The 57671-nt window shown below is 58.9% G+C and carries 50 protein-coding genes and 2 pseudogenes (1 of these 52 only partly in view); 25 read left to right on the top strand and 27 right to left on the bottom strand.

The genetic code is table 11. The features are described 5' to 3' along the window. Positions 1–31 precede the first annotated feature (31 nt). The 5 genes from ARC85_RS01005 to ARC85_RS00985 all read left to right on the top strand — a co-directional run bounded on the left by ARC85_RS01005 (position 32) and on the right by ARC85_RS00985 (position 7076). A complete protein-coding gene (locus ARC85_RS01005) occupies positions 32–847 on the top strand; it encodes an SDR family NAD(P)-dependent oxidoreductase (protein ID WP_272998959.1) in 816 nt (271 codons plus the stop codon). A gap of 91 nt (positions 848–938) precedes the next feature. Then, entirely contained in the window at positions 939–2045 is a 1107-nt protein-coding gene (locus ARC85_RS01000; RefSeq protein ID WP_278351358.1) for a GGDEF domain-containing protein, read from the top strand. 319 nt (positions 2046–2364) lie between these two features. Next, positions 2365–3141 (top strand): class II glutamine amidotransferase, encoded by a 777-nt coding sequence (locus ARC85_RS00995; RefSeq protein WP_286714167.1) that lies wholly within the window; start codon positions 2365–2367, stop codon positions 3139–3141. A 120-nt stretch (positions 3142–3261) separates the two neighbouring features. Continuing rightward, positions 3262–4332 carry a DUF2156 domain-containing protein gene (locus ARC85_RS00990; protein WP_011783741.1) on the top strand — a complete coding sequence of 357 codons (1071 nt, stop codon included), beginning with the start codon at positions 3262–3264 and terminating at the stop codon, positions 4330–4332. Next, a complete protein-coding gene (locus ARC85_RS00985; protein ID WP_114434372.1) occupies positions 4329–7076 on the top strand; it encodes a LuxR C-terminal-related transcriptional regulator in 2748 nt (915 codons plus the stop codon). The genes ARC85_RS00990 and ARC85_RS00985 overlap by 4 nt, the downstream gene beginning before the upstream one ends. Before the next feature lie 13 nt (positions 7077–7089). On the opposite strand, the gene ARC85_RS00980 is transcribed toward ARC85_RS00985, so the two are convergent. Then, entirely contained in the window at positions 7090–7983 is an 894-nt protein-coding gene (locus ARC85_RS00980) for a metal-dependent hydrolase (protein ID WP_286714166.1), read from the bottom strand. A 219-nt stretch (positions 7984–8202) separates the two neighbouring features. Between ARC85_RS00980 and ARC85_RS00975 the strand changes: the two genes are divergently transcribed. Then, the gene (locus ARC85_RS00975) at positions 8203–9309 is read left to right on the top strand and encodes a helix-turn-helix transcriptional regulator (RefSeq protein ID WP_011783745.1); all 1107 of its coding nucleotides are present in this window, start codon (positions 8203–8205) and stop codon (positions 9307–9309) included. Between the two features lie 107 nt (positions 9310–9416). Then, positions 9417–9824, top strand: coding sequence for an NINE protein (locus tag ARC85_RS00970; protein WP_022993443.1), 408 nt, complete (start codon positions 9417–9419; stop codon positions 9822–9824). On the opposite strand, the gene ARC85_RS00965 is transcribed toward ARC85_RS00970, so the two are convergent. Together ARC85_RS00965 and ARC85_RS00960 are read right to left on the bottom strand one after the other, a co-directional pair. Next, complete coding sequence (locus ARC85_RS00965) at positions 9825–11192, bottom strand: WS/DGAT/MGAT family O-acyltransferase (protein WP_153739756.1); 1368 nt, start codon at positions 11190–11192, stop codon at positions 9825–9827. Positions 11193–11293: 101 nt separating this feature from the next. Next, a complete protein-coding gene (locus ARC85_RS00960) occupies positions 11294–13171 on the bottom strand; it encodes an MFS transporter (protein ID WP_286714165.1) in 1878 nt (625 codons plus the stop codon). A gap of 136 nt (positions 13172–13307) precedes the next feature. Here ARC85_RS00960 and ARC85_RS00955 point away from each other — a divergent pair, with 136 nt between their 5' ends. Continuing rightward, complete coding sequence (locus tag ARC85_RS00955; protein ID WP_023007831.1) at positions 13308–13973, top strand: nitroreductase; 666 nt, start codon at positions 13308–13310, stop codon at positions 13971–13973. Positions 13974–13985: 12 nt separating this feature from the next. On the opposite strand, the gene nirD is transcribed toward ARC85_RS00955, so the two are convergent. The 3 genes from nirD to ARC85_RS00940 form a co-directional block, all read right to left on the bottom strand. Beyond that, complete coding sequence (gene nirD, locus ARC85_RS00950) at positions 13986–14354, bottom strand: nitrite reductase small subunit NirD (RefSeq protein WP_199452022.1); 369 nt, start codon at positions 14352–14354, stop codon at positions 13986–13988. 169 nt (positions 14355–14523) lie between these two features. Then, positions 14524–17037, bottom strand: a complete 2514-nt coding sequence (gene nirB / locus ARC85_RS00945; RefSeq protein ID WP_286714164.1) for a nitrite reductase large subunit NirB — start codon at positions 17035–17037, stop codon at positions 14524–14526. A 27-nt stretch (positions 17038–17064) separates the two neighbouring features. Next, positions 17065–18408 carry an NAD(P)/FAD-dependent oxidoreductase gene (locus tag ARC85_RS00940; protein ID WP_286714163.1) on the bottom strand — a complete coding sequence of 448 codons (1344 nt, stop codon included), beginning with the start codon at positions 18406–18408 and terminating at the stop codon, positions 17065–17067. 232 nt (positions 18409–18640) lie between these two features. Between ARC85_RS00940 and ARC85_RS00935 the strand changes: the two genes are divergently transcribed. Beyond that, the gene (locus ARC85_RS00935; protein WP_199452021.1) at positions 18641–19939 is read left to right on the top strand and encodes a nitrate regulatory protein; all 1299 of its coding nucleotides are present in this window, start codon (positions 18641–18643) and stop codon (positions 19937–19939) included. 44 nt (positions 19940–19983) lie between these two features. Here the strand turns inward: ARC85_RS00935 and ARC85_RS00930 are convergent, their stop codons facing one another. The 3 genes from ARC85_RS00930 to ARC85_RS00920 form a co-directional block, all read right to left on the bottom strand. Next, on the bottom strand, positions 19984–20844 hold the full coding sequence (locus ARC85_RS00930) for an ABC transporter ATP-binding protein (protein WP_199452020.1): 861 nt from the start codon (positions 20842–20844) through the stop codon (positions 19984–19986). A gap of 233 nt (positions 20845–21077) precedes the next feature. After that, the gene (locus tag ARC85_RS00925) at positions 21078–22070 is read right to left on the bottom strand and encodes an ABC transporter permease (RefSeq protein ID WP_036149976.1); all 993 of its coding nucleotides are present in this window, start codon (positions 22068–22070) and stop codon (positions 21078–21080) included. A gap of 13 nt (positions 22071–22083) precedes the next feature. Beyond that, positions 22084–23448, bottom strand: a complete 1365-nt coding sequence (locus tag ARC85_RS00920) for a CmpA/NrtA family ABC transporter substrate-binding protein (RefSeq protein WP_286714162.1) — start codon at positions 23446–23448, stop codon at positions 22084–22086. Between the two features lie 476 nt (positions 23449–23924). Between ARC85_RS00920 and ARC85_RS00915 the strand changes: the two genes are divergently transcribed. Beyond that, positions 23925–26600 carry a nitrate reductase gene (locus tag ARC85_RS00915; RefSeq protein WP_286714161.1) on the top strand — a complete coding sequence of 892 codons (2676 nt, stop codon included), beginning with the start codon at positions 23925–23927 and terminating at the stop codon, positions 26598–26600. Position 26601: 1 nt separating this feature from the next. Here the strand turns inward: ARC85_RS00915 and ARC85_RS00910 are convergent, their stop codons facing one another. Continuing rightward, positions 26602–27264, bottom strand: coding sequence for a hypothetical protein (locus ARC85_RS00910; RefSeq protein WP_011783758.1), 663 nt, complete (start codon positions 27262–27264; stop codon positions 26602–26604). Positions 27265–27618: 354 nt separating this feature from the next. On the opposite strand from ARC85_RS00910, the gene ARC85_RS00905 reads away from it, so the two are divergent. Both ARC85_RS00905 and ARC85_RS00900 read left to right on the top strand, forming a co-directional pair. Further along, positions 27619–28239 carry a type IV toxin-antitoxin system AbiEi family antitoxin domain-containing protein gene (locus tag ARC85_RS00905; protein ID WP_170155437.1) on the top strand — a complete coding sequence of 207 codons (621 nt, stop codon included), beginning with the start codon at positions 27619–27621 and terminating at the stop codon, positions 28237–28239. A gap of 47 nt (positions 28240–28286) precedes the next feature. Then, a complete protein-coding gene (locus ARC85_RS00900; RefSeq protein ID WP_121208111.1) occupies positions 28287–29192 on the top strand; it encodes a nucleotidyl transferase AbiEii/AbiGii toxin family protein in 906 nt (301 codons plus the stop codon). Between the two features lie 416 nt (positions 29193–29608). On the opposite strand, the gene ARC85_RS00895 is transcribed toward ARC85_RS00900, so the two are convergent. From ARC85_RS00895 to ARC85_RS00855, 9 genes are all read right to left on the bottom strand, one after another. After that, entirely contained in the window at positions 29609–30067 is a 459-nt protein-coding gene (locus ARC85_RS00895; protein ID WP_226610161.1) for a hypothetical protein, read from the bottom strand. Positions 30068–30082: 15 nt separating this feature from the next. Further along, the gene (locus tag ARC85_RS00890; protein WP_153739765.1) at positions 30083–30430 is read right to left on the bottom strand and encodes a hypothetical protein; all 348 of its coding nucleotides are present in this window, start codon (positions 30428–30430) and stop codon (positions 30083–30085) included. A gap of 84 nt (positions 30431–30514) precedes the next feature. Further along, complete coding sequence (locus ARC85_RS00885) at positions 30515–31033, bottom strand: Hcp family type VI secretion system effector (protein ID WP_121208113.1); 519 nt, start codon at positions 31031–31033, stop codon at positions 30515–30517. 207 nt (positions 31034–31240) lie between these two features. After that, positions 31241–32980, bottom strand: a complete 1740-nt coding sequence (locus tag ARC85_RS00880; protein WP_141066760.1) for a bifunctional protein-serine/threonine kinase/phosphatase — start codon at positions 32978–32980, stop codon at positions 31241–31243. A 58-nt stretch (positions 32981–33038) separates the two neighbouring features. Next, a complete protein-coding gene (locus ARC85_RS00875) occupies positions 33039–33887 on the bottom strand; it encodes a formate/nitrite transporter family protein (RefSeq protein ID WP_113879592.1) in 849 nt (282 codons plus the stop codon). A 315-nt stretch (positions 33888–34202) separates the two neighbouring features. Continuing rightward, on the bottom strand, positions 34203–34970 hold the full coding sequence (locus ARC85_RS00870) for a TonB family protein (protein WP_286714160.1): 768 nt from the start codon (positions 34968–34970) through the stop codon (positions 34203–34205). Beyond that, positions 34967–35377 carry an ExbD/TolR family protein gene (locus tag ARC85_RS00865; RefSeq protein WP_113879590.1) on the bottom strand — a complete coding sequence of 137 codons (411 nt, stop codon included), beginning with the start codon at positions 35375–35377 and terminating at the stop codon, positions 34967–34969. Before ARC85_RS00865 ends, ARC85_RS00870 begins: the two co-directional genes overlap by 4 nt. Next, positions 35374–35769 carry an ExbD/TolR family protein gene (locus ARC85_RS00860; RefSeq protein ID WP_014420161.1) on the bottom strand — a complete coding sequence of 132 codons (396 nt, stop codon included), beginning with the start codon at positions 35767–35769 and terminating at the stop codon, positions 35374–35376. The genes ARC85_RS00865 and ARC85_RS00860 overlap by 4 nt, the downstream gene beginning before the upstream one ends. Then, on the bottom strand, positions 35756–36553 hold the full coding sequence (locus ARC85_RS00855; protein ID WP_286714159.1) for a MotA/TolQ/ExbB proton channel family protein: 798 nt from the start codon (positions 36551–36553) through the stop codon (positions 35756–35758). The genes ARC85_RS00860 and ARC85_RS00855 overlap by 14 nt, the downstream gene beginning before the upstream one ends. A gap of 303 nt (positions 36554–36856) precedes the next feature. Between ARC85_RS00855 and ARC85_RS00850 the strand changes: the two are divergent. Then, positions 36857–39084 (top strand): annotated as a pseudogene (locus ARC85_RS00850) (sensor domain-containing diguanylate cyclase). Here the strand turns inward: ARC85_RS00850 and ARC85_RS00845 are convergent. Continuing rightward, positions 39081–39848 (bottom strand): sulfite exporter TauE/SafE family protein, encoded by a 768-nt coding sequence (locus ARC85_RS00845; protein ID WP_278349786.1) that lies wholly within the window; start codon positions 39846–39848, stop codon positions 39081–39083. The pseudogene ARC85_RS00850 and the gene ARC85_RS00845 overlap by 4 nt on opposite strands. Positions 39849–39945: 97 nt before the next feature. Here ARC85_RS00845 and ARC85_RS00840 point away from each other — a divergent pair, with 97 nt between their 5' ends. Together ARC85_RS00840 and ARC85_RS00835 are read left to right on the top strand one after the other, a co-directional pair. Continuing rightward, a complete protein-coding gene (locus ARC85_RS00840; RefSeq protein WP_278349787.1) occupies positions 39946–41433 on the top strand; it encodes an amidase in 1488 nt (495 codons plus the stop codon). Between the two features lie 142 nt (positions 41434–41575). Beyond that, positions 41576–42187, top strand: a complete 612-nt coding sequence (locus ARC85_RS00835; protein WP_011783800.1) for a hypothetical protein — start codon at positions 41576–41578, stop codon at positions 42185–42187. 25 nt (positions 42188–42212) lie between these two features. On the opposite strand, the gene ARC85_RS00830 is transcribed toward ARC85_RS00835, so the two are convergent. Beyond that, entirely contained in the window at positions 42213–42794 is a 582-nt protein-coding gene (locus ARC85_RS00830) for a GAF domain-containing protein (RefSeq protein WP_273030788.1), read from the bottom strand. 12 nt (positions 42795–42806) lie between these two features. After that, positions 42807–43037, bottom strand: coding sequence for a hypothetical protein (locus ARC85_RS00825; RefSeq protein ID WP_286714158.1), 231 nt, complete (start codon positions 43035–43037; stop codon positions 42807–42809). On the opposite strand from ARC85_RS00825, the gene ARC85_RS00820 reads away from it, so the two are divergent. The 5 genes from ARC85_RS00820 to ARC85_RS00800 all read left to right on the top strand — a co-directional run bounded on the left by ARC85_RS00820 (position 43027) and on the right by ARC85_RS00800 (position 47110). Next, positions 43027–43173 carry a hypothetical protein gene (locus ARC85_RS00820; RefSeq protein ID WP_286714157.1) on the top strand — a complete coding sequence of 49 codons (147 nt, stop codon included), beginning with the start codon at positions 43027–43029 and terminating at the stop codon, positions 43171–43173. The two genes, ARC85_RS00825 and ARC85_RS00820, sit on opposite strands and share 11 nt — an antisense overlap. 44 nt (positions 43174–43217) lie before the next feature. Beyond that, positions 43218–44225 carry a methionine ABC transporter ATP-binding protein gene (locus ARC85_RS00815; RefSeq protein ID WP_014420170.1) on the top strand — a complete coding sequence of 336 codons (1008 nt, stop codon included), beginning with the start codon at positions 43218–43220 and terminating at the stop codon, positions 44223–44225. Continuing rightward, positions 44225–44902: a methionine ABC transporter permease gene (locus tag ARC85_RS00810; protein ID WP_014420171.1), complete on the top strand. Its 678-nt coding sequence runs from the start codon at positions 44225–44227 to the stop codon at positions 44900–44902. Before ARC85_RS00815 ends, ARC85_RS00810 begins: the two co-directional genes overlap by 1 nt. Positions 44903–44921: 19 nt before the next feature. Further along, positions 44922–45704, top strand: a complete 783-nt coding sequence (locus tag ARC85_RS00805) for a MetQ/NlpA family ABC transporter substrate-binding protein (protein WP_011783807.1) — start codon at positions 44922–44924, stop codon at positions 45702–45704. A gap of 179 nt (positions 45705–45883) precedes the next feature. Then, a complete protein-coding gene (locus ARC85_RS00800; protein WP_206854073.1) occupies positions 45884–47110 on the top strand; it encodes a YncE family protein in 1227 nt (408 codons plus the stop codon). Between the two features lie 61 nt (positions 47111–47171). Here ARC85_RS00800 and ARC85_RS00795 read toward each other — a convergent pair whose 3' ends face one another. Together ARC85_RS00795 and ARC85_RS00790 are read right to left on the bottom strand one after the other, a co-directional pair. Then, a complete protein-coding gene (locus tag ARC85_RS00795) occupies positions 47172–47825 on the bottom strand; it encodes a peroxiredoxin (RefSeq protein WP_022993419.1) in 654 nt (217 codons plus the stop codon). 184 nt (positions 47826–48009) lie between these two features. Continuing rightward, entirely contained in the window at positions 48010–49371 is a 1362-nt protein-coding gene (locus ARC85_RS00790; protein ID WP_022993418.1) for an alanine/glycine:cation symporter family protein, read from the bottom strand. Between the two features lie 198 nt (positions 49372–49569). Here ARC85_RS00790 and ARC85_RS00785 point away from each other — a divergent pair, with 198 nt between their 5' ends. Both ARC85_RS00785 and fghA read left to right on the top strand, forming a co-directional pair. After that, complete coding sequence (locus ARC85_RS00785) at positions 49570–50001, top strand: CBS domain-containing protein (RefSeq protein WP_153739772.1); 432 nt, start codon at positions 49570–49572, stop codon at positions 49999–50001. Between the two features lie 33 nt (positions 50002–50034). Then, complete coding sequence (fghA, locus tag ARC85_RS00780) at positions 50035–50880, top strand: S-formylglutathione hydrolase (RefSeq protein ID WP_153739773.1); 846 nt, start codon at positions 50035–50037, stop codon at positions 50878–50880. Position 50881: 1 nt separating this feature from the next. Here the strand turns inward: fghA and ARC85_RS00775 are convergent, their stop codons facing one another. Beyond that, the gene (locus ARC85_RS00775) at positions 50882–52009 is read right to left on the bottom strand and encodes an HD-GYP domain-containing protein (RefSeq protein ID WP_153739774.1); all 1128 of its coding nucleotides are present in this window, start codon (positions 52007–52009) and stop codon (positions 50882–50884) included. A gap of 249 nt (positions 52010–52258) precedes the next feature. Here ARC85_RS00775 and ARC85_RS19625 point away from each other — a divergent pair. After that, positions 52259–53023, top strand: a pseudogene (locus tag ARC85_RS19625) (GGDEF domain-containing protein); the annotation flags it as partial. A 145-nt stretch (positions 53024–53168) separates the two neighbouring features. On the opposite strand, the gene ARC85_RS00765 reads toward ARC85_RS19625, so the two are convergent. Continuing rightward, positions 53169–54608, bottom strand: a complete 1440-nt coding sequence (locus tag ARC85_RS00765) for an MATE family efflux transporter (protein ID WP_153739775.1) — start codon at positions 54606–54608, stop codon at positions 53169–53171. A gap of 168 nt (positions 54609–54776) precedes the next feature. On the opposite strand from ARC85_RS00765, the gene ARC85_RS00760 reads away from it, so the two are divergent. Then, positions 54777–55649, top strand: a complete 873-nt coding sequence (locus tag ARC85_RS00760) for a carboxylate/amino acid/amine transporter (RefSeq protein ID WP_041654451.1) — start codon at positions 54777–54779, stop codon at positions 55647–55649. Between the two features lie 412 nt (positions 55650–56061). After that, on the top strand, positions 56062–57456 hold the full coding sequence (locus ARC85_RS00755) for a sodium-dependent transporter (protein WP_011783817.1): 1395 nt from the start codon (positions 56062–56064) through the stop codon (positions 57454–57456). Positions 57457–57531: 75 nt separating this feature from the next. Here ARC85_RS00755 and ARC85_RS00750 read toward each other — a convergent pair whose 3' ends face one another. Continuing rightward, positions 57532–57671 carry the 3' end of a hypothetical protein gene (locus ARC85_RS00750; RefSeq protein ID WP_286714156.1) on the bottom strand. The gene runs 484 nt beyond the window's last position, so only the last 140 of its 624 coding nucleotides appear in the window; its start codon lies off the right edge, out of view — the gene reads right to left on this strand; it ends in the stop codon at positions 57532–57534.

Raw genomic sequence — 57671 nt, 5'->3', positions numbered from 1 at the left:
TACTGAAAGACCACAACAAGAGGTTCCCGCCATGAAAGATCTGAACAACAAGGTGGCTGTCGTCACCGGTGCTGGCTCCGGTATCGGCCGATCCCTGGCCAAATCCCTCGCGGCCCGGGGCTGTCGGCTGGCTCTCTCCGATGTCAACGAGGCGGGGCTGGCGGAAACCGCTGCCGGCCTGGACGGTGCCGAGGTGAAAACCTACCGCCTGGATGTCTCCGACCGGGACGCCATCTACGCCCACGCCGCGCAGGTCCGCAAGGATTTTGGCCAGGTTAACCTGATTATCAACAACGCCGGTGTTGCCCTCTCTGCCACTGTGCGGGAAATGACCGACGACGACTTCAAATGGGTGATGGACATTGATTTCTGGGGTGTTGCCCACGGTACCCGGGCGTTTCTGCCGTACCTGATCGAATCCGGCGATGGCCACGTGGTGAACATTTCCAGCGTGTTTGGTCTGATCGGTGTGCCCAAGCAAAGCGCCTACAATGCTGCCAAGTTTGCGGTGCGCGGGTTTACCGAGTCCCTGCGCCAGGAAATGAAACTGGAGAATCAGCCGGTTCAGGTTAGCTGTGTGCATCCCGGTGGTATTCGCACCAACATTGCCAATGCCGCGCGCATGGGCAAATCTGAAAACGCCGAAGCCCAGCGCAAGGGCTTCGACAAGCTGGCCATGACCACTCCGGACAAGGCGGCTGAAATTATTGTCAAAGGCATCCTCAAAAACGAATCCCGTATTCTGGTGGGGCCGGATGCCTGGGGCATTGACGCCATCAATCGGTTGCTGGGCTCGGCCTATCAACCGTTGGTGGAGCGGTTCTCCCGCAAGAACCTGTATATCTGAGGGCTCGCGGTAACCTGATCTCCGTTGGCTGGTTGTTTTACAGCCAGCGGAGACCGACTATACTCTCTGGTTGATCCAGGGAAGAGTCAGCATGAATACGTCAAAGCATCCGGATCTGGGGACGGCATTGGAACAAAGCCGCTCAGGACTCCGGGATAACCACCGTCGCTCGCTTACCAGGCTGTTGTTTCTGGCGACTGGCTCTGCGCTGGTGGTTTTTGCCTGTCTGCAATTTTTCAACGGTTATCCATGGGTGGCGCTGGTCGAGCTGTTGGCCAGTGGGCTGCTGTTCTACGGCGTTTTTTGTCTGAAAACCACGGCTCACCTGCAACAGTGGATCTACGCCTATCTGGTGTCGCTGTTTTCATTTTTCATCGTCATCATGCTGTTGCCGGAGGCCTCTATTGCGGCCTTTGTCTGGGTGCTGATGATGCCGGTTCTGGCGTACCTGTTGCTCGGCAAGCACGAGGGCATGATCCTGAGTGTGCCGTTCATGTTGGTGGGTGGGGTGGTTTACTACTTCTTCCTCGGCGATGTGGGTTCTGCGCACCGGATGATCGATCTGCTCAACATGGTTCTGTGCGGTGCCCTGATGCAGGTATTCATGCACATGTACGAGGTGCGCCGGGAGGAGGCCGAGCAACGGCTGGTCGATATGGCCCAGACCGATGCTCTGACCGGGTTGGCCAATCGCTCCAACTTTCAGTCAACACTGGCCCGCACCATTGCCGAGTGTGAGCGCAGTGGAACCGGTTTTGCCCTGGTGATTATGGACATCGACCATTTCAAGCTGGTGAACGATACCCTTGGCCACGATGCCGGTGATTACGTGTTGAGGAACATCGGCCAGTGCCTGACCGAGCGCCTGCGCACGACGGATTTTGTCGGCCGGCTGGGCGGCGAGGAATTTGGCCTGATTCTGCGGGATGCCAAGCCCGGGGATGCCTTTGAACTGATGGACGAGTTGCGGGAGCGCATTGCCCGGCGTGAGCTGAAGTACGGCGAGGCGGGTATCCGCGTGACCGCCTCGTTTGGCATTGCCCAGTGGCCGGAGCACGGCAGGGAAGCGGAAACCCTGTTCTGTGTGGCAGACCGTTGTCTCTACAGCGGCAAGCGGGCAGGCCGGAACCGTGTGGCGCCCGCCGGTGCCGGACAGCCTCCGAAAACCGCCGGTTCCATGGCTGGAGGTCTCGGTTGATTCGGGTATCCTAGTGTCCCGTCTGGTTAATTCGTTGACCTACTGAGCACCTGAAAGCCTTGAGAGCAAGGCGCGGTGGCGAAGGTTTGGTGGTTCCAAATCGAGTCGCCGCAACACGGCTCTCAAGGCTTTCAGGCGCTCCCGCAGGGCGAGACGCTGGCGGCTCTGGACCTGTGTTGCCAGCCCTTGATGTGGAACCACCACACCTGCGGACTGGCGCCTTGGCCAGCGCCGCCAGCGTCTCGCAGTAGGTCAACGAATTAACCAGACGGGACACTAGCGAATAAACCCGGAAGCAAGGCCGAGGATACCGCCAACCATGTGTGAACTGCTGGCCATGAGCGCCAACACCCCGACCGATCTCTGCTTCAGCTTTACCGGCCTGACCCGCCGTGGCGGTGACACCGGCCCACACAAGGATGGCTGGGGCGTCGCTTTCTACGAAGGTAAAGGGGTGCGCTGTTTTCACGATGCCGATGCCAGTGCCTCCTCGCGCATTGCCGAAGTGGTGCAGACCCATCCCATCAAGAGTGAAGTGGCCATATGCCACATACGCCAGGCCAATGTGGGTGAGATCTGCCTGGCCAACACCCACCCGTTCATTCGCGAGCTCTGGGGCCGATACTGGGTCTTCGCCCATAATGGTCAGCTTTCCGAGTTTTCCGCGGCGCCCGGCTTCTACGAGGCCGTTGGCAGCACCGACAGCGAAGCCCTGTTCTGCGACATCCTGAACCATCTGCGCAGTCATTGCGATCGAGACACTGCCACCGAGCAGGTGGTGGAACGGCTGGTGCAGCTGTCCCGGAACTACGCCCGTCAGGGGGTATTCAACCTGCTTCTAAGCAACGGCGACTGGCTGTTTACCTTTTGCACCACCAAGATGGCCAGTATTACCCGGCGGGCGCCGTTTGGCCCCGCCCGCCTGAAAGATGCCGACGTTACTGTGGATTTTGAATCGGAAACCACACCCAACGACATTGTCAGCGTCATCGTGACCGAACCCCTCACCAGCGACGAAACCTGGGATATTTACAAACCGGGTGAATGGCGTTTGTGGCGACGGGGCGTTGTGGTGATGCAGGGCTCGGAATTGTGACCCAGTTCCGGTGGGGCGCCAGGCACTCAACCCTTTGACCGATGGCCGGCCGAGGCACGGCCTTTAGCATTTTGTTCTGAACACAGGAAAGCGGTATCAGAACAACAAAGGGAATGACCCATGCCTGCCTCTCATCTGTCTGCGGCGGTAGCCCCGGCTGCCGATGACCGGAATATCAACTCGAGTGTGCCGGACTCCGGGCGTTGCCATGAGCGCACCGCCGAGCACCTGATCCGTCTGCACGGGAGCCAGTCCAGCAGCTATTTTGCCTTGCAGCCGGATTGCCGGCACTTTCTCAGCCCCGGTCTCGGGTTGGTACCGTATGTTCCGGTAAAGGTGTTGGGGCAGCGGGTAAACGTGGTGCCCACAAGGCCCCTGGCGGGTGCACAGAGTATGGGCCGGCTGCTGCAGGCGTTCGAGCAGAGTGTGCCCGGCCCCTCACTGTATGTGGGCGTCGATCAGTCGCTGCTGGGGCCGTTGGGCGAGCTTGGTTACGATGCCACGGTGATGGGTACGGAGTTCTCGGTTGATCTGACCAGGTTCTCGCTTCGTGGCAAGGCGATGAAGCAGCTGCGCCATGCCCGCAATCTGGACAGGCGGTGCCGAATCGAGGTGCGGGAGCAATGTGGAGATGAGGTGAACTGGCACAAGGTGGCGGGTATCTCGGAGCGTTGGCGCCTGGGCAAGGCGGTCAAGGAACGGGAATTGGGTTTGCTCACGCGGCCACCGGTGTTTGCAGATGAATGGGGAGTGCGCAAGTTCTACGCCTATGTGGAGGGCGAGCTGGCCGGATACGTATTCTTTGATCCTTGGTACCGTCACCATGAACTGGCGGGCTATTGCGCCAATATTCTGCGGGCGTCGCCGGAAATGAACCGGCTCGGCGTTCTCGACCACATTATTCTGCAGGCGGCCAGTCAGTTTCGTGAGGAAGGCGTGCCTGAGCTGTCGCTGGGCATTGCGCCCCTGCACGGCGTCCGCCACTGCCCGGGTGACCGGCCTGGCCTGCGCCGCCTTCAGAATATCCTGTACCGCTATGGGAATCGCCTTTACGCCTTCCAACCTCTGGCGTACCACAAATCACGCTACCGTGGCCGGGAAACTCCCTGGTTTGTCTGTGCCCGGGAACTGGGCAGTACCCGACTGGTTGCCACGCTGATGAAGGGCACGGGTCTGCTCGCACTGCCATGACCCGGATTTCTGAACAGGCCTCCCAGTTTGGAGTGCCAGGGCTGGTTGATGACACCGGCACTGACTATGCTGAAGCTCATTTGCCAACGGTAGTGAGCTCCATGGTTGCCGAAACCAAATTAACCCGCCCCGGGCTGCCTTCAGGCTTGTTGCTTGAGCCCTCACGGTTGCAGGCGCTTGATTGTATTGAACAGGTGCCGTTTGTGCTGGTGTCGGCACCGGCCGGTTTTGGTAAAACCACATTGGTCAGTCAGTGGCTGGAACAGGAAAAACCGGTGCATGCCTGGTTGACGCTGGACCAAAGGGACAACGCGCCGGCCCTGTTCTGGAATGCCGTGGCCAGCGCACTGGCGCGGGTGAACCCACGCTTTGCCATTCGCGAGAGTACCTTGTTGGCCGCGCTGGAACCGGGTGCCGCTGTTGACCCGGTGACCATGCTGATCAACCGCCTGGCGGATTATTCCCGAACCTGGCAGGCACCCAGCCGCCTGGTTCTGGTGCTGGATGATTTTCACCTGCTTGACCAGCAAGTACTACTGGAGCAGATCCGGCGCTTTATCGACTTTGCTCCGGGGTTTTTGCGCATTGTCTGTATCTCGAGGCTCGACCCACCCATTCGCACCGCGCAGTTGCTGGCCCGGCAACAGATGGTCCGGCTGGGGCCGGAGGTGCTCCGTTTTGATCTGGCGTTGACTCGAAAATTCGTCCAGGCCCGCCGGACTGATCTCTCCGAAGAACAGATGTTGCAGTTGCATCAGCGCACCGGCGGCTGGCCAGCGGCGTTGCAGCTCTCGGCGTTGTCGGAAAACCCGTTAAGCCATGTACCCGGGCCTGGTCAGAGAGCCCTGAGTGACTATCTGCTGGAGGAAGTGTTCGCTGGTCTTGAGCCCGGGCTACAGCAATTTCTCCAGGATATGAGCCTGCTCCCTCTTTTCTCACATGAGGTTGCTGATGAAGCCCGGAATGGTAGCGATGCAGCGGACTGGATCGCAGTCATGCGCGAACGCAATCTGCTGTTCCAGAGTTACGGAGAGGGTCACTACTGGTATCGCCTGCATGATCTGCTGATCGACTGGCTTCAGGCGCAGGATCGGGAGCCTGAAGGGGAAAGCTCCATACGAATCAGGGCGGCCGAGGCATTCCGCCAGCGGGGCCTGATTGTGGAGGCCCTTGAGCTTTTTCTGGCCGAGGGCTGCTATGACCAGGCGGAAGCCCTGGTACCGTTGCTGTTGCAGGCGGAGGACCTGAGCGGCTACCGGTCACTGCCTTCGCGCTTCCCGGACAGTGTTCGGATGTGTTCTCCCGCGCTGCTTCTGCTGCAGGCGCTGTTTGCCTTCATGGATGGTCAGTACGGAGCAGTGCTTGAGCATCTGGCCGCGGCCGACCGGCTTCTGCAGTCGACAGACCCATCACCGGACACCGAGGCTCTGCAGTTTGTCTCCATGTTGTTGGGCTGGCCCTCGGCACGGTTTGCCGGCCACCGTGCAGAGGCCGAGCAGTCCCTGACTCAGATACAGGCCCGGTTGGCCAGCGCTCCAGCCGGCCTGCAACACTGGGGGCTGTATACCCTCGGTACTGAAGCCTTTATGGAGGCACGATTGGGGCCGGCGCGCACCTTGTTGACCGATGCGCTGGCAGGGGCCCTGAAGAGTGGCGATAACCCCTGTGCCCTGCGCTGTCTGGTCATGCTGGTTCCGGTTCTGGTGCAGGGCGGTCGCATTGGCGATGCCCGCCGCTGCTATGAACAGACCCGGTTGAAGCTTGTCAACGGGCCCGTGAGTAAGGAGCAGGTTTGCCTTCTGGCCTATCTGGAGGGCTTGTTGGCGCTGGAGCATCATGATCTTGCATACGCCGCAAAACGGCTGGGCGAGGCCGGTCTGATTGCCGACCAGCATCTGACGCCGCTGGATCAGCTTTACCTGGCGTTTGAGCGGTTTCGCCTGGGCATGGTTTTGCGAGACTCCGAACTCTGGCAGCAGGAACTCAGCCGGATTGAGCAGTTGCACCAGGTTATGGGCCAGTTGCGCTGGCACCATAACATTCCGCGCCCGGAGGTACTGGAGGCGTTGGCGCGATTGACGGAGGGTAACGCCTTCCCTTTGATTCTATGGGCCCAGAGCGATCCGGAACCGGTTGTAGGTAATCGCTTTTGTACCCTGAACGAAACCTTGTTGAAACTGATCGGTCAGTTGCTGGCGGCGTCGCCGGTGGCCCGGGAACTGGCAGCCCTGCGAACTGAGGCGGAAGAGGCGGGGTTGCTTCAGCTGGTGTGTCGTCTTGATCTGGTCAGTCTGATGGTTCAGGCCTTCGGGGATCAGGATCCTGAGGGAGCGGTGAAAAAGCTCGATGCACTGTTGGCGCTCTGGGTACCCCGTGGTCTGGTGCGCCCCTTTGTGGATGCGGATCCCCGGCTGGATAGTCTGCTCGACGCCTGTATTACCCGCGGCTGGTCGGAAGTGGAAGCCAGCCGGATACTGGCTCTCCGGCAGGCCCGGATGGAGCCGGACGCCGAAACCTGCGCCCGCACCCCGGAAGTCGCTGGTCCTGATGAACCGTTAAGTGATCGGGAACAGGGGGTGCTGGATCTGCTGGCAGAGGGACTCAGTAACAAGGCCATCAGCAAACAGCTCGGCATCTCAGTGGCGACGGTAAAGTCACATTTGAGCAATATTTACGGCAAGCTTCAGGCCGAGAACCGGATGCAAGCGGTTGCTCGCGCCCGGGAACTCGGCCTGATGTCATAGAGCGGGTGCACGATTACTGCAGCGTGCGCCGATTGCCGTTCTTGTACTGGGGCGCGATGTAGTCCTGGATCTGTTCCTTGAAACGACCGATCAGCTCACTGTTGTCCTTGTCCCAGGGATGGAAGCCGGGCTTGAAGTACTCCAGCCAGGTCGGGATCAGACTGGAGAAGGCGCCGTTTTTGCCCCACATGCGCCACATACCTTTGGCGGCGTCCTTAACGGAGAAATGGCTGCGGTCCTTCAGGGCCATGCGGCCGGTATACCAGGTGCTGACAATACCCAGGGCTACGGTACTGAAGACCTGGTAAAACGCCCGCTCGGTGTAGGTACCGCCAGCCTGGAGGAAAACGTCATAAGCAACGGCCTTATGCTCGGTTTCCTCAATGGCGTGCCACACCCACAGCGGGCGCATGGATTCGTGCATGTCTTCGCGTATATCGTCACGCTCTAGCAGCATGTCGGCCATCATGGCTGTGATGTGCTCCAGGGCGCAGGTAATGGCCAGCTGGTGGCGTTTGGGCAGCTTCCGTGCCACGTCCAGAATCACTTTCAGATCCCGCTCCATCTCTTCTACCGGCATGCCCTGGTCGCGGACATGCTGGTTCATGGCGATGTGCTCGAGCGAGTGCATGGCTTCCTGGCCGATGAAACCGCGCACGTCCGCTTTCAGCTTCTTGTCCTGGATCTGGTCTCGAAACGCCCGGACCGAGTCCACAAAAAACTGCTCACCCTCGGGAAACAAAACAGACAGGGCGTTCATGGTATGACTGATCAGATAGTTGTTATCCACCCAGTATCTGGGGACCTGTTCGCCAAACTCGAAACCCATGCGCTGGGGTTTGATGGAGACATTGTCCGGGGTATGGGAGGCCTTGCCCGGTTTGTTCGTTTGTGTGGTGGTCAGCATGGTTCTACTCCTTTGCGACGGAACGCTTTGGCTGATGTCATGGAGCCAGTGTGGCGGAGTCAATCCGGATACTGAATGCGCGAAGGGGACGGGCATCGTCCACAATGGGACAGGGGATTGGCCCGGGCGACAGCGGAGTCGGGGCAGCGGGCCCCACTGTGGCGGCAATCCGGTTCTGATAGAGTCAGAAACACGATAAATATCAATCAGGGACACACTATGGCAGGTACCGGTGCAGACAACGAGCGGCAAATGTTGGGGTTGTTCCTGGTGCCCGGGGTGTACCTGCGGGTACTGGCTGAAACCGTTCGTCAACTGGGTTACAACGACCGCCAGCTTTATCAGGGCCTGGATTTCACACATGAAGACCTGAAAGCCAACGACAGTCGGGTTTTCGTCACTGACGCCACTCTGATGGCGCAGCGCGCGCTCGAGGTGGCGGGCAAAGATGGCCTGAGTTTTATACTGGCGAGAGAGTTGCGGCTGACCATCCATGGCACCCTGGGCTTCGCCGCGCTTACCAGCCCGACCTTTGAGGGTGCGCTGGACTCTGTCCGTCGTTATCTTCAGCTGCGGGCGCCCTTTCTGAGCATGAAACAGTCCATAGCCGGTGACAAGGTGCTGGTTCAGCTGTGCGCGGAGTTTGCGTTGCCGCCTATCTCCGAGTTTCTGGCCGAGACGGTCAGCGCCACGTTGATTCTGCTCACTGAACAACTGCTCGACCGGAGCGATGCCGAGGCCCGGGGTTTTGCCCTGGAAGAGGGTAAATTACCGGGCGTGTCGGTACACCTGCGGGGCCCTGAGCCAGCCTATTACCGGCGGTTTGCCGCCCAGTTGCCGGTCCGTTTCGAGTTTGGCCAGCCCGAGGAAATGCTGATTTTCCCCCGCAAGCTGCTGGACGTGCGCATGCGTCTGGCGGATGCTGAAGCCTCCCGGATGGCCCGGGACCAGTGTGAATTCGAGTTGCAGAAGGCGCTCAAGGAGCAGGGCGACATCGTGCTGGCGATTCGCAATATGCTGCGGATGACCCCAGGCCCCTTGCCCTCCCTGGAGGCCATGGCCGAGCGCTTCTGCGTGTCTTCCCGCACCCTGAAGCGGCGGTTGGCGGACCGGGACACCAGTTATCGGGAGATTGTCGAGGCCGTGCTGAAAGATCGGGCCATCCAGTTGCTGCGCTACACCAATCAGTCAGTCAGCGAGATTGCCTATGAACTGGGCTATGCCGATCTGTCCAATTTCAGCCGTGCTTTCCGCAAGTGGACGGGTAAATCCGCCAGTGAGTTTCGCGAGGACGGGCCGGACCCGGCACCGGATCTGGGGCCCTGAGTGCCGTTTGTGATTCCAGCGTTCGCCCCCATATTGATCTGATCAGGCGTCCGTTTTGCGTCTGTGGTGACACACCAAATCCAACTGTGAACAGGAAGAACGCCGCAATGATCGAAAGACCCGACACCCACAGCAAGCTGATCGGCTACCTGCTCTGGATATTCGGATTCCTGGGTTCGCACCGTTTCTATTACGGCAAGCCGGTGACCGGCACCATCTGGTTCTTTACTCTGGGGCTGCTGTTTATCGGCTGGATTATTGATTTGTTCCTGATTCCGGCTATGGACAAGGAAGCTGATTACCGGTTCCAGGATGGCCAGATCAGCTACAACATCGGCTGGATACTGCTGACCTTCCTGGGGGTTTTCGGGGTGCACCGGATGTACATGGGCAAATGGCTCACCGGCATCCTGTACCTGCTCACCGGCGGCCTGTTTTTCATCGGTGTGCTGTACGATTTCTGGACCCTGAACAGCCAGATTTCCGAGCGTAACCGGGCCGATCAGCTGGCCTGATTACAGACCGGCGTTGCACTCCAGCTCTGCCAGACCCTGTTCCAGGTAGTCCAGCATCCGTTGCAGGCTGGGCAGGGTCCGGCGACAGCCAATCAGGCCGAACTCCACCTGGTCGTTATAGCTGGTCAGTGTCATGTTCAGGGCCAGTCTGTCCATATCGATAGACACCGGATACATGCCTTCCAGTTTCGCCCCGTTCCAGTACAGGGGCCTGGATGGCCCGGGGACATTGGAAATCACCACATTGAAGGTCTGCCACTTGGGCGCCAGCCCGGTCAGCAGGTGGAAGGCGGCCGGCGCCAGGGTCAGGGCCGTGTAGTTGACGATTTCCTCCGGGCTCATATGCCGGTAGCGCTGCTTGGCCTCTTCCATGCCATGGTGGATTTTTAACAGTCGTTCGCCGGCCTCTTGCACATCGGTGTGAAGGCTCGCCAGGATGACGCCTACCTGGTTGCCACCGGAGCTGTCGTCCCGGCGTAGCGACACCGGCACAAAGGCCACCAGTGGTTTCTCCGGCAAGGCATCCTGATTCATCAGATAGGTACGCAGAGCCGCTGCGCACATGGCAGTCACGACATCGTTGACCGTGGTGCCGTAGGCCTCGCACACGGCGCGAATCCGTTTCAGGCACCAGGACTGAGCGGCGAAACGACGGGAACCGGTGATTTTCTGGTTCAGCATGCAGCGCGGGGCATGGAAAATGGAGTCGTAGGCCGGATCCTTCCGGGCCTGATTGATGGTTTTCAGTAACTCCTTTGCCACGGTGGGAATGGTGCCGAGCTGGCGGCCCGAAAGCCCCAGCAAATGGGTGACACTGCGCCAGAGGGAGTGTCCGTCCGACTCGCCCCTATCCCGTGACAGGCAAGGCAGATCCCAGATTGGCGGCATGCCGTGTTCGTCCGGGTTTTCACTCAGCATCCGGGTGGCCATGCGCATGGCCGAGACACCGTCCACCAGGGAATGGTGAACCTTGGTGTAGAGCGCGAACTGCCTGTCTTTCAGGCCCTCGATCAGGTGCACCTCCCACATGGGGCGCTCCCGGTCCATCAGGTGCGAATGCTCCGCCGATACGAACGACAGCAGCTCCCGAATACGCCCGGGTGTGGGCAGCGCCTCGAAGCGGAAATGATGCTCAAGGTCCAGGTGCTCATCCTCCACCCATACCGGCTGGCCCAGGCGATAGCTCAGGCGCTGGTTAAAGGGGGCGGTCACCTCCGTCTTCTGCCGAAGCTGATCTGCCAGCTGCGCGACATAGTCGTCCGGCGCGCCTTCGGGGAAGGAAAACAGCTGGAGGCCGCCCACATGCATGGGCTGCTGGCGTTTTTCCAGCCAGAGAAAGAGCTGGTCAGTGGGATTCAGGGGCGTCACGGGGCAATCCTTGTTCTTGGTTTATGCCCCGATACTACCCCACTCCGAGCGGGTAAAAATTGGCTTTGGTAACAGCACCACCAAAAAGCCCGGCGAAAAGACTATTGTGCATCTCCACGCAGCGCTTTGACCTTTTGTTCCAGGCGCTCGGCACTGGCCTCGTGGGGCGAGACCGGGAGACCAGCCAGCAGATGAATCCGGGACCAGAACCGCCGTGGCCAATGGCTGAAGGCCGGCCCGCCACAATGGCTGAAAAAGCTGCCCCAGAGGCCGCGCAGTGCCATTGGCACCACCGGTACCGGTCGCCGGGCCAGAATCATGTCGACACCGGGCTTGAAGGTATCGACTTCGCCGTCTTTGGTGAGTTTGCCTTCCGGGAAAATACAGACCACATGGCCGGCTGCGAGTTCTTCATCAATGCGGTCGAAAGCGGCTTCGTAAATCTCCGGCACCTTTGATTTCGGACCAATGGGGATAGCCTTGGCCAGGCGGAAGAAACCGCCCATGACCGGTGTCGCGAAAATGTTGTGATCCATTACGAATCGGACGGGCCGCCGTACCGCGCCGGCGATCACCAGGGCATCCATGTAGGAGACGTGGTTGCACACCAGCAGCACGGGGCCCTGCTCGGGTATCCGGTCCAGGTTGTGGTGCGTGACCCGATAAATCGTGTGGGACAGGACCCAGATCACAAAGCGCAGGGCAAAGTCCGGTACCTGCTGGTACACGTAGGCCGCCACCATCAGGTTCATGATCGACAGCACCAGGAAGAATTCGGGAATGGTGAGCCCGAACAGGCCGAGCATGAGCATGCCCAGCAGCGCGCTGACCACCATAAACAGGGCGTTGAAAATATTCAGGGCGGCGATCACGCGGGCCCGGGTGGCCGGTGGTGTTTCCTGCTGGACATAAGCATACAGCGGCACGATAAACAGGCCGCCAAAGATACCAATGGCCAACAGGTCAATGGCCACCTGGCGATAATGGGGATCGGTTATGATCAGCCACCAGTCTGAGGGAATTGGCTGCTTCGGCATATTGAAGAACAGATCGATGCCGAAGAAACTCAGGCCAATGGAGCCGATGGGTACGATCCCCAGTTCAATCTTGTGGCCGGACAGCCGCTCGCAGGCAATGGAGCCGGCGGCGATGCCGATGGTGAAAATCGCCAGCAGTAAGGTGACGACCGTTTCGTCACCCATCAGGTGAGTCTTGGCGAAGTTCGGAAACTGGGTCAGATAGGCGGCACCCAGAAACCAGAACCAGGATATCGCCATGATGCTCAGGAATACATTGTGATTGTCCCGGGCAATGGCCATCAGTTTCCAGGTTTCCTGCAGCGGCCGGAAACCAATACGCAGATCCGGCGCTGCCGCCTCGGCCCTGGGAATCCGCCAGGCAGCCACCAGGCCAATCACCGCGAGCACCGCAACGGCGATGGCAATCACGGGGCCGGGAGCCGCAGCTTTCATCATCACGCCGGCCATCAGGGTACCCACCAGGATGGCCACAAACGTGCCCATCTCTACCAGCGCGTTACCACCCACCAGCTCGGATTCTTTCAGGGCCTGGGGCAGGATCGCGTACTTCACCGGCCCGAAAAACGCGGATTGTACGCCGGTGAGAAACAGCAGAAGGAACAACACCTCGTACCAGCCAAACCAGAGACCGACCGCGGCAATGCCCATGATCACCACCTCGGCGAATTTGATCCAGCGGATAACCGTGGATTTCTCGTACCGGTCCGCCACCTGGCCGGCGATGGCGGAGAACAGGAAAAACGGCAGGATAAACAGCATCGCGGCGAGATTGACCACCACATCCGACGACAGGCCAAACAGGCCCCCGGCGCTGTAGGTCACCAGCAGCAACAAGGCATTCTTGAACAGGTTGTCGTTGAAGGCACCGGCAAACTGGGTGACAAAGAATGGCAGGAACCGTCGCTCGGATAGCAGGCGAAACTGACTGTGATCTTCCATAACCTGAGGCTCTCCCTATGGGGTTCGCCGCAGACTATACGGCGCCCGGGAGGTGGTCAAGCGCGGCTGTTGTGCGCATACTGGATGCAGGATTGTGTTCCCAACCCAATGTTCTGGATGATGTGGAGTCTTGCCTATGGATGTTCAGCAGGCTGTTGTGTCACGCCGCTCGGTGCGGGACTTTCTGGATACCCCGGTGCCTGAAGCCACGCTTCGAACGGTAATCGAAACGGCGACCCGGTCGCCATCCGGAGGCAACCTGCAACCCTGGCATCTGCACGTCGTCACCGGCGATGCTCTGGCCCGACTCAAAGCCTTGATGCAGGAGAAGGTCAGCAAAGGTTTCAACGAAGTGCCGGAATACGAAATCTACCCACCAAAACTGCAATCGCCCTACCGCGACCGCCGGTTCGAAATCGGCGAACTCATGTACCGCCGGCTCGACATCCCCAGGGAAGACAAAGCCGCCCGCTTCGAATGGTTCAAACGCAACTTCGAATTCTTCGGCGCTCCGGTCGGCCTGTTCTGCACCGTCGACGACAACATGGGCCCGCCCCAGTGGTCCGATCTGGGCATGATCCTGCAAACCATCATGCTGTTGCTGCGCGCCGAAGGCCTGGACAGCTGCGCCCAGGAATCCTGGTCGGTGTACCCGAAAACCATCAGCGAATTCCTGGGCTTGCCCGAACACCGAAAAGTCTTCGCCGGCATGGCCATCGGCTACGCCAACCCCGACAGCCCGGTGAACCAGCTCACCAGCCCAAGGGCGCCGCTGTCGGAAAACGTCGAATTCATCAGCTGATGTGAGCGAACCTCAGGCGGCCACCGACGCCGCCTGAGCCACCGGCACTTCCAGCCGGATCCGGTTGCCGTCCAGCAACACCGGATAGACCTTCACCTGCATGTTCTCGTCTTCCAGACATTGCCCGCTGCGCAGGCTGAAATGCTGCTTGTACAACGGCGACGCCACCACCGGCTCGCCGTTGATATCCCCGGTAATGCCTCGGGCCAGCACGTTCGAGCCACTGAACGGATCGGTATGGCTGATGGCAAACAACGCCGGCAGGCGGTGCGGCAGATAAAACACCGCCACCGGCCCGTCCTCGGTCCAAACCGCAATGCCGGAGTCAGCTACCAGATCGTCCACGGTGCACACTGCTTCCCAACAAGTCCGAGCTTTCATAGCAAAGTCTCCAAATTCCAAGGTCGTTAAGTTTCCTATCCCACAGATGTTCGTGAGCGTGGGAGCCGGATTCATTTTCTGGCAGGAAAAAAGATGTCTGAGCAAAGCGAGTTATTTTTTCCAGAAGAAAATGAATCCGGCTCCCGCGCTCCGCCCCCAAACCAGAAGGCTACGAAGAAGCCACCTCCAAAACAGGCCGACGCTGCCCCCGCTCTGAAGTCCACTGCTGCACCGGATCCTTCTGTTCCGGCGCATTCACAAACTCCCGGAACCGCTTGCGCTTCTCCGGATCCTCCACGGCGGTTTTCCACTCGCACTGATAGGTCTCCACCAGATCCGACATGTGTTGTTCCAGCTCCTCGCCGATACCGAGGCTGTCCTCCAGCACCACCTGCTTCAGATACTCCAGCCCACCTTCCAGATTCTCCATCCAGACCGACGTCCGCTGCAGCCGGTCCGCCGTGCGCACATAGAACATCACCACCCGGTCGATGGTGCGGATCAGCTCCTCATCCGACAGATCGGTGGCAAACAGATCCGCATGCCGCGGCCGCATCCCGCCATTGCCACACACATACAGGTTCCAGCCCTTCTCCGTGGCAATTACCCCGAAATCCTTGCTCTGGGCCTCCGCGCATTCACGGGTGCAGCCGGACACCGCCATCTTCACCTTGTGCGGCGCCCGCAGGCCCTTGTAGCGATTTTCCAGGGTAATGGCCATGCCCACGCTGTCCTGCACGCCATAGCGGCACCAGGTGCTGCCCACGCAGGACTTCACCGTACGCAGGGACTTGCCATAGGCGTGGCCGGTTTCAAAACCGGCGGCGATCAGCTTCTCCCAGATCTCCGGCAGTTCGCTCAGGGTGGCGCCGAACAGATCCACCCGTTGCCCGCCGGTGATCTTGGTGTACAGATCGTACTCCCTGGCCACTTCGCCCAGCACAATCAGCTTTTCAGGGGTAATCTCGCCGCCCGGAATGCGTGGCACGATGGAGTAAGTGCCGTTCTTCTGCATGTTGGCCATGAAAGTGTCGTTGGTGTCCTGTAGCGGCACGTGGTCGGTGGCCAGAATATGCTCGTTCCAGCAGGTGGCCAGAATGGAGCCCACCGTTGGCTTGCAGATGTCACAGCCCTGGCCCTTGCCGTATTGTTTGAGCAGACCCCGGAAGGTGCGGATACCGTTCACCTTCACCAGATGGAACAGTTCCTGTCGGGTGTAGGGGAAGTGTTCGCAAAGGTCGGTACACACCTCCACGCCGCGCTTTTCCAGCTCGCTGTCCACCACCTTCTTCAGTAAAGCCGCACAGCCGCCGCAACCGGTACTGGCCCTGGTTTCAGCCTTGACGCCGCCCAGATCGGTGCAGCCGGCGTCAATGGCGCCACATATATCGCCCTTGGTGACGTTGTGGCAGGAACAGATGGAGGCGCTGTCCGGCAGGGCGTCGGCCCCCAGGGCAGGCGCGCCTCCTTCGCTTTCCGGCAGAATCAGCGCCTCCGGGTTGGCTGGCAGCTCAATGCCATTGAGGGCGTACTGCAGCAGGGTATCGTAAGGGCCGTTGTCGCCTACCAGAATGGCGCCCAGCAGAGTCTTGCCGTCCTGGCTCACCACCATGCGCCGGTAGTGGCCGGCCTGCTCATCGTGAAAACGGATATTGCGTGCACCCGGGGTCTGGCCATGGGCATCGCCGATGGAGCCCACATCCACCCCCAGTAGCTTGAGTTTGGTGCTCATATCGGCACCGGTAAAGGCCGCGCTGGTGTCTTTGTTCAAAGCGGCCGACAGGGTGCGCGCCATGGTGTAACCCGGAGCCACCAGACCGAAGATACGGTTGTTCCAGAGTGCGCATTCGCCGATGGCGTGAATGTTCGGGTCTGAGGTGGTGCATTGATTGTTGACCACAATCCCGCCGCGTTCGCCCACCTCCAGGCCGCAGGCCCGGGCCAGGGTATCCTGGGGACGGATGCCGGCGGAAAACACAATCAGATCGGTTTCCAGATGGCTGTCGTCGGCGAAGTTCATCCTCAGCCGCGCGTCGCTGCCCGGCACAATGGCCGTGGTCGCCTTCTCGGTGTGCACCTGCACGCCCAGATCCTCGATCTTCTGGCGCAAAAGGGCGCCACCCTGATCGTCCAGCTGCACAGGCATCAGGCGCGGGGCAAATTCCACTACATGGGCCTGCAGGCCCAGGCTTTTCAGGGCGTTTGCCGCTTCCAGCCCCAGCAGACCGCCGCCCACCACGACACCGGTTTTCGCCGACTGGGCACTGGCCTGAATGGCATCCAGATCGTCCAGGGTTCGGTACACAAAGCAGCCATCCTGATCGTTGCCCTTAATGGGCGGTACGAACGGGTAGGAGCCGGTGGCCAGCACCAGTTGATCGTAGGTGTACTCGCCCTTGGGTGTGGTGATCATCCGGGCGTCCCGATCTATGCCGGTCACCGGCTCATTCAGGTGCAGATCAATGCCCTGGTCGGTGTACCAGTCCGCGGTGCCCATGGCCAGGTCTGCATGGCTTGAGCCGCTGAAGTACTCCGACAGGTGCACCCGGTCGTAGGCCAGTTGCTTTTCTTCGCCGAAAACCACGATGTTATAGGCGTCAGCGGCCGGAGACTGGCTGAACTGTTCCAGGAAGTGATGGCCAACCATGCCGTTGCCGATCACGATCAGGGTCTGTTTGCTCATAGTCTTGTCCTCTCTCATAGCAGCGGATCAGGCTGCTGCGTCGCAATAGGTTTTGCCGAAAGCGATAGTGTCCCGGTAGCGGGAGACATCGGCGCCGGAGCGAATCAGTTCGCTGTACCAGGGCCCGTTGGCGGTATCGCCCAGCAGGATGGCGCCGGCGAGCCGGTTGCCATCCAGCAGCAGTTGGCCGTAGACCGCGTGGGTTCGGTCCTGCCATTCAACAATTTCGGTATGCTCGCCGGGGACTACCCGGCCACAGGAAAAAATGGGCAGATCGCTGATTTTCAGTCGGGTGGCGACTTCTCCGGGCTCAAATGCTCTGGCTCCCGGCACCTGGCAAAGAAGCTGTGCCAGGATCCGGGCCTGCTCGTAACCGGGTTCGACCAGGCCAAAGGTGTGTTCCTGAAACTGACAGCACTCACCCAGTGCGTAGATATGCGGGTTGGACGTCATCAGGTTCGGAGTGACTCGAATACCCCGGTCACAGTTGAGGCCGGCGTCAGCTGCCAATCCCTTGTTGGGTTCAATACCGGTAGCAATAACCACCAGGTCCGTGGCCAGTACCGTGCCGTCACTCAGTTCCACGGCGCGGACCTGATTCCGACCGAGCAGGGAGACCGGCGAGGTGCCGGTTCGGATACTCAGCCCCCGCTGCTGTAACTTCTGCTTCAGGATATCGCCAGCGATCGGGTTCAGCTGTCGGTTGAGCAGATGACCGCTGCGGTGCAGCACCGTAACGTCCATGCCCCGGGTCCTGAGCCCTTCGGCCGCCTCCAGACCGAGAAAGCCTCCGCCGATGACCACGGCCCGACGGTGTGACTTTGCCTGCCGGATCAGCGTGCGGGTGTCGGCCAGGTCCCGGAAGTTCATCACGCCGTCAAGGTCTTCACCGGGGAGGCCAAGGCGGGAGGGCTGTGCTCCGGTGGCCAGCACCAGCGTGTGATAGGACTGGGTGCGACCACAGGCGCTTGTTACCTGGCGCTGGCCCGGACTGATATGGGTGACAGGCTCATGCTGGTGCACCTCTATTCGGTGCTTGTGGAACCACTGCCAGGGTTTCAGTTCCAGATCGGTTTCCTGAATCTGATCGGCCAGCAATGACGACAACTGGATCCGGTTGTAGGCAGCGAAGGGCTCACCGTTAAACACCACAATGCGACTGAACGGATGCCCCTGGGCTACCAGTTGCTCCAGCAGCCGCTGCGCGACCATGCCATGGCCGCAGATCACCAGTGGGTTATCCTGTGTGTGTTCCATGGAACTGAGTGCCTCCAGCAACGAAAAAAGCCGGAGCATCATGCTCTCCGAAGAGAACAGATGGTCCGGCACCAATGCCAACAACAATGATCTGATGGTCCGGCCTGATTCCATGGCCGGGACAGTCGTCCTTGTCTAAGTGTTTGCGATCTCCGTGCCAACTTTTTCAGGCTTTATTATTCAATGGCTTAGGTGAGTCCGTTGAAAGAGTCCGGCTCGTGGGCATCAAAAGGGTGCCCCGGGATGGGGCGAAACGCACGATGATTGGGCCGGAATGACTGGCCTGTAAATTGCTGCAGTCCGGGTAGAAAGGAACCAACTGTGTACCGACACCAGGAGCTGCACCATGAACACCAAACGCCATCCCCGTATGACCGCGACAGCGACTGCTGCGGAATTTCTGATGGCCTCCCGCCAGTGTGAGATCCGTAATCTGGAGTACTTTCTGCAGATGGGGCGGTTGGTGCAGAGCGTGGGCAATCTGGTCCATGGCCTGCAACGGGAGCGAGGCGCCACCAATCTTTATCTGGGGTCCGGTTGCCAACGCTTTGCCCGGGAACGTACCGCCATGGTCAAGGAAAACGACCAGTTGGCCGCTACCTTCCGGCGGGCGTTGGCAGACATTCAGGAGGATCTCACCACCCATCCGGTCAGCAGCCCACTGCTCGGGCACATCGCCAGCGCCCTGCACAGCCTCGACCAACTGCCCGGGCTGCGGCAGCGGGTGAATGACCAGGAGGCCAGTGTTTCGGAGGCCACGGAGTGGTTCTGCGACACTATTCATCAACTGATTACGGTCGTTTTCGAAGCGGCAGAAACCGTGGCAGAACCTTCGATTGCGGGACTGCTTGTGGCCATGGTGCATGTCATGAACGGAAAGGAATATTGTGGTCAGGAGCGGGCCGCAGGTTCCGCGGGGTTCTCCAGCGGACACTTCGATAACGCACTGTCACGGCGCATGATGCACCTGGTTGAAGCGCAGGAGCGGTGTTTTGAGGTGTTTGTCGGCTTCGCCAGTGAGGAGAGCCTGTCGCTCTGGCAAGCCCTGCGCGCTCACCCGCGGGAACTGGAAATTGAGCGGATGCGACAGATGGCCGTTTCGGTCGGGCCCTATAAGTCTCTGGATAAAGACATGGCCGACCGCTGGTTCAATCTGATGACAGAGCGCATGGACGATCTGAAGAAGATTGAGGATTCCGTTGAGAGCGCTTTCCACCATCGCTGCGTGGAGCGCTATACCGAAGCGCGCCACTCCCTGGCTCATCAGGAGACCCTGCTGGCCTCGCTGGAACAACGCCATGCCTCCACAACGCCCGTGCTGGTGGTTTGCGATAACGGTGTAGAGGCCGGAGCTGCCGACGCGTGGGTCGGGGAAGGTGTCGGGCAGCAATCAGGCCGATCCATCTTTGACCTGGTCCAGGAACAGACTCGCCGCCTGCGTCAGATGTCTGAAGAATTGCAGAGCGCCAAAGAAGCTCTGGAAGATCGTCGTACCCAGGAAAAGGCCGTCCTGCTGTTGATGGAACACCGCAACATCAGCAATGACGAAGCCCACCGCCTGCTGCGAAAACTGGCCATGGATCAGGGCAAGCGACTGCCCGAAGTCGCCCGGGCACTGGTATCCATGGCAGGGGTCTTAAGCTGATACTTGAACCAGGCCGGGACGGGGCGCCCCGCCCCGGCATAAAGTCAGGCCGAAGCTGAATGTTTTGCTGCCGGCGCCTCGGGTTTTGCATTGCTGCCGCGGCGACTGTTCAGTGACTCCAGCTTGCGCTGCTTCTCGTAAAGGAACGACAACACCTCCTGCCGGTAATGCACATATTTGACATCATCCGCCAGGGCCACACGATTGCGAGGCCTTGGCAGATCAATGTGCAGATCCTCCCCCACCGTGGCGGCAGGGCCGTTGGTCATCATGATAATGCGGTCGGACAACAGCACCGCCTCGTCCACATCGTGGGTAATCATGATCACGGTATTGTTCAGCTCCTGCTGTATTTCCATCAGCGAATCCTGCAAATGGGCCCGTGTCAGGGCATCCAGCGCCCCGAACGGCTCATCCATCAGCAACACACTGGGTTTCATGGCCAATGCCCGGGCGATGCCCACCCGTTGCGCCATCCCCCCGGAAATCTCGCCCGGCCGCTTGTTGGCGGCGTGGGCCATATTCACCAGTTCCAGGTTATGGGTAATCCAGTCCTTGCGCTCCTGCCGGGTCATCGACTTGCGAAACACCTGCCGAACTGCCAGTTCCACGTTTTCATACACCGTTAACCAGGGCATCAGGGCATGATTCTGAAACACCACCGCCCGCTCGGGGCCGGGCGAATTTACCTCATGCCCATCCAGCACACAGCCACCCCTGGAGGCCTGCAGTAACCCGGCAACAATGTTCAGCACCGTCGATTTTCCGCAGCCGGAATGGCCGATCAGTGAAACAAACTCCCCTTTCTGGATCTTCAGGTTCACATTGTCCAGGGCAATGAACGGTCCTTTCGGCGTATCAAACGCCATTTCAACACCGGTTAGTTCTAAATGTGGTTTACTCATGGAATTCACCTCAAAAGCAAGCGGAGCGCCGGGTGGGTTACGCCTCCCGAAACCCTCAAAAACATGGATGTTTTTGCGGAGCGTACATGGGTAAAACCGAGCGTTTGTGGAGCACAGCTCCACGCGACGGTTTTACGACCGCAATCTGTGATTGCGGGCTGGACCCCATCGGGGTACTCGCCGCGTGTTTCGGGAGGCGTAACCCACCCGGTGCGGCATGCTCCAGAACGGGATCACTCATTCCAGGCCACCTTCCGCTGAATCAACAGCATGACCCGATCCAGCAAAAACCCGATAAACCCGATGGCCAGCACCGCCACCATAATCCGACTCAAAGACTGGCTACTGCCATTCTGGAACTCATCCCAGACAAACTTGCCCAGCCCCGGACTCTGCGCCAGCATCTCGGCGGCAATCAGCACCATCCAGGCAATGCCCAGCGACACCCGCAAGCCGGTAAAGATCATCGGCACCGACGAAGGCAACACCACCTTGCGAACGTGGGTCCAGAACGACAGCCGAAGTACCCGGGAGACGTTCAGCAGGTCGGGGTTTACCGCTGCCACTCCAACGCTGGTGTTGATCAGTGTTGGCCAGAGACTGCACAGAGTGACCGTAATCATCGAGGTCAGGAACGACTTCTCGAACATTGGATCGTCACTGACATAGGTGGCCGATACCACCATGGTCACCAGCGGCAGCCAGGCCAGCGGAGAGACCGGTTTGAAGATCTGTATCAATGGGTTCACCGCCGCCTGGAAATACCGGTTGAGGCCAAACACAATGCCCAGAGGTACTGCAATCAGCGACGCCAGGGCGAAACCGGCCAGCACCGTCAGCAGGCTGGTGACCACCTGGTCGAGAAAGGTGGGTGCGCCGGGGTAAGCCCGGATACGGACGTCTGCCTCCGGGTTGTCAGCCAGAATGCGGGCATTACGCTCCTCCTGCATGGCGATGAACTTATCGGCCCGCTCCCGCTGGCTGATATGCTCCTGCCACAGTTGCCCGGATTGTTCCCACACCTGCACCGGGCCGGGAAAGGCCCCCAGGGAGGTTTCCACCTGTGGCGCGGCCAGATGCCAGAAGCCCAGGAAGACCAGAATACCAACCAGTGGTAACAGCAGCTGCTTGCCCTGGCTGAGCCATTCGCCCGGTTGCAGACCGGAAAGTAGCTGGCGGCTGCCACTGGCCATGGACTGACTGATTCTTGCGCTTAACGTCGTCATGTCAGGCCCTCCCTTACGGTGTCTCCGACCCTTTCAGGCCGATACTGAAACGGTTGATGTAGGCATTGGGTTCGCGCGGAGTGAAAGGGACGCCGTCAATCAGCTCACCCTGCATGGGGCGTTCAAAATTCTCCTGGGCAAAGTCCGGGAAATCACTGGCGGTCATCAGGCCGTCCTCGATCAGTGACTGGGCGGCTTCGGCGTAAAGATCGCCCCGATACACCCGGGCTGCGGTCTTCATATACCAGTCGTCGGATTTTGCTTCGGGAATCTGGCCCCAGCGCCGCATCTGACTCAGGTACCAGATTGCATCAGACGGATACGGATAGGTAGCGTGGTAGCGGAAAAAGACGTTGAAATCCGGTACTTCCCGGACATCGCCCTTTTCATACTCGAAGGTACCGGTCATGGAGTTGGCAATCACTTCCCTGTCGGCCCCCACGTAGCTGGGGCGGGCAAGGATGTCCACGGCGGCCTCCCGGTTGGCATTCTGGTTTTCGTCCAGCCAGTAAGCTGCGCGGATCAGAGCCCGCAGTAACCGAAGGTGGGTATTGGGGTTCTGCTCGGCCCAGGCTTCGGTGACTCCGAACACCTTTTCCGGGTTGTTGGGCCAGATTTCATAATCGGTAATCACCGGCACACCGATGCCCTTGAAAACCGCCTGCTGATTCCAGGGCTCGCCCACGCAGTAGCCCTGGATGGTGCCTGCTTCCATGGTGGCGGGCATCTGGGGCGGCGGTGTCACGGAGAGGTGCACGTCGGCCTGGATGGTGCCGCTGGTATCGCCGCGCTGGGGCGCGTAGAAGCCGGGATTCAGGCCACCGGCGGCCAACCAGTAACGCAGTTCGTAATTGTGAGTGGACACCGGAAACACCATGCCCATGCGGAAGCGCTCGCCGTTGGCGCGGGTCTGCTCAACCACTGGCTTCAGCGCGCTGGCTGAAATCGGGTGTTCCGGATGATCGCCTTCCATTTCCAGGTTTGGTTTCATCGCTTCCCAGACGTCGTTGGACACGGTAATACCGTTGCCGTTGAGGTCCATACTGAAGGCGGTGATGATATCGGCCTGGGTGCCATAGCCTATGGATGCGCCCAGGGGTTGGCCGGCCAGCATGTGGGCACCATCCAGTTCACCGGTGATGACCCGGTCCAGCAGCACCTTCCAGTTCGCCTGGGCTTCGAGTTCTACGAATAACCCTTCGTCCATGAAGTAGCCCTGTTCCCAGGCAACCGCCAGGGGCGCCATATCCGTGAGTTTGATAAAGCCAAGCTTGAGATCGGGTTTCTCCGCCGGGCCAATATCGGCCTGGGCCAGGGAACTCAGGCCGATCAGGGTGGCGGTCAGTAAAGGTCGAACATAATGGTTCACTGTCTTCATCGTGATGCCTCTCGGTTCTCTCATTTCAGACGCGCAAAAAAAAGCGCCTGCCTCCGTTGCCGGAGAGCAGGCGCCGATGCCTGTAAATGAGAGCTGTGATGTCGTGATGGTTCACTAATCACTCAGCACAAGCCGTGCCATCCAGGACTATTCATGTATTTCAGTAAGTTGCGGGAGCCCTGGTCGTTCCAGCAGGGGAAGCCCGTGCTTTGCCGGGGTGGTTTTGGTGCAGAAAATCGCCCTTTGCACCAAGGTGAACGCCCATCGATAGGCTTTTCAAGGAAGCTATTTAGCGGTGCAACTGGCTTCGACAGGCGCACCAGGCGCCATTCAAGGCCCTTGGAGACATCAAATCGTGCGCTGGCCCCCTAATTGCTTTCTTTTATGGCAGACAACACAGGCAACGAAGCCCGCCCCCCGGCTCTGGAAACGGAAACCGGGTGGTGGGCTTTTTTGGTTCAAGAGCGAGGAACAGCATGAAACACCACGACACGCCAGCGGACTCTATTGCCACCACCTGCCCTTACTGTGGTGTTGGCTGCGGTGTTCTGGCCGCCCCTGGCCATGTCGAAGGCGATCATCAGCACCCGGCCAATGGCGGGCGGCTTTGCGTCAAAGGTTCTGCCTTGCATGAGACGCTGGAGGATACCAGCCGCTTGCTGGTGCCAAAGATCGCGGGCTATGAGGTGACATGGGAGGAAGCCATTGACCGGGTCGCCGGGGCCATTTCCGATTCGGTGCGTGAGCATGGCGCGGAATCCGTGGCCTTCTATCTCTCCGGGCAGCTACTCACGGAGGATTATTACATTGCCAACAAGCTGGCCAAGGGGTTCATCGGCACACCGCATGTGGATACCAATTCCAGACTGTGCATGTCCTCGGCCGTTGCGGCACATAAGCGTGCTTTTGGCGAGGACTGTGTTCCCGGTTGCTACGAGGATCTTGAGCTGGCGGACCTGCTGGTGCTCGCGGGCAGCAACGTCGCCTGGGCCCACCCGGTACTGTACCAGCGAATGAGTGCTGCGCGCCGTCAGGGACGGAGAGTGGTGGTCATCGATCCCAGAAAGACAGCGACAGCGGATCTCGCTGATCTGCACCTTCAGCTTCGCCCCGGAACCGACACCCTGTTGTTCAATGGCCTGTTGGTCTGGCTACACGATCACGGAGCCCTGGCGGAGGACTACCTTGCAGAGCATTGTAACGGCTTCGAGGAAACCCTGGCGATCGCACGATCCTGCGCGCCTTCTGTGCAAGCGGTGGCCAGGGGCTGCGATCTGGCAGTAGAAGAGGTGGAGTGTTTCTATCAATGGTTTGCAGACACCGGACGGACAGTGACCGCGTTTTCCCAGGGTATTAATCAGTCGGTTGCTGGTACGGATAAGGCCAACGCCATCATTAACTGCCATCTGGCTACCGGCCGGGTGGGCCGACCGGGAGCGAGCCCGTTTTCGCTGACGGGACAACCCAATGCCATGGGTGGCCGTGAAGTTGGCGGGCTGGCCAATACTCTGGCAGCCCATATGGATTATGACACGCCAGGCGCTTTGCTCAGGGTTTCGGATTTCTGGCACAGCGAGAAGATGGCCCGTGGTCCCGGCCATAAAGCGGTGGACCTGTTCGAGGCAGTCCATCGGGGAGAGATCCGGGTACTCTGGGTGATGGGCACCAACCCCGCAGTCAGCCTGCCGGGCAGCGAACGTATTCACCAGGCATTGTCCCGTTGCCAGACTCTGATCGTCTCGGATTGTGTGGCCCAGACCGATACCACGCAGTTTGCCGATATTCTCTTGCCGGCTGCCGGTTGGGGCGAGAAAGATGGAACGGTGACCAATTCCGAACGGCGCATTTCACGCCAACGCCGGTTTCTGCCCCTGCCGGAGCAGGTCCGGCCGGACTGGCAGATTATTCGGGACGTTGCCTGTTCTCTGGGTCATGCTCATGCTTTCGATTACACATGCCCTGCCGATATCTTTCGCGAACATGCGGTGTTGTCCGGTTATGGTAACGGAGGCGAGCGTGTGTTCAATATCTCCGCCTTGTCTCAACTCAGCAACCAGGAGTATGACGAGCTGGCGCCGGTGCAGTGGCCGGTCACGGAGGGTAACCCCGGGGCCTGGTTGCAAACCCGTCGGCTGTTTGGGCACGGGCAATTTCCCACGCCGGATGGCCGGGCACGATTGGTGCCCGTGTCCAGTTTGCCGCCCGGGCAGCTACCTGGACCCCGGTACCCGCTGGTGGTGAATACCGGCCGAATCCGTGACCAATGGCATACCATGACCCGAACGGCCCTGGCACCCAGGCTGTTTGCCCATCGCAGCGAGCCGTTCATAGAGTTGCACCCGGCGGATATTGCCGGCTTTGGTTTGATTGAAGGTGCCCTGGCGGTGCTGCGTGGGCCGGGCAATGCGGGCTACGTTGGCCGGGTCCGGGGCAGCACCGGCCAGCGCACAGGTGAAGTGTTTGTGCCCATCCACTGGAATGGCCGGTTTGCCTCCTCCGCTTTGGCGTCCAGCCTGATCCGTCCGGTTGTGGATCCCATTTCCGGTCAGCCAGAAGGCAAGCATGGTGTGGCGACCATCCGGCCCCTGGTGACCCGCTGGCAGGCGAGGCTATTGCTGCGTGATCCCCGCCTTGCCTCGTTGGACCACACCGCTCTTGCCTACTGGAGTTGCCAGCGCCTGCCGCACAGTCACGGCTGGTGGTTCGCCGGGGGCCACGAAATGAACTGGCGGGAATGGGGGCAACGTTGTTTTTCGCGGGAACCGGAACTGGTCATGGAAGACCGGGCGAGACAGCGCTACCGGGCCGCCTGGCTTAGTGGCGATCGACTGGACGCCGTGTTGCTGGTTGAGCCCTGTGCCCAGACCATGCCGGATCTGGACTGGCTGGACAGTTGTTTTGGCAAAGGTGAGCTGGCGTCGGAACAACGCCGCTCGTTACTGGCGGCAGGCATAGTGGAAGGGGAAGCGTCAGGGCCGATTGTCTGCAGTTGTTTTGGCGTGGGTGAGAACCAGATTGCCCAGGCCATTGAACAGGGCATGGCCAGCTCCGAAGCACTGGGTGAGCAGCTGAAGTGTGGCACCAACTGTGGCTCCTGTCTGCCGGAGATCCGGGACCTGCTGGCGCGCACAGGGGCTCGGGAACCTGCCTGAATCAGGCCGCGGCCGCCCGCCTAAGCAGCGACAATGGTACCCGATAGCGAAGGATCCGGGCATGCTGGCTGACAGTCACCGTGCAGGTCTTGCGGTTAACGCGTACCACCTGGCCTCGCTTCTCGCGCCGGCCATCGCCGAACACCACCGAATCCCCCACCTGCCAGCGCCGGTACTCCGCAGCGGGACTCGGAAATTCAAAGGGTGTACTGGCTAGCTCTATCCCGCAGTCGCTGGCCAGCCCGGACAGGTGCCGTCGGGTAGCGTCGGCTGCACCGCTATGATGCAGATCGTCCAGGGCCTCATAGAAATGCCGGTTGTGAACGGAGCCGTAATGCCGTTGCCCGGCACTGTGCTGCAGCAAATGGGCAAACTCATGGCAGCAGGTATGCGCCAGCAGGTTCAGCACAGTTACCTCGCCCCCGAAATAACCCCGGCCACGGATCTCCCGGGTTGATAGCCAGCCCTGGGCGGTGGCCGGTTGATGCTTGGCGGCGATCATCCGGGCTCCGTAGGTAATCAGGTGCTGTTTCTTGCGAGGATCAAAACGGTGGTAGGTGGCCTGGCCCGAGCCGACCCGCAATGCCAGCCCGGCGCCCGGATTTGCCTGCTGAACCCAGCCTTCAGCCGGCGTCCAGAGAATGTCCCGGGTGGTCTGGCACATGAGGGTGCCGATGGCATATGCATTCGGAGGTAGTTGAGGCATGAGTCTTGATTGGCGCTAAAAAACAGTCACGTGATTGCATGGATGGATAGACTAACCAGCGATTTTACAAATTGCTATGGCCCGATTTGGAAGAGTTGTCTAGAGGCTCTCTCTAACTCTGATCTCAAGTCCAGCGAATACGCCACTCCGGTGCTCGGCCTGATCTCCGGTAAACTGTCCCTGGAATGCCTTGATCCCGACTCACCTCCCTCCACGGAGTATGATGCGTCGGGCAGCGTCGACGAAGCTGCCGCTTGAACCCTAAACGATAATCAGACAAACTGTCACCAGATATTGCTAAGTGGTGACGGTTTGTCTGATTCCAGTTCTCCCCAATCTTCCCGGGTACTACTTCAAGCCCTGTTCCAAAAGCAAGGAGGCCAGCTCCGCTTGAGCGAAGCGTTGGCGCGGGGCTTTAGTCGGTACCAGTTCTATCAGCTCCGGGATGAGGGGCTGATAGAGCCGGTCAGCCGTGGTCTGTACCGACTGGCGGATCTGCCGCCCATCGAAAACCCGGATCTGGTGGCCGCCGCTACTCGGTTCCCAAGTGCAGTGCTTTGCCTGATTTCCGCGCTGGACTGGCATGGCATCACCACACAGATTCCCCATCAGGTGCATCTGGCGGTGGCGAGGGATGCCCGTCTCCCGGTTCTGGATTACCCGCCGGTGGCCGGGTACCGGTTCTCCGGACTAGCCTTCAGTGCAGGCATTGAGCAGGTCGATGTAGATGGCATTACCCTGAACGTTTACAACCCGGAGAAAACCCTGGCGGACTGTTTCAAGTTCCGGAATCGTATCGGCATGGATGTGGTGCTTGAGGCGCTGGAGCTTTATCGCATTCGTAAAACCTTTCTGCCGGGCAAGTTGATGGAATACGCCCGAATCTGCCGGGTCGCCACTGTTATGGCACCCTATGTGGAAGCCAAGTTGTGAATGGAATCAGTCAATCAACGGAATAACCAAAGTGAAAGGAGATCGCGATGGCAACGAACACCGCCGCGTCTGTTCGACAGAAACTGCTGAATAAATCCCGGGCTGAAAAGCGCCCCTTTCAGGAGCTGTTGCAGTATTACGCCATGGAGCGGTTTCTGTATCGGCTGAGCCAATCGCCCCACAGCGGCTGCTTTACCCTGAAGGGCGCACTGATGCTCTGGGCCATGCAGGGGCAGACCAGCCGACCGACCCGGGATATTGATATGCTGGGCCAGACCAGTAACGAACCTGAGGCGATTCTGGACCAGGTACAAGAAATCATTGCTGCTGAAGTGATGGATGACGGTTTGCATTTCGATCCAGATACCCTGAAGGCAGAAGCCATCACCGAAGATGCAGACTATCAGGGACTGAGGGTGACCTTCACTGGTTTTCTCGACAACGCCAGAATTCCGATGCAACTGGATATTGGCTTTGGCGATCCCGTATTTCCGTTCCCCTCCTGGCTGGAGTTTCCAACCTTACTGGATTTTCCCGCTGCACGGATTCAGTGCTACACACCTGAATCGTCTATTGCCGAGAAATTCCAGGCAATGGTGAATCTGGGTGAGCTGAACAGCCGGATGAAGGACTTTTACGATATCTGGCTGATGTCTCGTCAACACGAATTCCAGTCGAAAAACCTCAAGAGTGCGGTTGACGGTACCTTCCAGAAACGCGGGACCGAAATTCCTGAAACCAATCCCTTTTCTGCCGCTTTTGTGGACAGCAAACAGCTACAGTGGCAGGCTTTCCGTAAACGCCTTGGCCAGGATCATGTGCCGGAGGCATTTTCGGAAGTTGTAGAGGCGGTGGTTGAGTTTCTAGGGCCTGTGATGGCGAATCAAGGCACGGATGCTCCGAGGGAAATCTGGCTCCCACCCGGATTGTGGAGTCTGCAGGCCGATGGCTAGTTCTATTTTGGTAGGCAATATCTAGTAGCCGCTGTTGGAGCGCCTTCAGTGCATTCAAGGCTCCAAGTATGTGGGATTGCTAAACCGCATAGCCGAAAGAGATGAACGATGGCTCTAACCGTACCGATAAGCGGGATGTGATTTTCCCGGTCGTTTGAAGAACTTCAATGTGCGGCTGCGCAATGCCTTCGAGCAAAACTAGCGCAGTCTTCCCTAGCCATTCCACTGCAAAGCTTTTTGCGTGTTGTCCAATGCCCTAGAAGCCCGGATGGGTAGCTTCACCGCCGGATGGGAGCATTTCTTAAGAAGTGTGAAAACGCTTTTGAGCTGGTCGTGGAGTTTGCGGCTATTGGTCGGGAGTGGATTGCCTGAGTTCCCTGGATTCCGAATTGAAGAGCATCCAAATGCCCCCTTGATCATTCGCGTGTTTTGCTAACAGACAATGAAGACAGAACTTCTTCGAAAATGTCATCCTGAGTACTGATGGTAATCCACGAAGTTGGATGTTTTGAGGTGGCGATAAATGCAGTGGTGTATCCATTGACGGCGACTGAGAAGCCGTAGGCGCTGTTACCCAAATCCAGCTGAACGACCTTGCCGGAGGATCTTTGTGCTTCATTAAATCCTTGCCTGACCTCGTCAACGGCGGTATCAAAATCTGGGCTGGTTTCCATGGTCATCAACGAACCAACCATTGCGGAACCAAGCCAAAGCTGGGTTTCAAAAGGTTGCACATCAATCGTATCAAATCGACCGTTACCGAGCTCAAATGTCAGGTGATTGGAGGTGTGAAACTCAATGGGTGTCTGGCCAGTAGCAGCACAACCAGAGAGCAGGCTGACCAGCACAAACCCGAAAGCGATAGTTTTTTTCATCAAACGGATCCCTGTTCAGTTCAAAGAGTCGAGAATAGGAGGCTTGAATTGAACCGCGCGAAAACGCTTGCACATCATGTTAATGCGTACGTTACCCAGGAGAAAGGGCTCCCCCGACTTTCTGATAACACGTAACGCCCATTTTCTAAGCTTATTTGCTGGCCAAAGGAGATCCTGAGGGTTTGGAACGGCATCAATCCATGTGCTGCAGTCTTCCATTTCGGCAAGTAATTCAACCACCCTTATGATTGTCTCATCCGTAATCGAAGATGATGTAAAGAGGCGGGCATTAGCCTGTCCGTAGAATGCGCTGATGATTGCCTGAATTATATCGACATCATTCTCAGTGATAGTGTCGCTCATGTTCTTCATTCCTTGAAGTTCTAAAGCTAATGCCCCGGCGATCTCGCGAACGCCGGGGCATTATAACGCTGAGGCCTGGGTAAATTATGCCTCGATCGGTGAACGCCAGTCGTCAGCGCCAGAGGTGCCTGCAACCGCGTGCTCCCAAGTGACTTTACGGTAGGACAGAGACACGGTAACCAGCTGCGTGAAGTCCGCGTTGGCAGCGTCCTGACAGTGGGGCATGTTGCAGTTGATGTCGATGATGGTGGCATCTTCCAGGATGGTGGAGAAGAAGTGCTCCTGCTTGCCCTCAACCGAGGTGCGGTACCACTTCAGCTCTACCTTCGGCAGCATTTCGCCGGACGCCAGGGCGTTGTACATCAGCGGAGTGGCCTTGTTCAGGGCTGAAGTGAACTTGAACGGCTTGTGAACGCGCTGACCGGAAGGCTGGCCGGACTGGGGATCAGTCGGAACGGTAACAACGTGGCTGAATTCCTGGACCAGCACTTCGTCTTCATGACCTTCAACGTAGATGTTGCCTACGGAATCGGAAGTGAACGCGCCAGCGGTGATGTTACCCTGGGTTTGGCCTTCGATGCTGATATAACAAGGAGTTGGCATAGTCTGCTCCATGACAATGTTGTGAATGAGTGTCCCAAGGATGTTCCCTGGACGGCATAATAGATAACAATCGCCGTGCCAGTTGTTGAATGTAGCGATATAACAACTAGTTACGTGGAGTTCGGGCAATGTCTGAGTGTCTTCGGGCAAGGCGTTGCTTGGCGGGCGGGCGAGCTTTTGCTGGCTGGGCAATAAATGGCCCGGGGCTCAGTTCCAGGAGCCACTGGCCAGGGAGGTTAATAGTGCCAGCAGGAGCAGGGCCGAGACGCCTTGCCAGAAACGCACCGGGTGCCGCTCCATGAGAGGTGGATGGTGTCGGGCACGCCAGTCTCGTCCGGGGTGTCGGAGTTCGTAGAGCAGTTCCGATAACGCCGGGTAGCGGCGATGGGGCTCCGGATGGGTAGCCCGGGCCAGGGTGGCATCCAGCCACGGCGGCAGGTCTTCACGCCAGGCCCTGGCGGGCCGGTATGTCAGAGCCTGTAGTTGTTTGCGAGTGCGGATGCGGGGTACATCGGTATGGTAGGGCAGGCGCCCGGTTAATAGTTGATAGATAATCACGCCCAGGGCGTACTGGTCCGACTGCCAGCTGCCGGGTTCGCCGAGAAAGAGCTCCGGCGCCGAGTAGAGGGCGGCTCCAACCGGATAGCAAGCGGCAGGCTTGCCCGCTTCTTCCAGACCGGCGACCCGGGTGGCTCCGAAATCGACCAGCATGGCGCGGCCATCCGGTGTGATCAGGACATTTTCGGGTTTCAGATCCTGGTGCACCATTTCCAGCCGGTGGAAGGCCCTGAGCCCCCGGATAATCTGCTCGGCCAGTTGTCGCACGGTTTCCAGATCTGGCTGCGGGTGATCAAGCATCCATTGCCGCAAGGTACAACCTTCTACAAAGTCAGTAGCCAGATACAGGCAACTTTGCGGACGCTCCGGGGCAAAGATGGCAACCACATGGGGGCTCTGAACGCGCTGGGCAATCCAGCGTTCAGTAACGAATCGCTCCAGCTCATCCGGATACTGCCGCAACTCCATCGCCGGGAACTTAATTGCGGCTTGCTTCCCGGACCTCTCATCCCTGGCCAGGTAAACGTGGCTTCGGCTGCTGATATGCAGGGCCCGGATGATTCGGTAGCCGTCCAGCACCTCACCGGGAGCGGGCTCGCGCGCGAATGGCAGTTCGCGATAGGCTTTCTGGGCGCTGGTGTCCTGTGTCCGAGAGGGTAACCGGGTTACCCGCAATACCTGGACCGTCAGGTTATCCTCACTTCCCCTTTCCAGGGCGAGTTGGGCCAGCGACCGGGCGGCGTGATCCAGATCGTCCCCGTTGTCGGCAAGGCAAAGGGTGATATCACCGGCCGAGAGCCGTTCGTAAACACCATCGGTCATCATCAGAAACACGTCGTTCCGGTGCAGGGCGAGACTGCGATACTCGATATCCAGTTGCGGGCTCAGTCCAAGAGCCCGGTTCAGGCAGCTTTCCTCGGCCGAAAGCCAGACCCGGTGGTCGGTTGTGAGTTGTTCCAGCGTGTTGCCCTGAAGCCGGTAGATACGGGCGTCTCCCACATGAAACAGGTGCGCCGTTGCGGATTTCAGAACCAGGGCACTGAAGGTGCAGACGTAGCCCCGGTCCTGGTCATAGCGATATCGGCTTTGTCGGGTCTGGGCGTGCAGCCAGGCATTGCTTGCCCTCAGCACCCGTTCGGCCGATTGTTTCACCGACCAGCTCTCGGGGGTTGAGTAGTAGTCGCTCAGGAAGCCGGCCACCGCCGCTTCACTGGCGATCTGGCTGACATTGCTGGAGCTGATGCCATCGGCGATTCCTGCCGCAATTCCCTTGCTGTGGCGCTGGTGATTGTCGGGTATCAGCAGGCCATGGAAATCCTGATTGGCGGGTTTCCGGCCGGCGCTGCTGAATTGTCCGGCTTCTATCGTGAGCTGTTCGCAGTTGGACATGAATATGAGCCACTGAAGCCCGCCGGTGTGTGCGGCACCGGCGGGGCCTTAGTGGTAATCAGGCGCTGCGGGCGCTGACGGGTTCGCGGTAGTCTGTTGTCAGGGTGCGCTTGGGTGCGGTGCGAACGTGGGTGGCGTAAAGCGTCAGCCCAGTGAAGGACAGGCCACCTACCAGGTTGCCCAGAACGGTGGGGATCTCGTTCCAGATGAAGTAATCCATGATACTGAACTCGCCGCCCATCATCAGCGCAAACGGGAACAGGAACATGTTGACGATGGAGTGCTCAAAGCCCATGTAGAAGAACAGCATGATCGGCATCCACATGGCCAGTACCTTGCCCTGGACCGTGGTGGAGATCATCGCGCCCACCACGCCCATGGATACCATCCAGTTACACAGTACACCCCGCAGGAAGATGGTGAACCAGCCAGCCACACCATGTTCGGCATAACCCAGGGTACGGGCCTTGCCGATAGAGGCAATTTTGTCCCCGACCACTCCGGCTTCGGTGTTGAAACCGTAGGTGAAAACAAAGGCCATGATGGTGGCAACCGTCAGGGCGCCGCCGAAGTTACCCAGGAACACCCAGCCCCAGTTTCGAAGGATGCCGCGGGTATCCACCCCGGGGCGTCGGTCGAGAAGGGCCAGCGGGGTCAGCATGAACACCCCGGTGAGCAGGTCGAACCCCATCAGATAAAGCATGCAGAACCCGACCGGAAACAGCAGTGCGCCGACCAGCGGGCTGCCGGTCTGTACGCCGACGGTAATGGCGAATACCGCCGCCAGTGCCAGGATGGCCCCGGCCATAAAGGCCCGGATCAGGACATCCCGGGTGGCCATGTAGATTTTCGATTCACCGGCGTCCACCATCTTGGTGACGAACTCCGAAGGCATGATGTAAGACATAGTGTGTTCCCCTGATCGCTTTCTGGTTATCTGGAGCCAACAAAAAACGGCGCCCTCATTGCCTGCCTGGTAGGGACAGGAATGAGTAGACGCCGTCGTCTGAACAGAATGTGCGCGGGCAGCCTGAATGAAGATGAACAGGCTATCTGCTGAGGATGTCTGAGCAGAGAGTGTGCCAGTGTTGGAAGCTTTCAGGGTTTGATTTAAAAATCAACAGGTTGAGTGGGGCGTCGGTTGCGGTTTGGTGCCTGCATTGCTGGCCAGCGCACCGGCAGAGTGCGCCCTGCCTTTCCTTGGTGCCTGGCAGGGAGTGAGTCAGCGCAGATTAAAACGGACTGGCAGAGCGTAGGTGAAGGACTTGCCGCGCATGGAGTCCGGCACGGCTGGCAGAGGCGCAGCTTGCGCCAGCATGGCCAAAGCAGCATCGTCCAGCAATGAGTGCCCGGAACTGTCGCGCAGCGAGTGTTCCACCAGCGAGCCATCGCGCCGGAACTCGAAGACAATCACCGGTGTACCCTCCTGGCCTAGCCGGCGGGCACGGCGAGGATACTCGTAATAGCGCGCCAGATGCCGGCTGAGCTTGCTCAGGTAGCTGTCTACCTGTGATGACTGACCGGCATTCTGTAAAGGTACCGCGCTTTGGTTGGTGTTACTGTCCGCTTCTTCGCCCTGAGGTTGTTCTGGGCTTTCTGCCACGGCCTCGGTGGTGCTGGATTCTGGTTCCTGCGGTGTGGGGGCAGGTTCCGGTATTGGCTCAGGTTCTGGTTCTGGCACGGGTTCAGGTTTCGGTTCCGGCTTTGGCTCTGGTTTGGGCTCTGGTTTGGGTTCTGGCTTGGGTTCTGGCTTGGGCTGCGGTTCTGGCTCTGGAGCCGGTTCGGGTTCCGGCGCGACTTCCGGCTTTGGCTCTACCGATTTCCTGCCGGCGAGATTGATCTTGATTGCGGGGGCGGTGTTCACGGCACTGTCACCCAGAACCGGCATCTCCAGGGTTTCCTCGGGCGTGGCCAGGACCGCTGTAATGGCGGTTGCGATCATGGCGATGATCAGGAACAGGGCTTTGGGTAGCCGACCTGCTGTTGTCATGTGGCAGGCTCCGTGAGCAGCAGAACTTCCGAATAACCGCCCTCTTCCAATATTCTCAGCAAATCCTCCAGATTGGCCATGGTCAGGCTTTGATCCGCCGCAATCTTCAAGGGTACGTTCTCATCCGGAGCCGGTAGCGCGGCAAGCAGACTCTCGCGGGTCTGGTGCTTGCCTTCGACCTGCCATTGGCCATCGGCCTGAATCATCATGTCGGCCTCGGGTGCCTGCTGTTCCGGACTCTGCTCGGTACCAGGCAGTTCTGGCAGCGGTTCGTTGGTAAGTTGTCCCGCTACAATGAAAAACATCAGCAGCAGAAACACCAGATTGATCAAGGGCAGCAACGCATCTTCAACACGTTCCAGAAGGCCCTTGCCGGAGGTTGATGGAGGTGGAACCAGGTCTGTCATGAGTCAGGCGTGTTTGTACGCTTCCAGTGAGGTTCAATGCCGGCGTTATCCAGCGCACTGAGGGTCCGGGTGAAATGGGCCAGGCTGGTATCGGGCGTAGTGGCGAGATTGGCTTCGCTTACCCCTTCAGCGTTCAGCGTCGACAGCAGCTGCGCCAGGTCGAAGTCTTTCTTCTTCCAGCGTACCGTGCCATTGGCATTGACCCTGAGCTCTGGCAGGGGGGCGCCCGTGGCACTGCTCTGCTGGCCGGTATTGTTCGCCAGTTCCAGGTAATCTACCGGTAGCAATCGGGTGGTGAGCATAAAGAACACCAACAGGATGAACACCACATCGATCAGTGGTGTTATCCGGATGGGAATCGGGCGGTTTGGCCGGGGGTCAACCAGCTGCATGAGCCAGCCGCTGATTATCGCCGACCGAGTAACCCCGGTCAGTCTCTGCTGCTCTATTAGAGCGGGGTTCGGCCACCGGTGTAGCTGGTTCGGCCTGAGCGGCCTGCTCGTTGCCAGGTAAAACGTTGAAGACGCTGACCAGGGCACTGTTGATGGTTTTGTGAATCCGGCGTAGACGGAATTCGATCCACGCCGCCAGAGCCGCAAAGGGAATGGCCACCACCAGACCTGCGGCCGTCGTGGTCAGCGCCTCATAGATGCCACCGGAAAGCTGGCTGGCGTTGGCGCGGCCGTCGGTCGCCGCCATCGCGCTGAATGCCTCCATCATGCCCATTACAGTGCCCAGCAGGCCCAGCAACGGGGCCAGAGCAGCAATCACTTCGATGATTTTTAACGGGGCCTCGAACGGTTCCAGCGCCGCTTGCGCATCCCGTACTGCCGTTTCCCGCACCGCACTGATGTTCGGATTGCTCTTGCTGGCGGTCATGGTGTTGACCAGCAGATGCATCAGCGGATTGGTGCGCCCGAGCAAGCCGGCGTCGGCTCTGATCTTTTCCGGGGAAGTCTGGGCCGGGGATGCCTGCCATTGTTGAACCAGGTAGCGCAACTTTCGGGTAAATCGCGGGGCGTAGAAGGTTCCGAACAGCATCAGGTAGAAGAACGTGATCACGCCAATGGCGGCTATGGCGATCAGAACGATCATGACTGGACCGCCCATTTCGACCAGTTGGCCGAGTGGCCCTTGGTTGAACAGTGATGCGGAAGTGGCAGTGATGGAATCCATACAGATATTCCCGGCGAGACGAAAATAGACCTAAATAATAACGATTATCAGTAGAATTTCAAGTCTCGATCTGACGTATCCGCCCGCCTTTGTTAGACTTTCGGTGACGTTTGCAACTATCTGGTGTTCGTGAGGGGCGCCCAGTGCCTGAGAGCCTGAGCAGCGGGAGTGATTGATTTGGTCAGAAAATGGTTCGGCAGCCTGGTCAACCGAGCGGTCGCTTTGGTAGTGGTGTTTGTGGCGACATCCGCGGTTGTCATTGCGGCCATCGGGTGGCTGCTCAGTCGGGCCGAGCTGGAGGACATGGCGTATGGTCAAGTGGAAACCATTGCCGGAATGGTCGCCAGGGAACTGGATCTGAAGCTGTCGGAAAGACTGGATGTACTGACATTGGTGGCCGAAGGCTTCCCCTCTACCGAGATCGTGCTGGAAAACCGGGCCCGGGTCCTGCTGCGTAATCAGGATGCCCTGCTCCAGCTTTTCGATGCCACCTTTATTCTCGATGCCGATGGTCGGTTACTGGCAGCTTCCCCGGCGTCGTATTACGTACCCGGTTTCAATGCCTCGCAGCGCCCCTACTTCACCGATCTGGTCAGCCGGATGTCGCCCATTATCAGCGCTCCCTACATTACCGTAATTGATGAGCAGCCCGGCGTTATGGTGGCCGCGCCCCTGTTTGATGCAAAACAGCGATTCATCGGCATGATTGGCGGGCTGATTCTGCTGCAGGGCGACAATTTCATGAGTGAATTTGCCAGTGTCCGGGTGGGCCAGACCGGCTATCTGCGCCTGATAACGCAAAACGGCATCGTGCTTGCTGATGGTCTGTCGGGAGAGGTGATGGTGCCCGTAAGCAAATCGTCCCCCTCTTTACTGCAGGCGATGTCCGGTTTCGAGGGCACATCCCACGATCATCCGGGCCGGAAAACCGGGACCATAACCGGCTATGCGCAAATGGCGCTGGTACCATGGTTTGTGGCCGCGGTCTGGCCCGAGCGTGAGGCCTTTGCTCCGGCACTGAGGATGACCGGTGGCTTCAGCTGGGCGTTGCTGGCGGTAGTATCAATACTGGCGCCCCTGGCTTTCTGGATCTTTTACCGGCTGTTGGCGCCGTTGCGCAATCTCGGGGTTCAGATATATCAGCGGCACACTGGTGAGCGGGAGGAGCCTGTTTCCGAGGTGGGCGGGTCGGAGATCCGCAACGTTGCCAAAGTCTTCAACCAGGTGCGGCAGGAACGGGATGAGATTTTCCGGTCACTGGCCGAACGCGAGGCCTTCTTCCGGTCCCTCACTAGCAATGCACCGATCGGCATCGTACACACTGATATCCTGGGCCGTATAGAGTTCGTGAACCCGGCGTTTCTGGATATTGTCGGTCGCCCCGAGGACTGGCTCCGCCATCGCTACCTGATTGAAACCGTCGCCAGCGAAGACCGGGACAAGGCCATGAAAGGGTGGCGCAATGTTCTGGTACGCCGCAGCTTTTTCAGGAGCCGGCTGAGGTTGCTAACCTATCGTCTGCCCGGTTATGTCTGGGTGGATGTCATTACCTCGGTGATCGACCTGCCGGACCAGGCCATTGGTACCATTACCGCCGTCAGGGATGTGACTCAGGAAATGCGCTTTGAACGGGCCATTCGCGAGGAACAGCAGCGGGCGGATTCGATTCTTGACGTGCTTCAGGAAGGGGTGCTCATGGTGGATACCGAAGGGGCTATCCGCTACGCCAACGGCGCCGCCTGCAGTTTTCTGGCGCTGGAAGATGACTGTGTGGGCCATAACTTTTTCGAATCCGTCACCATCCGCCACGACAATGAAGAACTGGTTTACGACACCTTTCTGGCCGGAGACGAAATCGACAATCGCTACGTAACCCTCGAAAACCTGGCCGGACGGATCTACGACATCGATCTGACCATGCTGCATATGCGCAAAGGAGAGCGGCAGGAACGGCTGGTGTTTGTGCTCAGGGATGACAGCGAACGCCGGCGCGAAGAAGAGCGATTGTCCTGGGAGGCCACCCACGATGCGCTGACCCAGTTGCTGAACCGGCGGGCGTTTACCGCTTCATTGCTCAAGGCGCTGGCGGATGCGCCCGGGCAACCGGTGCCTGCGGTACTGATGATGATCGACCTGGACCACTTCAAGCCAGTCAACGATGAAGGTGGTCACCTGGTTGGCGATGATCTGCTGAAGCGGCTGGCGGAGGTGTTCAAACAGGCCGTACGCCAGTCGGATACGGTAGCCCGCCTCGGGGGGATGAGTTCGCTATTTTGTTGCCAGCCTGTGGTATGGCGCGGGCCGAAGCTCTGGCTGAAAGTATCCGGGCAAAGGTCCAGGCGTTGAAAATAAGACACGACGGTCGCCAGTTCGGCGTCACCGTCTGTATTGGCCTGACGCCGGTTTCAGCTCACGACAACGGCCCCAAAGAGGCGATGGCACGAGCTGATGAAGGCTGCTACATCGCCAAATCCCGGGGCCGGAACTGTGTGGTATCCATTGCCCTGCCGGACGAGGGTGACCGGCATTAGCCAAGCCAGCCAGCAGAACGCGCTGCCTGCCAGAGCAAGCGGAACGCCAGCAGGGTAAGTACCATGTTGAAGGCGGTGTGGAACCACCGGTTATTGATGGATTTAAGCAGGTGCAATCCAAGCCAGGTGCCGGCAAAGCCGCAGGCGATCATGACCAGAATAAAGAGCAGCCACTCCGAAAACACAAAACCGGCTACGCCGAACACCAGGGCCTTGGGGGCGTGCTGCAGGGTCATGGCGGTGCCAAAGGTGGCGACGGTGCGGAAGCGGTCGGTGTGAATCTGCTTGATAAACGCGGCCACCAGGGGGCCGGTAGCGCCCACGAACAGACTCACGAAACTGGTGATGGCAGAAGCGATAAACACGCCGAACGGGCCAAAAGAGGCCTTGGGCAACCCGGGGCCCCAGCACAGGTAAAGCACGAACAGGGCAATGCTCAGTTGCCACAGATGAGCCGGTAGATCGACCAGCAACCAGGCACCCAGTCCGGCACCGGCCAGCACCCCCGGGGCGAAGGCGGCGATCACCTTCCAGTCGATATGATGCCAGGTCAGTATGGCCCGGCCACTGTTGGAACCGAGCTGAATCATGCCGTGAACAGGAATGATCGCCGCCGGTGGCAGCCAGGATGCCATCAGTACCAGCAGCAGGACACCGCCGCCGGCGCCCAGGGTGGCGGTTATCATGGAGGTAACCGCTGACGCCATCAGCAGGAACACAATCACGCTGGTGCTCAGGGCTTCCGGAAACACGATCAGGCTCATGGAACTCACTCTGGTATTGGCGTAAGCTCCTGAGTTTCCGGTTTATAACGGGAATGTCCAGGGGACTTTCGCCGAAGAACAACAAGCAGGGTTGCCAATGAAACCGTCCGAATATCTCCGTTACGATGCCACGGCCCTGGCCGATCTGATTCGCCGGGGTGAAGTCACCTCCCGGGAAGTGACCGAGGCCGCTATCGACCGTGCCAGCGCCGTGAACCCGCGCCTGAATGCCATCTGCCACCCGCAGTTTGCGGAGGCCATGGATCAGGATTTTTCTGCAGAGGGCCCCTTCGCCGGGGTGCCCTTGTTGCTCAAGGATCTGGCACAGGAGCAGGCCGGGCATCCCTGTACATACGGCAGCCGGGCTCTGCTGAAGAACGTCGCTACGCGGGATTCCCAGTTTGTGCGCCGTGCCCGGGAGGCTGGGCTGGTTTTTCTTGGTCGCACGGCAACCCCGGAATTCGGCCTCAAGGCAGTGACCGAATCGGCGCTGTGGGGCCCCAGCCGTAACCCCTGGGATACCGAGCGCACGCCGGGCGGCTCCAGTGGCGGTTCCGGCGCTGCGGTGGCGGCTGGCATTGTGCCCATGGCTGGTGCCAACGATGGTGGCGGCTCCATTCGTATTCCGGCAGCCTACAATGGCTTGTTCGGGCTGAAACCGTCCCGGGGCCGGATTTCCGTTGGCCCATACGCCGGTGAGGCCTGGACCGGAGCGTCTACCGATCATGTGGTGTCCCGCACGGTCCGGGACAGCGCCGCGATGCTGGATGTGCTGTCCGGCCCGGCCAGTGGCGACCCGTTTACCATTCCAGAGCCATCAGCCCCCTGGGCGGACCTGATGCAGCAGTCACCGGGCCGCCTCAAAATCGGCGTATTTACCTCGTCACCCTATGACACCGAGGTGGCGCCGGAATGTGTCGCCGCAGTCGAAGAAACGGCCCGCCTGCTGGAATCCCTGGGCCACAACGTAGAATACGCCCGCCCGGAATTCGATGGACTCGCCCTTGCCCGTTGCTACCTGGCGCTTTATTTCGGTGAGGTGTCTGCCCTCATGGAGCGCGCGAAAACCGAATTCGGCGCCATCGATCGGGACTTTGAGCTGGAAACCCGGCTGCTGGGCATGCTCGGGCGCACCATGCCGCTGCCAGACTATGTTCGCCTGCGCCAGCAGTGGAACGATTTCGCCCGGGCTCTGGGGGCCTATTTCGACCGTTTTGATCTTTATCTGTGTCCCACCACCGGCCAGTTACCGGCCCGGATCGGGCAAATGGACACACCGGCTCACCTGAAACTGGTGGCCCGGCTGATGCTCGGTCTGAAAGCCGGAAAGTTGGTGCACAAGAGTGGACAGGTGGACCAGATGGCTCTGGAAAGCCTGGCCAGGACGCCATTCACCCAGCTGGCCAACCTGACGGGAACGCCGGCGATGTCGGTACCCCTGCACTGGACCCGTGACGGGCTGCCTGTGGGGGTGCAGTTCGGGGCGGCCCACGGTGGTGAAGACCGCCTGCTGCAGGTTGCTGCTCAACTGGAAGAGGCGAATCCGTGGTTCAGCAACTACGAGCGCCTTGAGGATGCTTTCTGAGGTCGAAGAAAAAACCTTCTCCGGGGGTTGTGATCCGCGGTGACCAACTCCACGTTTATCTTTCCATGTGGAACAGGCTATGCTGTTAGTCAGGGACACCGGTTCCTGACCACCCTGATGGCATCGAGGAGGCGAGCATCTTATGAACCAATCGATGGCAATCGACGATCTGGTATCCGTAGCGCAGGCTGAAGCCATGGGGGAACTGGACGCCCCGATGATGGCGATCGTCCTGTCCAGTGATCAGAGCTACGACCTTCCTATCAACTCACTGGAGACTGATGCCGACAAGGCTCGCTGGGGGCTTATTCTGAGAGCAGCCAGGGAACATGTGGAGGCCGACGCAGTTGCGGTGCTCTATCCGGCCTGGACCACCATCCGCCGCAAACCGGCCGAAGGCCAGCCCGAGCCTGAGCAGGCGGCGACTGATGACGACGCCCGGGATGACGATAATGGCCCCATCGATACCCTGTTCGTCCAACTTCACACCCGTGATCGCATCTACTGGCGGGGTTTCGAGCAGATCCGCGACCCGCGTCACCAACGCATTATCGGCTTCCGCCGGATCAAGGCGCTGTCTACCGACTACGACCGAGATAACGCGCCGTCCGTGGCCTCCTGGCTGAGCACCCTGTTTGAGCCGCTGCCGGATGAGGGCGAGGAAACCGACGTGGATCGGGAACTGGCAGATCTGCTGGAAGAACCGGAAGTCAGTGCGGCCCTCTATCCGAGGCAGATGCGCTCGCTGCACTAGTGTTTGTACCAGGCTGACCCTGATGTCAGCGTACTGACATCAGGGTCAGACACAACTGGGCGTTCTGGATAAAGTGGCCAAACGCTGCCAATTGTTGTTCTGATGGCACATAGCCTGCTGCCGCATTGTCCGCGTAGAACAAACCTACCAACCGGCCCTTGGCTTTCAGCGAACCTGTCAGCGCCGGTACTTTCCCCAGCCAGCGATCGTAGGGCACCCCTTCGGTCTGCTTTCGCGGTTCATAGACGGCGCAGGGGCCATGGGGTAGCAGTGACCCGAGCGGGCCGGTGCCATCTTTCTTGATGATGAAGTGCTCACGCCATTCTTCGGTGCCGCGGCCACCTACCTTGCGCGGTACCAGTAGTTCGCCGGAGCGGTCGGTCATCAACAGGGCTACGCGCTGCATGCCGATGGCCCGGTGAATCCCCTCAATCACTAACTGGCAGACCTCATTGATGTCCGGTTTTTCCGCCAGGGTCTGGGTCAGCTCCCGCAGAATCTGCAGTTGCAGATCGGAGTCCATGGCCGGGGCCTGGGCATCGGGGGCTGACTCCTGGTTGCCCGGCAGCAGGGCCGTCACTTGCGGGATGCCGAGAGAAACCGCCACTTTGGTGGCCTCCTAGGCATTCACCTTGAGCTGGTCACGGATGGCGGCGGGTGTCTCGCCGATGTTCATCAGCAAAGCGCCGATAAAGACTTCTTCAAGGGCGTGCTCGGTACGTTTGAGCATCAGGCAGCGGGCCTGTACCGTGGCGTGAATCGCCCTGGCCAGGCATCGCAGCATGTGGGGGCGATCATTGCGTTTAAGCAGGGAATCGACAATCAGAGACGAAATCGCCATGGACTTCACGGCATCAAAGCCGATCAGCGTGATGGCCCGGCTGACCGTGCTGACCTGGGTGCGGGTCTGTCAGGTACCTTTTGGTGTAAGGGCAACTACCCACCTGCCGGCCACCGGGCGGGATTCGGGTTTGCCCCCTGAATAGGCTATAATCGCCGGTTTTAACGACGCATCTGCAAGGCACTGATCGTGATTGTATTTGACCAGGTAGAAAAGTCGTACCAGGTGGCTGGCCGGGCGATCCCCGCGCTGCATCCCACCAGTATGACCATCGAGACCGGTGAGGTGTTCGGCATCGTCGGCCACTCCGGCGCGGGCAAATCGACCCTTGTCCGACTGATCAACAAACTGGAACCCTCCACCGGCGGTCGCATCCTGATCGACGACGAGGACATCACCCGCTACAGCGCCGCAGAGTTGCGGGCCTTCCGACGCAAAGTGGGCATGATTTTCCAGCATTTCAATCTGCTGTCGTCCAAGACGGTGGCTGACAATATTGCCTTCCCGATGAAGCTGGCGGGCATTTATTCCAAGGCTGAAATTCGCAGTCGGGTGGATGAGCTGCTGGCACGGGTGAGCCTGAGCGATCATGCCAACAAATATCCGTCTCAGTTATCCGGCGGGCAGAAACAGCGGGTAGGCATTGCCCGCGCTCTGGCCTGCAGACCGACTATTTTGCTGTGCGATGAAGCCACCAGCGCCCTGGACCCACAAACCACCCAGTCGGTACTAAAGCTGCTGGCGGACATCAACAAGGAACTGGGCCTGACTATTGTGCTGATTACCCACGAGATGGATGTGGTGCGCCGTGTCTGTGACCGGGTGGCGGTGATGGATGCCGGCCGTGTGGTGGAAATGGGGCCGGTCAGTGAAGTCTTTCTGCACCCCCAGCACCCGACCACCCGGGATTTTGTGTTCGAAAGCGAAAACGTCGATCGCGATGAGTTGCAGGAAGATCTGCAGAAAGCCGAGGGTCGTATTCTGCGACTGACGTTCAAGGGGGAATCCACGTACAAACCGTTGCTTGGTAGTGTTGCCCGGGAATCCGGTGTGGATTTCAGTATTCTCTCGGGCAGGATTGATCACATCAAGGACACGCCCTACGGCCAGTTGACCCTGTCGTTGGTGGGCGGCGATCTGGAGGTCGCCATGAAAGCGCTGGAAGCCGCTGAAGTTCATGTGGAGGTGGTGCGCTGATGGAAGCCTTGATGGAAAGCCTTATGGGGAACGTGGACTGGGCCGAAATTGGCTGGGCCAGTTGGGATACCCTGGTGATGGTGGGCATGTCGCTGTTGTTCAGCGTATTGATTGGCTTGCCCATAGGTGTGCTGTTGTTCCTGACCGGCAAGCGTCAGTTGCTGGAACAGCCGGTGGCCTACGCCATCCTGTCGTTTATTGTGAACGTGCTGCGCTCTGTGCCCTTCATCATCCTGCTGATTGTGATGATCCCGTTCACGGTAATGCTGATCGGCACCTCCCTGGGGGTGGCCGGCGCGATTCCCCCGTTGGTGGCCGGTGGTGCTCCGTTCTTTGCCCGCCTGGTGGAAACCTCCTTGCGGGAGGTGGACCGGGGCATTATTGAAGCAACCCAGGCCATGGGTGCGAATGTTCGGCAAATCATCTTTGGTGCCTTGCTGCCGGAGGCACTTCCCGGCATTATCGCGGGCATTACGGTAACGGCCATTACTCTGGTGTCTTACGCAGCCATGTCTGGCGTTATTGGTGGCGGCGGCCTTGGCGACCTGGCGATCCGGTTCGGTTACCAGCGGTTCCAGACCGACGTCATGGTGATTACTGTGGCCCTGCTGGTGATCTTTGTGCAGGTGTTGCAGATGGCGGGCGATCGCCTGGTTCTGTATTTCAGCCGTAAATAATTAACGCAGGAGATTTGTTATGAACCTGAAGAAAACTCTGGTGGCTCTGGCCGCTGTTGCAACCTTCTCGACCGCTGCTTCGGCAGAACAACTGTCCGTGGCCGCGACTCCGGTACCCCACGCCGAGCTGCTGGAATTCGTGAAGCCGGCCCTGGCGGAACAGGGTGTGGAGCTGGATGTGAAGGTGTTCACCGACTACGTGCAACCCAACATCCAGGTTGATCAGAAGCGTATGGATGCCAACTTCTTCCAGCACCAGCCGTACCTGGATGAGTTCAACGACGGCCGTGGCACCAATCTGGTGACTGTGACCGGCGTTCACGTGGAGCCGTTCGGCGCCTACTCCAGCAAGATCGAGTCTCTGGACGAGCTGAAAGAAGGTGCGGTTGTGGCCATCCCCAACGACCCCACCAATGGTGGCCGTGCTCTGCTGTTGCTGCAGAAAGCGGGCTTGATTACCCTGAAGGACGAAAGCAAGATCACTGCGACCCCGCGTGATATTGCCGACAACCCCAAAGACCTGGACTTCAAGGAACTGGAAGCGGCGACCCTGCCGCGTATCCTGAACCAGGTGGACCTGGCGCTGATCAACACCAACTACGCGCTGGAAGCGGGCCTGAACCCGTCTGAAGATGCTCTGGTGATTGAAGGCTCCGAATCTCCTTACGTGAACATTCTGGTCGCCCGTCCGGACAACAAGGACAGCGAAGCCATGCAGAAGCTGGCCAATGCCTTGAAATCCGATGCGGTGAAAGACTTTATCAAGGAGAAGTATGAGGGTGCGGTTGTTCCGGCGTTCTGATACCGGCAGTTAGGCCTCACTCACGAAAGGACAGGGTAAAACCTGTCCTTTTTTTATACCTGGAATTGACCGAAATGACGCAGTTGCTGTCGCTTGCGTCATGTGCGCGATTGGTCAAAAAAGGTACAAGTGTTCGCCGAGTTGATAAATAGCAAAAACAATAGTTCGGAGAACTCACCATGATACGAATGAAACAGTCTCGTGCCCGCCGCGGTATTCAGACATTGCTGCTTGCGTCGTCTCTTGCGCTGGCCGGTACACCAGCACTGGCCCAGGAGAACACACGTGATGTCATTTTTGTTGGCAATAACTGGGAAGGCATGATCGATGTGATTGATGCCGAGACCTATACCAGCCTGGGGCGCATCAATGGCATCCCCGACAAGCGCCAGCGTATGACTGAAATTCTCTTCAACCCGATACGACTGGTGTTCTTCAAAGCGGTACGTTACCTGATTGGCGAAGGTAACGATCAGTATGTGGACGATATGTACAGCTCCCCGGATGGCCGGCTGCTGATTGTCTCCCGTCCGAGTTTTGCCGATGTGGTTGCCATTGAGACCGGGACCGGGAAAATCGCCTGGCGTTTTCAGGTAGAGGGCTACCGTTCCGACCACATGGCTCTGTCACCGGATGGTAACCGGGTCGCAGTTTCGGCCTCTACCGGCAATGTGGTTCACGTGTTGGATGTGAATACCGGGAACGAGATTGGTCGCTTCCCCACCGGGAATTCTCCCCATGAGAATGTCTATTCCCGGGATGGCAGCAAGATCTACCACGCCAGCATTGGCCATGTATTCACACCGCTGGACAAGAATCTGTTGGATTTCACCAAGGGTGAGCGCCGCTTTCAGGTGGTGGATGCCAACTCACTGGAGATCATTGAACAGTTCGATTTTGCCGATAAGCTGAAGGCGGCCGGCCTGGGCAAGCTGAGCCCGGCCATCCGGCCCATGGCTCATACTCCGGATGAACGTTTCTTCTATTTTCAGTTGTCGTTCCTGCACGGCTTTGTGGAGTACGACATGGAAGAAGGCGTGGTCACCCGATTGGCCGAGTTACCCAATCTTGTGCCGGACCTGCCCCGGGAACTCTACATCAATGATTCGGCTCACCACGGCATTGCCATGAATGGCGACGGAGATGCTCTGTGTGTGGCAGGTACGATGAGTGATTACCTGGCGATCGTGGACCGCGAAACGTTTGATTATCAGTTACTGACTGGCCTCGGCGAGAAGCCTTATTGGGTAACGACCAATGAAGCGGGCGACCGTTGTTACGTCTCCTGGAGTGGTACCGACCAGATGTCAGTGATTGATATCGATACTGCGACTGAATTGGCGCGGGTCGATGTCGGAGATCATCCTCAGAGGATTCGGGAAGGGCAGGTACCGGCACATTGGTAAGTGCCGGTGAAGAGGGCAGGTTTGAACCTGCCCTCGGATAACTTCAACGCAACAGAGTGGATCAGTCACCACTCCAGTTAGCGCGTGGGTCTGGTGTCATCCGCAGGTAGGACTTCACGGCTTTGTAGCCTTTCGGGAAGCGCTTTTTGATCTCATCTTCATCCTGCAGGGACGGCACAATCACCACATCACTGCCACTCTCCCAGTTGCCGGGTGTGGCCACGCGGTGTTCGTCGGTCAGTTGCAGGGAATCGATTACCCGCAGCACTTCATTGAAGTTACGACCGGTGGATGCCGGGTAGGTGATGATCAGTCGAACCTTCTTGTTCGGGTCGATGATAAACAGCGAACGCACGGTCAGGCTGTCGTTGGCGTTCGGGTGGATCATGTCGTACTTCTCGGACACCTGGCGGTCGTGGTCTGCAATGATCGGGAAGTTGACCGTGCAGCCCTGAGTTTCGTTGATGTCTTTGATCCAGTCGTGGTGAGAATCGACCGGGTCGACACTCAAGGCAATGGCCTTGACGTTACGCTTGGCAAACTCGTCTTTGAGCTTGGCAGTCAGGCCCAGCTCGGTGGTGCACACCGGGGTGAAGTCGGCCGGGTGGGAAAACAGCACGCCCCAGCTATTGCCTAGCCACTCGTGAAAGCGAATGCGGCCCTCGGTGGAATCCTGTTCAAAATCGGGTGCAGTATCTCCAAGACGCAGACTCATACTTACTCTCCTTCGACACGGTTGTTGGCAAATTCGTGTATTGCGCCGGCGTTGCCCGCCGTTGTTGTCTGATCAGTGTATACGAGTAACTGTGGTGATGGATGCGCCAGTTACAAGGGGGACTTGATCTGGCGCATCCAACGGATCGCTCACATCCTTGTGAGCGTCTTGCATAGACAGGGTATTACTCCACGCCCAGAGCCTTCTGCTTCTCGAAGTGCTCCCTGGTCAGTCGGAACACTACCGGGCTCAACAGCAGCAGGGCGATCAGGTTGGGCAGTGCCATCATGGCGTTCAGGGTGTCGGCCACCAGCCAGATAAAGCCCAGGTTGATGGTGGCGCCCACCGGAATGGCCACAATCCACAGTACCCGGTAAGGCAGAATGGCCTTCACACCGAACAGGAATTCAATACAGCGCTCGCCGTAGAAAGACCAGCCAATGATGGTGGTGAACGCGAAGATCGCCAGGGCAATCGCCACCACGTAGTTACCAAAGCCCGGCAGGCCGGTTTCAAAGGCCAGGGACGTGAGTGCGGCACCGGTTTCACCGGACGTCCAGGCACCGGAGGTGATGATCACCAGACCAGTGATGGAACAGACAATGATGGTGTCGATGAAGGTGCCCAGCATGGCCACCATGCCCTGCTTGACCGGGTTCTTGGTTTGCGCTGCCGCGTGGGCGATGGGGGCAGAGCCGAGACCTGCTTCGTTAGAGAAGATGCCCCGGGCCACACCAAAGCGGATGGCTGCCCAGACCGCAGCACCGGCAAACCCGCCCTCGGCTGCAGCCGGGCTGAAGGCATAGCTGAATACCATGCTGATGGCTTCCGGAATCTGGTTGGCGTTAATGGCCAGTACGATCAGGCCAATCAGCACATAGGACACAGCCATAAACGGCACCAGCGCACTGGCTACCTGGCCGATACGCTTGATACCGCCAATCAGTACCATGCCCACCAGTACCATCAGGATCACACCGGTTACCCAGTGGGGCAGGCCAAAATTGGTTTCCAGCACATCGGCGACGGAGTTGGCCTGAACCGTGTTACCGATGCCAAAGGCGGCCACAGAGGCAAACACCGCAAACAGGATGCCTAGCCAGGCCCACTTGCTGCCGAGGCCGTTACGGATGTAATACATGGGGCCGCCCACGTGGTTGCCGCGCTCGTCCACTTCCCGGAAGCGAACCGCCAGAACGGCTTCTGAATATTTGGTGGCCATGCCCACCAGGGCTGTGAGCCACATCCAGAACAGCGCACCGGGGCCGCCGAGGAAGACTGCGGTGGCAACACCGGCAATGTTACCGGTACCCACGGTGGCAGACAGTGCGGTCATCAGGGCCTGGAACGGGGGAATATCGCCGTCATCCTCGTCACCGCGGGCCCGGCCGCTCCACATCAGGCGGAAACCGGCGCCCAGTTTCATGATCGGCATCAATTTCAGGCCAATACTCAGAAACAGGCCGACGCCCAGAATCATCACCAGCATGGGAGGGCCCCATACCAGTCCGTTGATTTCACTTACAAAATTGGAAATGGCTTCCATGGGTTCTCCCACTGTTTACCACGGATGAATCAGGATTATTGAGCCCTGAAAGGGCATAACCCATTGAGTTTAGTCGACAATTATCCGATGTAAACCGTTTTCATAACGCCGGTTTTTCATTTCTGTGTGCTTTGCCTATGTTTAGGGTATGGAAGTGCTCAATCGGGCACCGTTATTCTGTCTGAAAGGAAGTTGTCGATGCGCTCATTGAAAATATCTGAAGTGATGTGGAACCACATTGAACCGATACGCTGTGGTACGCCGGTCACCAGGGTGGTGAAAGCCCTTCTGGCCAATCATGTTACCGGTTTGCCGGTGGTGGATGATCATCGCCGTGTGCTGGGCTTTGTCTCGGAGCAGGACTGTATACACTCGCTGCTGGTCAGCAACTACCACCACGAAGGTGATCCCATTGTGGATGACGTGATGTTCCGGCAGCCGATGACGGTATCGCCGGAGATGTCGGTGGTGGATCTGGCCCAGAATCTGGGAGCCGGTAAGCCAAAAGTGTACCCGGTGGTTGATCATGGCAAACTGGTTGGTATCGTAACGCGTACTGCCATTCTGGCGGAATTTGCCAAGTCCGGTTTCAGTATCGACAAACCCAGCTATGCCGGGGCTGAGGACTGATCGCTAACCACATCTTTAACTCCGGGGGGATCTATGGACCTGTTATCCACCAACGTCTGTTTCGACGGGGAACACCGCCGCTATCGCCATACCTCCGCTACCCTGGAGTGCGACATGGAATTTGCGGTGTTTCTTCCTCCTGCGGCGCTGGGTGCTCGGGCCAAAGAGGTGCCGGTGCTGTACTGGTTGTCGGGCCTCACCTGCACCGATCAGAATTTCATGCAGAAAGCCGGCGCCCAGAAACTCGCTGCAAAGCTGGGCCTGGCCATTGTCTGCCCGGATACCAGTCCCCGAGGCGTGAATCTGCCCGGCGAGGATGACAGCTATGATTTTGGCTCCGGAGCCGGTTTCTATGTGAACGCGACCCAGCAGCCCTGGGCGCCGCATTACCGGATGTATGATTATGTGGTCAAGGAGCTGCCGCAGCTGGTGGAAAACGAGTTGCCGCTGAACGGCGAACGTTCGGTCAGTGGCCATTCCATGGGAGGGCACGGGGCTCTGATTGCGGCTTTGAAGAACCCGGGGTATTACAAGTCGGTATCGGCCTTTGCTCCAATTGCCAACCCCATGGCCTGCCCCTGGGGCCAGAAGGCGTTTAGCGGATACCTGGGTGACGATCAATCGGCGTGGGAAGCCTGGGATGCCACCATGTTGATTCCGACGGCAAAGGAACGGCTGCCGCTACTGGTGGACCAGGGTACGGCCGATGAGTTTCTGGACAGCCAGCTGAATCCGGATGCCCTGGCCGATGTGTGTGAGAAGTTTCATCATCACCTGAACCTGCGTATGCATCGGGGCTATGACCACAGCTACTTCTTTATCGCCTCGTTCATTGACGATCACTTGAACCATCATGCCCGGGCGCTGGGGCTGATCTGAGTCAGGAGCGGAAGCCCCAGAGCATGCTGAAATCCATGGTTGGCATGATCTCGGGCTCTTCCGGCGCTCGAATGTTGTATTCCAGCAGGCTGGTATCGCGCTCAAAGGTGCCGCTGTAGCGATTGCCTCGGGGGCCGAATATCGCCTTCACGAAAGGTCCCCGGGTACGATCCGCCCGGCGGGTGACCACACCAACCTCATTGTTGACCAGCCGGACCAGCATGCCCGGCGGATGATCGCCAAGTATCTGTAGCAATGAGCGTGGAATCGCCGGCCGGAACTTGCCGTCCGCCAGGGTGGCGATGAGCTTGCGGGCCTCAGTGATATTCATCCGGTTACGGTAAGCGCGCTTGGTGATCATCGCCACATAGCGCTCGGCCAGGGCCAGGATTTCTGCTTCCGGAAGGATATCGCTACCGCTGAGCCCTTCAGGGTACCCCGAGCCATCGGCCTGTTCGTGGTGTTGGGCAATGATACGTAGCAGCAGCTTGTTATTGATGCCGGCCGACGTCAGCGCCTGAATGCTTCGGGCTGGGTGCTTGCGAATGACCGCCCGCTGATCATCGGTCAACACCGTATTGGAGGCGTTGAGTTGGTCTGCCACAGGCACCAGCGCGAGGTTGGCGGTGAGCGCGGCGGCGGTGAGCACAGTTGCCCGCTTTTCCTCCAGCCCGAACTGGCGTGCGATAGAATGGCACAGGATGCCGTAGAACAGGATCTGTTCATGGATGGTGGGGCTGATGGAATACAGGTGCACCAGTGCCAGGCTGGCGTCGGGTGCCTCCTGGCAGGTTTTATCCAGCATTCGACACAGACCCAGCAGGCGTTTCTGGGCGGTGGGATCTTCCGAGGTAATGGCGTTAAGTGTGACTTCCAGCGTGGTCAGCAAGTCTCCGTATTCTGCAAACGGATTCCGCTGGCGCAGGTCTTCAAAGGTTTCCTCTTTCGGTCGCTCGATCTTCCGGGGCTTGAAGCGCCCTCTTTCAAACAGCTGCTCGAGCTGGCTGTTGGTCTGAATCACATAGCCCTGGCGCAGAAGAATATTGCCTTCTGCGTCGAAAACGTCCCAGGGCAGGGGTTTGCCAATAGTCAGTGCCCCGGGGGCTATTCTTATCAGTGAGTTAGACACAATGTTCCTGGTTCTGCCGGCGGTACGCGATAGTATGGCTGGCCAATAGGTTTGAAGCTAATGATCGTTGCCTGGACGATTATAAAGTGGATTACATTGGAATATTAGAGAAAAGCAAAGCGTGATGCAGGTCACGTTATGTCGCCTTTGGTGGTAGATTTGTTAAGAATCGTTGCCCTGGAACGACCGTTTGAGAAGCTTGCGCTATTCTTGGATGCTAAATAAGACTTTTGTCGGATCCAGAGCTGCATGTTTCACCGTCTGAAAAACGATTTTCGTTTATCCATCATTACCTTGCTGGGCATCAGCGGGCTGGTGGGCATCACGCCGTTTGCGGTGCTGCGGTTTATGCAGGGAAACCTGTTGGCGGGTGTGGTGGATAGCGCGATCCTGGGCGGCATTGCGACGAGTATGGCTTATGCCTGGTTAACGGGAGATACCCGCAGGACGGGCCTGGTCATGGCAATTATTTCATCCTACGGTGCTGTGGTAGTGGGCAGCATCGTGGGTGATCCGGGGTTATTCTGGTTGTACCCCTGCCTGGTCACTTCTTTCTTCCTGGTTGGTCCGAGAATCGCCGTGGGTATCAACCTGTCCGCTATCCTGGCGATGATGGTGGTGGGGCTGGCATTCAGTAGCCAGGAGCAGATGTGGTCGTTTTCTTCGACCGCCGTTGTGGTCAGTGCCTGCGCTTATGTCTTTGCTCATCGCAACCACAGCCAGCGCAGGCGCCTGGAGCAACTGGCCACCATTGACCCGCTGACCGGCGTAAAGAACCGCCGTTCCATGGATGAAGAGCTGGATGTGGCCGCTGCCAATGCCGAGCGTTCCGGCCTGCCCTACGCTCTGGTGTTGCTGGACCTTGATCACTTCAAGAAGATCAATGACGAATATGGCCACGGCGTGGGCGACGATGTGCTCACCGAGCTGGTGGCCCTGCTGGAGAGCAATACCCGCCGTTCCGATCAGTTGTTCCGATATGGCGGTGAGGAATTTGTATTGCTGCTGCCAGGCGTTGATGGCGTGAATCTGCGTGCGGTGATGAACAATCTTCAGCAGGTGCTCCGAAAATACATGAAACACCCCGGCGGGCCGATAACGCGCTGTACACCGCCAAGGAAACCGGGCGTGACCGGATTGTCTATGCCGAGGATATTGGTCAGCCCATGCCAGAGCCGGTTCCCACGGCTGCAGGCTGAGTGTCTTCATCAACGGGTGTGGAAGGCTGGTAATGAAACAGGCGCCAGCCGAGTAACAGGCTGGCGGAGGTCAGCCCGGCCGTCAGTCCTACCCAGAAACCCGCAGCGCCCAGCGCCGGCCATACCCAGTCGGTAAATGTCAGCACATATCCCAGCGGCAGGCCCACTCCCCAGAATGAAAACAGCATGATGAACATGGGAATGCGCGTGTCCTTGTAGCCGCGCAGGGCGCTGATACAGGTTACCTGGATAACATCGGCAATCTGGAACATGGCGGCGAAGGTGAGCAGCCGAATGGTGACCGCCTGAACCTCAGCATCGCCGGAATACAGGCTGGCAATGGCGCCGGAGAATACGAACAGCAGAGTGGCAAACAGCAGCGCGATGGCCGAGGCCAGAATCAGCGAACTGCGGGAGATCAGCCGGGCGGAATCCGGGGCCCTCGCACCCACCAGAAAGCTGACCCGCAGGGTCAGCGCCATGCCGATGCTCAGTGGCAGCATGAACAGCAGCGACACCACATTCAGGGCAATCTGATGCCCGGCGACCACCACTGGCCCCAGCGGCGCCAGGAACAGTGCAATTACCGCAAACATGCTGGCTTCCACGAAGATGGTGAAGCCGATGGGCACGCCGATGCGCAGGATGTAGCGAATGCCGGCCCAGTCGGGCTTCACCCAATCGGCAATCAGATGAAACTGGCGGAAGGTCTCGCTGCGGTTCAGGTAGATCAGCATGGCGATGGCAGCGACACCGTTGGAGATGGATGTGGCCCAGCCACAGCCGATGCCACCCATGGCGGGAAGCCCGAGTTTGCCGTAAATGAAGATGTAGTTCAGAGGCAAATTAATCAGGGTGCTGAGCACGGAAAACGCCATGATGACCCGGGTATGACCCAGGCCATCGGTCAGTCCCCGGAGGGCGTTAATCAGCAGCAGGGCGGGAATGCCCCAGGCAAAGGCGTCCAGATAACCCTGGGTGATGCCGGCGGTGTGCGGGTCGAGTTTCAGCAGGGCCAGGACGGGGTGGACATTGGTCAGCAACAGCGCCATTACCACCGTGCCGGCCGCCGCAATGTAGATGCCCTGCCAGGTGGCGGGCATGATCTTGTGGGTGGTACGGGCACCGTTGTAGCCGGAAATAATCGGCTGCAAGGCGCCGAGCATGCCCATGAAGAACAGGAAAAGGGGCATCCACAGGCTGCTGCCGATACCCACGGCCGCGAGATCTTCGGCACTGGCGTGGCCGGCCATCACGGTATCGATCACACCATTGGCCATCTGCGCCACCTGGGCAATCAGAATCGGGCCGCCCAGAATAGCCAGGGTTTTCCACTCGGCCAGCGTGCGCTGAATCAGCGGCTGGCGGGCTTCGGGTAATGGCTGATGGGTTTCGTCCATGGCGCTCTGGTCTTTCCGGGATAGTAACGTGGCACTCGTGCAGGACCGGCCATGGTACCTCAACCAGCAGACTCCCGCTTATAGGGGTTTCCCCGCTTGCCACCGCTGCAAAACCCACCGTAAAGCAGTAAAGTAGGCGCCCGGCATACAACAGGGGTGATGCAATCAATGGTCTTACTGGTTCTGGTAACCGTGCTCTGGGCCTTTTCGTTCAGCCTGATCGGCGAGTTCCTGGCTGGCCGTGTAGACAGCGACTTCGCGGTATTGAGCCGGGTCTTGCTGGCAGCCCTGGTGTTCCTGCCGTTTACCCGCTGGCGCGGTGTTCCCTCCGGTATGAAGCTGGGCATCCTGGTGACTGGTATGCTGCAGTTCGGCATCACCTATCTGTGCCTGTATCGCTCGTTCAGTTACCTGACGGTACCGGAAGTTCTGCTGTTCACGATTTTTACGCCTCTGTACGTGACTCTGGTGGATGATGCCCTGGCCCGCCGGTTTTCACCGGTGGCGTTGCTGGCTGCGGCCATTGCCACACTCGGTGCCGGCATCATCCGGTACGATGGCCTCAGTGAGGATTTCATCACCGGGTTCCTGCTGCTGCAGGTGGCCAACTTTACCTTCGCTGCCGGCCAGGTTGGCTACAAGCACGTGATGCAACGTTACCCTCTGGCGCTGCCTGGGTATCGCACTTTCGGTTACTTCTTCATGGGCGCACTGGTTATCGCGCTACCCTCGTTCCTGATTTTTGGTAACCCGGACAAGTTGCCCTCAACACCGTTGCAGTGGGGCATTCTTGGCTGGCTGGGCCTGGCGGCGTCCGGTCTGGGGCTGTACCTGTGGAATCGCGGTGCCTGCAAGGTCGATGCAGGCACCCTGGCGGTGATGAACAATGCCCTCGTACCGGCTGGCTTGCTGGTCAATCTGCTGATCTGGAATCGTGATGCAGATCTGCTGCGCCTGGCCGTTGGTGGTGTGGTGATCGGATTCTCTCTGTGGGTGAATGCTCGCTATCATCCCAGGGCAAAGCTGGTTGCATCCTCCTGAGTTCCCTGAATATTTTCTAAAGCGTCGTGGCCTGTTGTCGTTACACGAATAGGACACGGCGTAACCCATTCGCTATTTCATTGATATATATATATAACTAAGCTGTCGCCGTTAAATTTTATCGGGCCAATGGACCCGGTAGTCGACGGTACGCATACACGAGGTAGTTAAAGATTTTTGTGTCTAGGTGGCAGGCGGTCCGAAAGACCTGATTGTCCGATTTGTCAGTAAAACCCGCTGATTAGCATTCCCGGGCCGCGCCGGGAACAATGAATTGTCCCGGCGCTCGCCCCTCAGCACTGGCATCATGCCGCCAGTGCTGGCAGAATCCCGCCCCAATAGCCCGCACGCCGTGTGCCGGGCGATCTGACAATTCGTATTTTCCTCAGCCAAAAGCACAGGAAGCAAACACATGACTCAGTCCAACTCCGCAGCAGACAGCGGGAACGGGGCTCGCGGACTCTGGTCTTCCAAGTTCGCGTTTATTCTGGCAGCCACCGGTTCCGCGGTTGGTCTCGGTAATATCTGGAAGTTCCCCTATGTCACCGGCGAGAACGGCGGTGGTGCCTTCGTTCTGGTGTACCTGCTCTGTATTGCCATCATCGGTATTCCTATCATGATGGCGGAAGTGTTTATCGGCCGGAATGGTCGTCATAACCCCATTACCAGTTTTCGGCTGGTGGCGGAGCGCAACCTGGCGTCGCCGGCCTGGCGAGTCTCGGCCATTGTCGGCATGCTGGCTGCATTTATCATTCTGTCGTTCTACTCGGTCATCGGTGGCTGGGCGGCCTCCTACATTGGCCACGCGGCCATGGGCGATTTCACCGGTGGTACTGCAGAATCTGTGGGCGAGCTGTTCGGTGGCCTGCTGGGCAGCCCGATTCAGCTGTTGGCCTGGCACACGGTGTTCATGGCGCTGGTGGTGCTGGTGGTTTCCCGGGGCTTGAAAGGCGGCCTGGAGCGCGCAGTCACCATCCTGATGCCGGCGCTGTTCCTGTTGCTGTTGCTGGTGGTTGGTTATGCGACGACGACCGGCCATTTCGGCGAGGCGGTTAGTTTCCTGTTCACCCCGAATTTTGAGGCGCTGACGGTGAAAGGCGTACTGGTTGCCCTGGGGCACGCCTTCTTCACACTGAGCCTGGGTATGGCCATCATGATGGCTTACGGTTCCTACCTGGGCCGTGATGTCTCCATCGGCCGCACCGCAGTCAGTGTGGCGATCATGGATACTGTGGTGGCACTGCTGGCGGGCCTGGCCATTTTCCCGGTGGTGTTTGCCAACGGCCTGGAAGCCGGTGCCGGCCCCGGTCTGATCTTCCAGACCCTGCCCCTGGCGTTCGGTAACATGCCCATGGGCAGCCTGTTCGGCACCCTGTTCTTCGTTCTGTTGCTGTTTGCTGCCTGGACCTCTGGCATTTCCCTGCTGGAGCCGGTAGTTGAGTGGGTTGAAGAGAAAACCAGCCTGGCCCGCACCGGCAGCGCTATTCTGGTGGGCGTGCTGTGCTGGGCGCTGGGCATTGTTTCCATTCTGTCCCTGAACGTCTGGTCTGATGTGACGCCGCTGGGCATGTTCGCCGCCTTTGAAGGCAAGACGGTGTTCGACCTGCTGGACTACTTCACCGCCAACATCATGCTGCCACTGTCTGGCCTGCTGACCGCCATTTTCGTAGGCTGGTTTGTGGCCAAGGAATCGCTGAAGAGCGACCTGGCGCTGCAGGGTGGCGCGTTCAGCCTGTGGTACAACCTGATCCGGTTTGTGACGCCGATTGCCGTGGCGATCGTGTTTGTTTACAACCTGACAGCCTGATCGTTCGCTGCTCAGGCAGCAAAAAGAAACCCCGGTGCTGGTGACAGTACCGGGGTTTTGTTTTTGGGGAGCATGTTATTCGTAGTCGCTCTCGTCCTGCTCCATCACATCCTTGAGGCGTTCTACGTGGGGCCGGACAGCACGTTTGTCGGCATCGCTCACTTGCTTCGCCGCACTGGATGCGCTTTTGACGGTCACCATCATCTGTTCCATCA

Source organism: Marinobacter sp. tcs-11 (assembly GCF_002049515.1).
GTDB classification, from domain to species: domain Bacteria; phylum Pseudomonadota; class Gammaproteobacteria; order Pseudomonadales; family Oleiphilaceae; genus Marinobacter; species Marinobacter nauticus.
This window is presented reverse-complemented; position numbering and strand designations above follow the sequence as displayed.

What these genes read in the sequence shown, in the direction of transcription:
- ARC85_RS00810 (WP_014420171.1), top strand. Translation starts at nt 44,225, where the DNA reads ATGGAAGCCTTGATGGAAAGCCTTATGGGGAACGTGGACTGGGCCGAA.
- ARC85_RS00880 (WP_141066760.1), bottom strand. Translation starts at nt 32,980, where the DNA reads ATGTCCAACTGCGAACAGCTCACGATAGAAGCCGGACAATTCAGCAGC.
- ARC85_RS00845 (WP_278349786.1), bottom strand. Translation starts at nt 39,848, where the DNA reads ATGAGCCTGATCGTGTTTCCGGAAGCCCTGAGCACCAGCGTGATTGTG.
- ARC85_RS00820 (WP_286714157.1), top strand. Translation starts at nt 43,027, where the DNA reads ATGGACTTCACGGCATCAAAGCCGATCAGCGTGATGGCCCGGCTGACC.
- ARC85_RS00970 (WP_022993443.1), top strand. Translation starts at nt 9,417, where the DNA reads ATGATCGAAAGACCCGACACCCACAGCAAGCTGATCGGCTACCTGCTC.
- ARC85_RS00930 (WP_199452020.1), bottom strand. Translation starts at nt 20,844, where the DNA reads ATGAGTAAACCACATTTAGAACTAACCGGTGTTGAAATGGCGTTTGAT.
- ARC85_RS00795 (WP_022993419.1), bottom strand. Translation starts at nt 47,825, where the DNA reads ATGAGTCTGCGTCTTGGAGATACTGCACCCGATTTTGAACAGGATTCC.
- ARC85_RS00835 (WP_011783800.1), top strand. Translation starts at nt 41,576, where the DNA reads ATGAACCAATCGATGGCAATCGACGATCTGGTATCCGTAGCGCAGGCT.
- ARC85_RS00935 (WP_199452021.1), top strand. Translation starts at nt 18,641, where the DNA reads ATGAACACCAAACGCCATCCCCGTATGACCGCGACAGCGACTGCTGCG.
- ARC85_RS00960 (WP_286714165.1), bottom strand. Translation starts at nt 13,171, where the DNA reads ATGGAAGATCACAGTCAGTTTCGCCTGCTATCCGAGCGACGGTTCCTG.
- ARC85_RS00785 (WP_153739772.1), top strand. Translation starts at nt 49,570, where the DNA reads ATGCGCTCATTGAAAATATCTGAAGTGATGTGGAACCACATTGAACCG.
- ARC85_RS00805 (WP_011783807.1), top strand. Translation starts at nt 44,922, where the DNA reads ATGAACCTGAAGAAAACTCTGGTGGCTCTGGCCGCTGTTGCAACCTTC.
- ARC85_RS00975 (WP_011783745.1), top strand. Translation starts at nt 8,203, where the DNA reads ATGGCAGGTACCGGTGCAGACAACGAGCGGCAAATGTTGGGGTTGTTC.
- ARC85_RS00865 (WP_113879590.1), bottom strand. Translation starts at nt 35,377, where the DNA reads ATGACAGACCTGGTTCCACCTCCATCAACCTCCGGCAAGGGCCTTCTG.
- ARC85_RS00955 (WP_023007831.1), top strand. Translation starts at nt 13,308, where the DNA reads ATGGATGTTCAGCAGGCTGTTGTGTCACGCCGCTCGGTGCGGGACTTT.
- ARC85_RS00920 (WP_286714162.1), bottom strand. Translation starts at nt 23,448, where the DNA reads ATGAAGACAGTGAACCATTATGTTCGACCTTTACTGACCGCCACCCTG.
- ARC85_RS00760 (WP_041654451.1), top strand. Translation starts at nt 54,777, where the DNA reads ATGGTCTTACTGGTTCTGGTAACCGTGCTCTGGGCCTTTTCGTTCAGC.
- ARC85_RS00875 (WP_113879592.1), bottom strand. Translation starts at nt 33,887, where the DNA reads ATGTCTTACATCATGCCTTCGGAGTTCGTCACCAAGATGGTGGACGCC.
- ARC85_RS00900 (WP_121208111.1), top strand. Translation starts at nt 28,287, where the DNA reads ATGGCAACGAACACCGCCGCGTCTGTTCGACAGAAACTGCTGAATAAA.
- ARC85_RS00870 (WP_286714160.1), bottom strand. Translation starts at nt 34,970, where the DNA reads ATGACAACAGCAGGTCGGCTACCCAAAGCCCTGTTCCTGATCATCGCC.
- ARC85_RS00860 (WP_014420161.1), bottom strand. Translation starts at nt 35,769, where the DNA reads ATGCAGCTGGTTGACCCCCGGCCAAACCGCCCGATTCCCATCCGGATA.
- ARC85_RS00940 (WP_286714163.1), bottom strand. Translation starts at nt 18,408, where the DNA reads ATGGAATCAGGCCGGACCATCAGATCATTGTTGTTGGCATTGGTGCCG.
- ARC85_RS00925 (WP_036149976.1), bottom strand. Translation starts at nt 22,070, where the DNA reads ATGACGACGTTAAGCGCAAGAATCAGTCAGTCCATGGCCAGTGGCAGC.
- ARC85_RS00910 (WP_011783758.1), bottom strand. Translation starts at nt 27,264, where the DNA reads ATGTGCCAGACCACCCGGGACATTCTCTGGACGCCGGCTGAAGGCTGG.
- ARC85_RS00765 (WP_153739775.1), bottom strand. Translation starts at nt 54,608, where the DNA reads ATGGACGAAACCCATCAGCCATTACCCGAAGCCCGCCAGCCGCTGATT.
- ARC85_RS00840 (WP_278349787.1), top strand. Translation starts at nt 39,946, where the DNA reads ATGAAACCGTCCGAATATCTCCGTTACGATGCCACGGCCCTGGCCGAT.
- ARC85_RS00755 (WP_011783817.1), top strand. Translation starts at nt 56,062, where the DNA reads ATGACTCAGTCCAACTCCGCAGCAGACAGCGGGAACGGGGCTCGCGGA.
- ARC85_RS00800 (WP_206854073.1), top strand. Translation starts at nt 45,884, where the DNA reads ATGATACGAATGAAACAGTCTCGTGCCCGCCGCGGTATTCAGACATTG.
- ARC85_RS00990 (WP_011783741.1), top strand. Translation starts at nt 3,262, where the DNA reads ATGCCTGCCTCTCATCTGTCTGCGGCGGTAGCCCCGGCTGCCGATGAC.
- ARC85_RS01000 (WP_278351358.1), top strand. Translation starts at nt 939, where the DNA reads ATGAATACGTCAAAGCATCCGGATCTGGGGACGGCATTGGAACAAAGC.
- ARC85_RS00915 (WP_286714161.1), top strand. Translation starts at nt 23,925, where the DNA reads ATGAAACACCACGACACGCCAGCGGACTCTATTGCCACCACCTGCCCT.
- ARC85_RS00790 (WP_022993418.1), bottom strand. Translation starts at nt 49,371, where the DNA reads ATGGAAGCCATTTCCAATTTTGTAAGTGAAATCAACGGACTGGTATGG.
- ARC85_RS00980 (WP_286714166.1), bottom strand. Translation starts at nt 7,983, where the DNA reads ATGCTGACCACCACACAAACGAACAAACCGGGCAAGGCCTCCCATACC.
- ARC85_RS00995 (WP_286714167.1), top strand. Translation starts at nt 2,365, where the DNA reads ATGTGTGAACTGCTGGCCATGAGCGCCAACACCCCGACCGATCTCTGC.
- ARC85_RS00890 (WP_153739765.1), bottom strand. Translation starts at nt 30,430, where the DNA reads ATGAGCGACACTATCACTGAGAATGATGTCGATATAATTCAGGCAATC.
- ARC85_RS00895 (WP_226610161.1), bottom strand. Translation starts at nt 30,067, where the DNA reads ATGAAAAAAACTATCGCTTTCGGGTTTGTGCTGGTCAGCCTGCTCTCT.
- ARC85_RS00855 (WP_286714159.1), bottom strand. Translation starts at nt 36,553, where the DNA reads ATGGATTCCATCACTGCCACTTCCGCATCACTGTTCAACCAAGGGCCA.
- ARC85_RS00885 (WP_121208113.1), bottom strand. Translation starts at nt 31,033, where the DNA reads ATGCCAACTCCTTGTTATATCAGCATCGAAGGCCAAACCCAGGGTAAC.
- nirB (WP_286714164.1), bottom strand. Translation starts at nt 17,037, where the DNA reads ATGAGCAAACAGACCCTGATCGTGATCGGCAACGGCATGGTTGGCCAT.
- ARC85_RS01005 (WP_272998959.1), top strand. Translation starts at nt 32, where the DNA reads ATGAAAGATCTGAACAACAAGGTGGCTGTCGTCACCGGTGCTGGCTCC.
- fghA (WP_153739773.1), top strand. Translation starts at nt 50,035, where the DNA reads ATGGACCTGTTATCCACCAACGTCTGTTTCGACGGGGAACACCGCCGC.
- ARC85_RS00985 (WP_114434372.1), top strand. Translation starts at nt 4,329, where the DNA reads ATGACCCGGATTTCTGAACAGGCCTCCCAGTTTGGAGTGCCAGGGCTG.
- nirD (WP_199452022.1), bottom strand. Translation starts at nt 14,354, where the DNA reads ATGAAAGCTCGGACTTGTTGGGAAGCAGTGTGCACCGTGGACGATCTG.